General features: G+C 73.3%; 55 protein-coding genes and 1 pseudogene (2 of these 56 cut by a window edge). 35 read left to right on the top strand and 21 right to left on the bottom strand.

Translation table 11 applies throughout. The annotated features are described in order from the left end of the window. Together ACZ56V_RS18415 and ACZ56V_RS18410 are read left to right on the top strand one after the other, a co-directional pair. A protein-coding gene (locus tag ACZ56V_RS18415; RefSeq protein WP_468943406.1) for a helix-turn-helix domain-containing protein crosses the window boundary here: on the top strand, positions 1-64 show its end. Its footprint begins 509 nt before the window's first position; only the last 64 of its 573 coding nucleotides appear in the window; its start codon lies off the left edge, out of view; it ends in the stop codon at positions 62-64. A 42-nt stretch (positions 65-106) separates the two neighbouring features. After that, positions 107-664, top strand: a complete 558-nt coding sequence (locus tag ACZ56V_RS18410) for a YbaK/EbsC family protein (protein ID WP_398912089.1) — start codon at positions 107-109, stop codon at positions 662-664. Between the two features lie 10 nt (positions 665-674). On the opposite strand, the gene ACZ56V_RS18405 is transcribed toward ACZ56V_RS18410, so the two are convergent. Beyond that, a complete protein-coding gene (locus ACZ56V_RS18405; RefSeq protein ID WP_398912088.1) occupies positions 675-1748 on the bottom strand; it encodes a cation diffusion facilitator family transporter in 1074 nt (357 codons plus the stop codon). Positions 1749-1830: 82 nt separating this feature from the next. On the opposite strand from ACZ56V_RS18405, the gene ACZ56V_RS18400 reads away from it, so the two are divergent. Next, positions 1831-2190, top strand: a complete 360-nt coding sequence (locus ACZ56V_RS18400) for an ArsR/SmtB family transcription factor (RefSeq protein ID WP_356369092.1) — start codon at positions 1831-1833, stop codon at positions 2188-2190. 30 nt (positions 2191-2220) lie between these two features. Here the strand turns inward: ACZ56V_RS18400 and ACZ56V_RS18395 are convergent, their stop codons facing one another. Next, positions 2221-3444 carry a 4-hydroxybenzoate 3-monooxygenase gene (locus ACZ56V_RS18395; RefSeq protein ID WP_467384736.1) on the bottom strand — a complete coding sequence of 408 codons (1224 nt, stop codon included), beginning with the start codon at positions 3442-3444 and terminating at the stop codon, positions 2221-2223. A 112-nt stretch (positions 3445-3556) separates the two neighbouring features. On the opposite strand from ACZ56V_RS18395, the pseudogene ACZ56V_RS18390 reads away from it, so the two are divergent. Further along, positions 3557-4012: pseudogene (locus ACZ56V_RS18390) on the top strand (VWA-like domain-containing protein); the annotation flags it as partial. A 26-nt stretch (positions 4013-4038) separates the two neighbouring features. On the opposite strand, the gene ACZ56V_RS18385 reads toward ACZ56V_RS18390, so the two are convergent. Continuing rightward, entirely contained in the window at positions 4039-4446 is a 408-nt protein-coding gene (locus tag ACZ56V_RS18385) for a CoA-binding protein (RefSeq protein ID WP_398912087.1), read from the bottom strand. Between the two features lie 150 nt (positions 4447-4596). Between ACZ56V_RS18385 and ACZ56V_RS18380 the strand changes: the two genes are divergently transcribed. From ACZ56V_RS18380 to ACZ56V_RS18365, 4 genes are all read left to right on the top strand, one after another. Beyond that, positions 4597-5325 (top strand): hypothetical protein, encoded by a 729-nt coding sequence (locus ACZ56V_RS18380; protein WP_398912086.1) that lies wholly within the window; start codon positions 4597-4599, stop codon positions 5323-5325. A gap of 71 nt (positions 5326-5396) precedes the next feature. After that, complete coding sequence (locus ACZ56V_RS18375; RefSeq protein WP_398912085.1) at positions 5397-6023, top strand: YigZ family protein; 627 nt, start codon at positions 5397-5399, stop codon at positions 6021-6023. Positions 6024-6128: 105 nt separating this feature from the next. After that, on the top strand, positions 6129-7292 hold the full coding sequence (locus tag ACZ56V_RS18370; RefSeq protein WP_468943400.1) for an exonuclease SbcCD subunit D: 1164 nt from the start codon (positions 6129-6131) through the stop codon (positions 7290-7292). Continuing rightward, complete coding sequence (locus ACZ56V_RS18365) at positions 7289-10285, top strand: AAA family ATPase (protein WP_468943397.1); 2997 nt, start codon at positions 7289-7291, stop codon at positions 10283-10285. Before ACZ56V_RS18370 ends, ACZ56V_RS18365 begins: the two co-directional genes overlap by 4 nt. Positions 10286-10311: 26 nt before the next feature. On the opposite strand, the gene ACZ56V_RS18360 is transcribed toward ACZ56V_RS18365, so the two are convergent. Next, a complete protein-coding gene (locus tag ACZ56V_RS18360) occupies positions 10312-10758 on the bottom strand; it encodes an Lrp/AsnC family transcriptional regulator (RefSeq protein ID WP_398912082.1) in 447 nt (148 codons plus the stop codon). A gap of 121 nt (positions 10759-10879) precedes the next feature. Here ACZ56V_RS18360 and ACZ56V_RS18355 point away from each other — a divergent pair, with 121 nt between their 5' ends. Genes ACZ56V_RS18355 through ACZ56V_RS18345 form a run of 3 tightly spaced genes read left to right on the top strand, consistent with a single transcriptional unit; the run spans position 10880 to position 12810 of the window. After that, positions 10880-11371 (top strand): rhodanese-like domain-containing protein, encoded by a 492-nt coding sequence (locus tag ACZ56V_RS18355; RefSeq protein ID WP_398912081.1) that lies wholly within the window; start codon positions 10880-10882, stop codon positions 11369-11371. A gap of 21 nt (positions 11372-11392) precedes the next feature. After that, the gene (locus ACZ56V_RS18350; RefSeq protein ID WP_104634417.1) at positions 11393-11911 is read left to right on the top strand and encodes an immunity 21 family protein; all 519 of its coding nucleotides are present in this window, start codon (positions 11393-11395) and stop codon (positions 11909-11911) included. Between the two features lie 53 nt (positions 11912-11964). Continuing rightward, positions 11965-12810 (top strand): SDR family oxidoreductase, encoded by an 846-nt coding sequence (locus ACZ56V_RS18345; RefSeq protein ID WP_468943393.1) that lies wholly within the window; start codon positions 11965-11967, stop codon positions 12808-12810. Positions 12811-12834: 24 nt separating this feature from the next. On the opposite strand, the gene ACZ56V_RS18340 is transcribed toward ACZ56V_RS18345, so the two are convergent. Together ACZ56V_RS18340 and ACZ56V_RS18335 are read right to left on the bottom strand one after the other, a co-directional pair. Then, a complete protein-coding gene (locus ACZ56V_RS18340) occupies positions 12835-14523 on the bottom strand; it encodes a DUF885 domain-containing protein (RefSeq protein ID WP_467381515.1) in 1689 nt (562 codons plus the stop codon). 78 nt (positions 14524-14601) lie between these two features. Further along, positions 14602-15093: an Lrp/AsnC family transcriptional regulator gene (locus ACZ56V_RS18335; protein WP_398912076.1), complete on the bottom strand. Its 492-nt coding sequence runs from the start codon at positions 15091-15093 to the stop codon at positions 14602-14604. A 59-nt stretch (positions 15094-15152) separates the two neighbouring features. Here ACZ56V_RS18335 and ACZ56V_RS18330 point away from each other — a divergent pair, with 59 nt between their 5' ends. Continuing rightward, the gene (locus ACZ56V_RS18330; RefSeq protein WP_468943390.1) at positions 15153-16376 is read left to right on the top strand and encodes a trans-sulfuration enzyme family protein; all 1224 of its coding nucleotides are present in this window, start codon (positions 15153-15155) and stop codon (positions 16374-16376) included. 24 nt (positions 16377-16400) lie between these two features. On the opposite strand, the gene ACZ56V_RS18325 is transcribed toward ACZ56V_RS18330, so the two are convergent. The 3 genes from ACZ56V_RS18325 to pdxR all read right to left on the bottom strand — a co-directional run bounded on the left by ACZ56V_RS18325 (position 16401) and on the right by pdxR (position 21147). Continuing rightward, complete coding sequence (locus ACZ56V_RS18325; protein ID WP_468943387.1) at positions 16401-17759, bottom strand: GNAT family N-acetyltransferase; 1359 nt, start codon at positions 17757-17759, stop codon at positions 16401-16403. Between the two features lie 183 nt (positions 17760-17942). Next, on the bottom strand, positions 17943-19529 hold the full coding sequence (locus ACZ56V_RS18320; RefSeq protein ID WP_467381511.1) for an alkaline phosphatase D family protein: 1587 nt from the start codon (positions 19527-19529) through the stop codon (positions 17943-17945). A gap of 154 nt (positions 19530-19683) precedes the next feature. Continuing rightward, positions 19684-21147 (bottom strand): MocR-like pyridoxine biosynthesis transcription factor PdxR, encoded by a 1464-nt coding sequence (gene pdxR / locus ACZ56V_RS18315; protein ID WP_468943380.1) that lies wholly within the window; start codon positions 21145-21147, stop codon positions 19684-19686. Positions 21148-21308: 161 nt separating this feature from the next. Here pdxR and ACZ56V_RS18310 point away from each other — a divergent pair, with 161 nt between their 5' ends. The 9 genes from ACZ56V_RS18310 to ACZ56V_RS18270 all read left to right on the top strand — a co-directional run bounded on the left by ACZ56V_RS18310 (position 21309) and on the right by ACZ56V_RS18270 (position 30268). After that, complete coding sequence (locus tag ACZ56V_RS18310; RefSeq protein WP_468943378.1) at positions 21309-21815, top strand: hypothetical protein; 507 nt, start codon at positions 21309-21311, stop codon at positions 21813-21815. Continuing rightward, positions 21799-22761 carry a bifunctional lysylphosphatidylglycerol flippase/synthetase MprF gene (locus ACZ56V_RS18305; RefSeq protein WP_468943376.1) on the top strand — a complete coding sequence of 321 codons (963 nt, stop codon included), beginning with the start codon at positions 21799-21801 and terminating at the stop codon, positions 22759-22761. The genes ACZ56V_RS18310 and ACZ56V_RS18305 overlap by 17 nt, the downstream gene beginning before the upstream one ends. Before the next feature lie 73 nt (positions 22762-22834). After that, a complete protein-coding gene (locus ACZ56V_RS18300) occupies positions 22835-23968 on the top strand; it encodes an acyl-CoA dehydrogenase (RefSeq protein WP_468943373.1) in 1134 nt (377 codons plus the stop codon). Between the two features lie 54 nt (positions 23969-24022). Further along, positions 24023-25141 carry an SDR family oxidoreductase gene (locus ACZ56V_RS18295; protein ID WP_468943371.1) on the top strand — a complete coding sequence of 373 codons (1119 nt, stop codon included), beginning with the start codon at positions 24023-24025 and terminating at the stop codon, positions 25139-25141. Beyond that, the gene (locus tag ACZ56V_RS18290) at positions 25138-26499 is read left to right on the top strand and encodes an aspartate aminotransferase family protein (protein ID WP_467381501.1); all 1362 of its coding nucleotides are present in this window, start codon (positions 25138-25140) and stop codon (positions 26497-26499) included. Before ACZ56V_RS18295 ends, ACZ56V_RS18290 begins: the two co-directional genes overlap by 4 nt. A gap of 81 nt (positions 26500-26580) precedes the next feature. After that, a complete protein-coding gene (locus ACZ56V_RS18285) occupies positions 26581-27048 on the top strand; it encodes an aromatase/cyclase (protein WP_467381499.1) in 468 nt (155 codons plus the stop codon). Further along, complete coding sequence (locus tag ACZ56V_RS18280; protein ID WP_468943367.1) at positions 27020-27619, top strand: flavin reductase family protein; 600 nt, start codon at positions 27020-27022, stop codon at positions 27617-27619. Before ACZ56V_RS18285 ends, ACZ56V_RS18280 begins: the two co-directional genes overlap by 29 nt. Then, a complete protein-coding gene (locus ACZ56V_RS18275) occupies positions 27616-28938 on the top strand; it encodes an NAD(P)/FAD-dependent oxidoreductase (protein ID WP_468943364.1) in 1323 nt (440 codons plus the stop codon). Before ACZ56V_RS18280 ends, ACZ56V_RS18275 begins: the two co-directional genes overlap by 4 nt. Before the next feature lie 91 nt (positions 28939-29029). Next, the gene (locus ACZ56V_RS18270; protein ID WP_467381494.1) at positions 29030-30268 is read left to right on the top strand and encodes a wax ester/triacylglycerol synthase domain-containing protein; all 1239 of its coding nucleotides are present in this window, start codon (positions 29030-29032) and stop codon (positions 30266-30268) included. A 57-nt stretch (positions 30269-30325) separates the two neighbouring features. Here ACZ56V_RS18270 and ACZ56V_RS18265 read toward each other — a convergent pair whose 3' ends face one another. From ACZ56V_RS18265 to ACZ56V_RS18240, 6 genes are all read right to left on the bottom strand, one after another. Beyond that, positions 30326-31204 carry an SAM-dependent methyltransferase gene (locus ACZ56V_RS18265; RefSeq protein ID WP_467381493.1) on the bottom strand — a complete coding sequence of 293 codons (879 nt, stop codon included), beginning with the start codon at positions 31202-31204 and terminating at the stop codon, positions 30326-30328. A gap of 43 nt (positions 31205-31247) precedes the next feature. Then, the gene (locus tag ACZ56V_RS18260) at positions 31248-32825 is read right to left on the bottom strand and encodes an ABC1 kinase family protein (RefSeq protein ID WP_356365367.1); all 1578 of its coding nucleotides are present in this window, start codon (positions 32823-32825) and stop codon (positions 31248-31250) included. A 92-nt stretch (positions 32826-32917) separates the two neighbouring features. Then, on the bottom strand, positions 32918-33592 hold the full coding sequence (locus ACZ56V_RS18255; protein WP_467381491.1) for a hypothetical protein: 675 nt from the start codon (positions 33590-33592) through the stop codon (positions 32918-32920). A 1-nt stretch (position 33593) separates the two neighbouring features. Continuing rightward, positions 33594-34145 carry an RNA polymerase sigma factor gene (locus tag ACZ56V_RS18250; RefSeq protein WP_467381489.1) on the bottom strand — a complete coding sequence of 184 codons (552 nt, stop codon included), beginning with the start codon at positions 34143-34145 and terminating at the stop codon, positions 33594-33596. A gap of 225 nt (positions 34146-34370) precedes the next feature. Further along, on the bottom strand, positions 34371-36128 hold the full coding sequence (locus ACZ56V_RS18245; RefSeq protein ID WP_468943358.1) for an NAD(P)/FAD-dependent oxidoreductase: 1758 nt from the start codon (positions 36126-36128) through the stop codon (positions 34371-34373). A 48-nt stretch (positions 36129-36176) separates the two neighbouring features. Beyond that, entirely contained in the window at positions 36177-36836 is a 660-nt protein-coding gene (locus ACZ56V_RS18240) for a hypothetical protein (RefSeq protein ID WP_467381486.1), read from the bottom strand. Positions 36837-37184: 348 nt separating this feature from the next. Here ACZ56V_RS18240 and ACZ56V_RS18235 point away from each other — a divergent pair, with 348 nt between their 5' ends. From ACZ56V_RS18235 to ACZ56V_RS18195, 9 genes are all read left to right on the top strand, one after another. Then, a complete protein-coding gene (locus ACZ56V_RS18235; protein ID WP_468943355.1) occupies positions 37185-38324 on the top strand; it encodes a thioester reductase domain-containing protein in 1140 nt (379 codons plus the stop codon). A 70-nt stretch (positions 38325-38394) separates the two neighbouring features. Then, positions 38395-38667, top strand: coding sequence for an acyl carrier protein (locus ACZ56V_RS18230; RefSeq protein WP_398912058.1), 273 nt, complete (start codon positions 38395-38397; stop codon positions 38665-38667). After that, the gene (locus tag ACZ56V_RS18225) at positions 38667-39629 is read left to right on the top strand and encodes a ketoacyl-ACP synthase III (protein ID WP_398912057.1); all 963 of its coding nucleotides are present in this window, start codon (positions 38667-38669) and stop codon (positions 39627-39629) included. Before ACZ56V_RS18230 ends, ACZ56V_RS18225 begins: the two co-directional genes overlap by 1 nt. 10 nt (positions 39630-39639) lie before the next feature. Continuing rightward, a complete protein-coding gene (locus ACZ56V_RS18220; RefSeq protein WP_398912056.1) occupies positions 39640-40611 on the top strand; it encodes a thiamine pyrophosphate-dependent dehydrogenase E1 component subunit alpha in 972 nt (323 codons plus the stop codon). Then, positions 40608-41621, top strand: coding sequence for an alpha-ketoacid dehydrogenase subunit beta (locus ACZ56V_RS18215; RefSeq protein ID WP_468943351.1), 1014 nt, complete (start codon positions 40608-40610; stop codon positions 41619-41621). Before ACZ56V_RS18220 ends, ACZ56V_RS18215 begins: the two co-directional genes overlap by 4 nt. Beyond that, positions 41618-42736, top strand: a complete 1119-nt coding sequence (locus tag ACZ56V_RS18210) for a 2-oxo acid dehydrogenase subunit E2 (protein WP_398912053.1) — start codon at positions 41618-41620, stop codon at positions 42734-42736. The genes ACZ56V_RS18215 and ACZ56V_RS18210 overlap by 4 nt, the downstream gene beginning before the upstream one ends. An 88-nt stretch (positions 42737-42824) precedes the next feature. Then, the gene (locus tag ACZ56V_RS18205; RefSeq protein ID WP_356365348.1) at positions 42825-43082 is read left to right on the top strand and encodes an acyl carrier protein; all 258 of its coding nucleotides are present in this window, start codon (positions 42825-42827) and stop codon (positions 43080-43082) included. Continuing rightward, positions 43079-44347 (top strand): beta-ketoacyl-[acyl-carrier-protein] synthase family protein, encoded by a 1269-nt coding sequence (locus ACZ56V_RS18200; RefSeq protein WP_398912052.1) that lies wholly within the window; start codon positions 43079-43081, stop codon positions 44345-44347. The genes ACZ56V_RS18205 and ACZ56V_RS18200 overlap by 4 nt, the downstream gene beginning before the upstream one ends. Positions 44348-44390: 43 nt before the next feature. After that, entirely contained in the window at positions 44391-45260 is an 870-nt protein-coding gene (locus ACZ56V_RS18195) for an esterase/lipase family protein (RefSeq protein WP_398912051.1), read from the top strand. Here the strand turns inward: ACZ56V_RS18195 and ACZ56V_RS18190 are convergent. Next, entirely contained in the window at positions 45212-46090 is an 879-nt protein-coding gene (locus tag ACZ56V_RS18190) for an alpha/beta fold hydrolase (protein WP_467381475.1), read from the bottom strand. The two genes, ACZ56V_RS18195 and ACZ56V_RS18190, sit on opposite strands and share 49 nt — an antisense overlap. A 152-nt stretch (positions 46091-46242) precedes the next feature. Here ACZ56V_RS18190 and ACZ56V_RS18185 point away from each other — a divergent pair, with 152 nt between their 5' ends. Then, positions 46243-47130 (top strand): RNA polymerase sigma-70 factor, encoded by an 888-nt coding sequence (locus tag ACZ56V_RS18185; protein WP_468943348.1) that lies wholly within the window; start codon positions 46243-46245, stop codon positions 47128-47130. A gap of 183 nt (positions 47131-47313) precedes the next feature. Next, positions 47314-48075, top strand: a complete 762-nt coding sequence (locus tag ACZ56V_RS18180) for a GntR family transcriptional regulator (protein ID WP_398912048.1) — start codon at positions 47314-47316, stop codon at positions 48073-48075. 9 nt (positions 48076-48084) lie between these two features. On the opposite strand, the gene ACZ56V_RS18175 is transcribed toward ACZ56V_RS18180, so the two are convergent. The 3 genes from ACZ56V_RS18175 to ACZ56V_RS18165 all read right to left on the bottom strand — a co-directional run bounded on the left by ACZ56V_RS18175 (position 48085) and on the right by ACZ56V_RS18165 (position 51174). Next, positions 48085-49239, bottom strand: coding sequence for an ROK family transcriptional regulator (locus tag ACZ56V_RS18175; RefSeq protein WP_356365336.1), 1155 nt, complete (start codon positions 49237-49239; stop codon positions 48085-48087). Positions 49240-49339: 100 nt separating this feature from the next. After that, positions 49340-50002 (bottom strand): response regulator transcription factor, encoded by a 663-nt coding sequence (locus ACZ56V_RS18170; RefSeq protein WP_356365334.1) that lies wholly within the window; start codon positions 50000-50002, stop codon positions 49340-49342. A gap of 14 nt (positions 50003-50016) precedes the next feature. Then, on the bottom strand, positions 50017-51174 hold the full coding sequence (locus ACZ56V_RS18165) for a sensor histidine kinase (protein ID WP_468943343.1): 1158 nt from the start codon (positions 51172-51174) through the stop codon (positions 50017-50019). Between the two features lie 108 nt (positions 51175-51282). Between ACZ56V_RS18165 and ACZ56V_RS18160 the strand changes: the two genes are divergently transcribed. The 3 genes from ACZ56V_RS18160 to ACZ56V_RS18150 are packed head-to-tail and all read left to right on the top strand — an operon-like array spanning position 51283 to position 53412. After that, entirely contained in the window at positions 51283-52203 is a 921-nt protein-coding gene (locus tag ACZ56V_RS18160) for an ATP-binding cassette domain-containing protein (protein ID WP_468943341.1), read from the top strand. Positions 52204-52205: 2 nt separating this feature from the next. Then, complete coding sequence (locus tag ACZ56V_RS18155) at positions 52206-52931, top strand: ABC transporter permease (protein WP_467381469.1); 726 nt, start codon at positions 52206-52208, stop codon at positions 52929-52931. A gap of 40 nt (positions 52932-52971) precedes the next feature. Further along, positions 52972-53412 carry a hypothetical protein gene (locus ACZ56V_RS18150; RefSeq protein WP_398912042.1) on the top strand — a complete coding sequence of 147 codons (441 nt, stop codon included), beginning with the start codon at positions 52972-52974 and terminating at the stop codon, positions 53410-53412. Positions 53413-53421: 9 nt separating this feature from the next. Here ACZ56V_RS18150 and mug read toward each other — a convergent pair whose 3' ends face one another. Then, a complete protein-coding gene (mug, locus tag ACZ56V_RS18145; RefSeq protein WP_468943337.1) occupies positions 53422-53925 on the bottom strand; it encodes a G/U mismatch-specific DNA glycosylase in 504 nt (167 codons plus the stop codon). A 44-nt stretch (positions 53926-53969) separates the two neighbouring features. Further along, positions 53970-55235, bottom strand: partial view of an adenylosuccinate lyase gene (purB, locus tag ACZ56V_RS18140; protein ID WP_467381467.1) — the 3' portion only. 177 nt of this gene lie beyond the right edge of the window; 1266 of the gene's 1443 nt are visible here — the last part of the coding sequence; its start codon lies off the right edge, out of view; its stop codon occupies positions 53970-53972.

The raw sequence follows: 55235 nt of genomic DNA, 5'->3' as shown, positions 1-55235 counted from the left end.
CGGCAACGAGGGTGACGCGCCGATGGAGATGATCATGGCGGTGTCGGTGCCGCCCGTCCGCTGAGACGGCCGTTCTCCGGACCCCGGCAGTTGTTAGCGTGCCGCCATGCACGCACCCATCGGGAACTTCGACAGCGCCACGCCCGCCCCGGAATGCCTCGACGAACTGACCCGCCCGGTCGCCGACGCCGTACGCCGCTGGAGCGGCACCGTACCGGCCGACCAGATCCTCTACGTCGACACCGAACCGGAGTGGGCCGACACCGCCACCTTCGTCGAGCACTACGGCCGTGAACTGCTCGAACAGTCCGCCAACTGCGTGGTGGTCACCGGCAAGCGGGGCGGCGGCACGACCCTGGCCGCCTGCGTGGTGCTCTCCACCACCCGGGTCGACGTCAACGGCGTCGTACGCCGTCACCTCGGGGCGCGCAAGGCGTCCTTCGCGCCGATGGACACGGCCACCGGGGAGACCGGCATGGAGTACGGCGGCATCACCCCGGTCGGCCTGCCCGGCGGCTGGCCCCTGCTGGTGGACTCGGCCGTCGTCGACCTGCCCTACGTCCTCGTCGGCAGCGGACGCCGGCGCGGCAAACTGCTCGTGCCGGGCAAGGCCTTCGCGGAACTGCCCGGCGCCGAGGTCCTGGACGGGCTCGGCGCCGCCTGAACCGTTGGGCTCAGGCGTGGTGGGCGATCGCCAGATGCGGATCGGCCTCGCCCGGGGACGGCGCCGGGTCCGCGTGGACCAGGGCGGCGGTGAGCCGCGGCACCGCGTGCAGCAGGGCGTGCTCGGCCGCCACGGCGATGCGGTGGGCCTCGCGGACCGTCGCCTCGCCGTCCACCACCAGGGCGACCTCGGCGCGCAGCCGGTGCCCGATCCAGCGCAGCCGCAGCTCACCCACCCCGCGCACACCGGGAACCCCGTCCAGCACCCGCTCCGCCCGGTCCACCAGCGCCGGGTCCACCGCGTCCATCAGCCGCCGGAACACCTCGCGCGCCGCGTCCCGCAGGACCAGGACGATCGCGGCCGTGATCGCCAACCCCACGACCGGGTCGGCGAGTTGCCAGCCGAGCGCCGCGCCCCCCGCACCCAGCAGCACCGCCAGCGAGGTGTAGCCGTCGGTGCGGGCGTGCAGGCCGTCGGCGACCAGCGCGGCGGAGCCGATCTCCCGGCCCACGCGGATGCGGTGGCGGGCCACCCACTCGTTGCCGGCGAAGCCGACCAGGGCGGCCGCGGCGACCGCCGGCACGTGCGCGACCGGGCGCGGGTCGAGCAGCCGGTCCACCGCCGTCCACGCCGCGAACACCGCGGAGGCGGTGATCGTCAGGACGATCACGACACCGGCCAGGTCCTCCGCCCGTCCGTATCCGTACGTGAAGCGCCGGGTGGCCGCGCGCCGGCCCAGCACGAAGGCGATGCCCAGGGGAACGGCGGTCAGCGCGTCCGCGGTGTTGTGCACCGTGTCGCCGAGCAGCGCCACCGATCCGGAGACCACCACCACGGCCGCCTGCGCCAGCGCCGTCGCGCCCAGCACCGCCAGCGACACCCACAGGGCGCGCAGGCCGCGGGCCGAGGACTCCAGGGCCGGGTCCAGCTTGTCGGCGCTCTCGTGGGAATGGGGGGTGAGCCGGTGCGCGAGGCGGTGCGCGCACCGGCGCCACCGGGCGGCCGAGGGGGAGGGGCCGGGGCGGGCGTGGTGATGGCCGTCCCGGTGGTGATCGTGGTGGTGGTGCCGGTGCGGGTCGCTCATGGGTGCCCCTTCCGGTGTCCCGGCGTTCTGGGTGCCGGTGCGGTGGGTGGACGTTCGCCGTCCCCGACGCCATTATGTGCGTATGAGCGCACGCATGCACCTGTCATCTGCGGACGATGCGCACCCGCGCACACCGGGCGAGGAGCAGTTCGCGCTCGCCGCCGAGATCCTCGCCCTGCTCGGCGACCGCACCCGCCTGACCCTGCTGCACGCCCTGACCGACGGAGAGGCCGACGTCACCACCCTCACCGAGGCCTGCGGGGCGGCCCGTCCGGCGGTCAGCCAGCATCTGGCCCGCCTGCGTCTGGCGGGGCTGGTCGGCACCCGCAAGGAGGGGCGCCGGGTCGTGTACTCATTGCGCGACGGGCATCTGCGCCGCCTGGTCGACGAGGCGCTGAACGTGGCCGACCACCGGCTCGACGACCGGCCGCCGCACGACTGAGCGACCTGCCGTCCCCGGCCGGTCATGCGCTCAGCCGGTGGTCCGTACGCCGAGGTACCGCTCGGCGAACTCCGTCGCCGCGGCCGGCGAGTCGAAGAGGCGACGCAGCCGGGCCAGCGCGGCACCCGCGCGATACCGATCGCCCGACGCCGTGCCGTGGTACATCTCGGCCAGCCACTGGGAGAACTCCTGGTAGTCCCACACCCGGGTGAGGCACGTGTCCGAGTAGCCGGACAGTCCGGAGTCGTCGCCCTTCGTCAGGGACGCGACCAGCCCGTCGCCGAGCAGGAAGGCGTCGTGCAGGGCGAGGTTCAGACCCTTGGCGGCGATGGGCGCGGTCAGGTGCGCCGCGTCCCCGGCCAGGAAGAGCCGCCCGAAGGCCATCGGCTCGACCACGTAACCGTGCATGTCGAGCACGCGCTTCTCGATCAGCCGGCCCTCCTCGAGCGGCGGTGCGCCGGCCGCGCCCAGCCGTTCCCGCAGCTCCGCCCAGACGCGCTCGTGCGGCCAGTTCGCCGGGTCGTCGCCCGGCCGGCACTGCAGGTAGTAGCGGGTCACCTCGGGGCTGCGGGCCATGTGCCCGGCGAAACCCCGCGGATGCATGCCGAACACCACGCAGTCCGAGGACGGCGGCGCCTCGGCCAGCAGTGCCAGCCAGCCGACGCCGTAGTCGTGGCGAGCGAGGCGGGCCCGCTCCGGAGGCAGTGACGCGCGCGTCACCCCGCGCGCGCCGTCGCAGCCCGCGACGAAGTCCGCCGTCACCACCCGGCGTTCGCCGGATTCCGGGCACACGTACGACACCGACGGCCGCCCGGACCCGATACCGTGCAGGCGTACGTCCCGGACGCCGAACCGGATCTCCCCGCCCCGTACGTCCGCGTACTCCCGGACCAGGTCCGTCACCAGGAACTGCTGCGGATAGACGAAGTGGTGACGCCCCGTCAGTTCCGTGTACGCGAAGCGGTAGCACTCCCCGGCGAACCGGAACTCGCACTCGGTGTGGGTCTGCGCCCGCTCCAGCAGGGTCCGCGCCAGCCCGCGCCGTTCCAGCCCGCGCACGGCCCACTCCTCGATGACCCCGGCGCGCGGCCGCCGTTCGACGAAATCGCGGGTCTCCGTCTCCAGCACCAGACAGTCGACACCCGCGGCGCGCAGGATGTTGCCGACGGTCAGCCCGGCGGGACCGGCGCCCACTATGACGACGGAGAATCCTTGAGCGCCGCCTGAGCCGGCGTGGGAGGAGGGTGCGGTCACCCGGCCATTATGTCGGCGGCGCGCGGGCCACCGGAACGGCCGCGACGGCCCGCGCAGCGGGAAAACTGCTGATGGCCACTCACCTCGTGAACGGGGACTCCGACTCCCGCCTCTCCCTCTGGCAGCGCGTGCGCCCCGGGTCGCCATGGTCGTCGACACCTCGGGACCGGTCAGCGACGCCGGGCTGGGCAGCGCGCTCCTGGAGGTCGCCGCGATCGTCCGCGCCGTCGGCGGCCGTCGCGACCTGGTCAGCGTGGTGCCGCGCGACGCGGCGGCCCGCCTCGCGCACACCGTGTGCCGGACCGAGGGGATCCCGCTGGTGGGCGGCGGCGGCACGGACCCGCGCACCGGCTTCGCGAAGGCGCTCGGGGCGCGTCCCGCGCCGGACGCCGTCGTGGTGCCGACCGACGGGCGGACACCCTGGCCGCGGACGCGGCCGGCCTGCCGGACGGTGGTGGGCCTGTTCCCCCGGGAGCGGGCGGGCAGGTCCTGGGACGAGGACGACCCCGAGTACGTCTCCGGCACACCGCCCGACCGGGCCCGCGTGGTGGTCATCGAGTCCGGTCCGGGCCGGGCGGGTGAACCCCGGCGCGGTCAGCCCAGTCGCGGGATCTCGATCGCGGGGCAGCGGTCCATCACCATCTCCAGGCCCGCGGCCCGGGTCCGCCCGTACGCCGCCTCGTCGACCACGCCAAGCTGGAACCAGACCGCCCGGGCGCCCTTGGCGACCGCTTCGTCGGCGACCGGCCCGGCCAGTTCGCTGTTGACGAAGACGTCGACGACGTCCACGTCGAACGGGATGTCCGCGAGCGAGGCGTAACCCCGCTCTCCGTGCACCGTCTCCGCCTCGGGATGCACGGGCACGACACGCTTGCCGAAGCGCTGCAGCACCTTGGCGACGCCGTACGCCGCGCGCTGCCGGTTGTTCGACAGGCCCACCACGGCCCAGGTGTCGCCCAGCTCGGTGAGGATCTTGCGGACGGTTGCCTCGTCGCCGTACACCGGCGGCCTCCTCGTGCTCCCTGGCGCCCCGCGGATCGGACCACCCGGTCCGCACAACGGACGGCGACGTGCCGGGATTCCCGAGCACCGGGGGGGATGCGGCGAGCGCGCCCCGGTGCGCGACCGCGCCGTCCCGCCTACGCTCGCCTCGTGCTGCGCATCATCGACGCCCGTACCGGAGAACCCGTCCCCGCCGCCCCCGCCCGCCGGGCCCCGACCCGGGTCGAGGCGCACGTGCCGGAGCGCGACGCCACCGCCCTGCGGGTCCTGCTGGTCGCGGACCTCCTGGCGCGGGCCCTGGAGCTCGACGGGACGCCCGTGTGGACGGTCCTGACCGGCGCGGCGGAGCGGGACCGGCTGCGTGAGGACGCCGCCGCCCTCGGCGTCCGGCCCTTCGAGGACGGCCCCGCCGCCGGACACGGACAGGGCGTCCGCGTCGTGGCTGAAGGGGCGCCCCGGGGCGCGGACGGGGACGGGGACGCCCCCGACGCGACGACGGTCGCCGTCGCCCCGGTGCACCCGGCCGCCCCCGACCTCGCCGACCCCGACGCCGTGCGCCTCGCCCTGCTGGAACGGCACCACCACGCGCGCGTGGAGCTGGACGCGGCCGCGCTGGACGACGCCCGGGACACCCTCGCCCGCCTGCGCCGCGCCGTCGCCGACTGGGCCCGGCACCCTTCGCGTCCCGTACCGGGCGAGGTGCGCGACCGGCTTCGGGCCGCCTGGGAGGACGACCTGGACGCCCCGGGAGCGCTGCGCGTCCTGCGCCAGGTGGAGACCGACCCGGACCTTCCGGACGGAGCCCGGTTCGAGATCTGCGCCTACGCCGACCGGTTCCTCGGCCTCCACCTCACCCGGGACGTCGGCTCCGCACCGTGACCACGGACACCGCCACCGGCCGCGACGACGGCGCCGAGGGACGCGGCGGGGCGAGCGCATAGGCTGGCCCGATGCAGGACGAGTACCGCACGGTCGCCCGCGCGGGTGTGCACGAGACCGAGATCAACCGCTCGCGCTTCCTGTGCGCCCTCGCCCCGGCCGCCACCGAACAGGACGCCCAGGCGTTCATCGCGGGCGTGCGCAAGGAGCACGCGGACGCCAGCCACAACTGCTGGGCGTACGTCATCGGCGCCGACGCCGCCGTCCAGAAGGCGAGCGACGACGGCGAGCCGGGCGGCACCGCGGGTGTCCCGATGCTCCAGATGCTGCTGCGCCGCGACATGCGGTACGTCGTCGCCGTCGTCACCCGCTACTACGGCGGCGTCAAGCTCGGCGCGGGCGGCCTCATCCGCGCCTACGGCGGGGCGGTCGGCGAAGCCCTGGACGACCTCGGTACCCTCACCCGGCGCCGGTTCCGCCTGGCCACGGTGACCGTCGACCACCAGCGGGCCGGGAAGCTCCAGAACGACCTGCGCACCGCCGGCCGCGCGGTGCGCGACGTGCGGTACGGCGAGGCCGTCACCATCGAGGTCGGTCTGCCGGAGGCCGACGTGGACACCTTCCGCTCCTGGCTCGCCGACGCCACCGCGGGCTCGGCCGGGTTCGAACTGGGCGGAGAGGCCTACGGCGACGCCTGACAAGGCGGACAACCAGGGCGTAACGGGGCTTGGTGGAATGCGATTGAGGGGCGAAACGGGAGTTACCTCCCGGGCTGTCGGACCCTCCCGTTAGTCTCGGGGATCATGCGACTGCTGCACACTTCCGACTGGCACCTCGGCCGGGCGTTCCACCGGGTGAACATGCTCGGCGCTCAGGCCGGGTTCATCGGCCACCTCGTCGAGACCGTGCGCGAGCACGCCGTCGACGCCGTGGTCGTGTCGGGAGACGTGTACGACCGCGCGGTGCCCCCGCTCGCCGCCGTCGAGCTGTTCGACGACGCGCTGCACCGCCTCGCCGACCTCGGCGTGCCCACGGTGATGATCTCCGGCAACCACGACTCGGCCCGCCGTCTCGGGGTCGGGGCCGGGCTCATCGACCGGGCCGGCATCCACCTGCGCACCGACCCGGCGGGCTGCGGCACCCCGGTGGTGCTGACCGACGCCCACGGGGACGTGGCCTTCTACGGACTGCCGTATCTCGAACCGGCGCTGGTGAAGACCGAGTTCGGCGTGGAGAAGGCGGGGCACGAGGCCGTGCTCGCCGCCGCCATGGACCGGGTGCGCGCCGACCTCGCCACGCGCGCTCCGGGCACCCGTTCCGTCGTCCTCGCGCACGCCTTCGTCACCGGCGGCGAGCAGAGCGACAGCGAGCGGGACATCACCGTCGGCGGGGTCGCCGCCGTGCCCTCCGGCGTCTTCGAGGGCGTCGACTACGTGGCGCTGGGGCACCTGCACGGCTGCCAGACCCTCACCGAGCGCGTCCGCTACTCCGGCTCGCCGCTGCCGTACTCCTTCTCGGAGCACCGGCACCGCAAGAGCATGTGGCTCGTCGATCTGGACGCCGACGGGTCGGTCACCGCCGAGCGCCTCGACTGCCCGGTGCCGCGCGCGCTGGCCCGGCTGCGCGGCAGGCTGGAGGACCTGCTCGCCGACCCGGAACTGACCGGGCACGAGGACGCGTGGATCGAGGCGACCCTCACCGACCCGGTCCGCCCGGACGAGCCCATGGCCCGGCTCACGGAGCGGTTCCCGCACACGCTGAGCCTCGTCTTCGACCCCGAGCGGGCCCCCGACGAGCCCGGCGTGTCCTATGCCCGGCGCCTCGCCGACCGCAGCGACCAGCAGATCGCGGAGGACTTCGTGACCCACGTGCGCGGCGCCGGGCCCGACGACCACGAGCAGGGCGTGCTGCGGGACGCCTTCGACGCCGTGCGCGCGGACGAGAGCGTGCGGGAGGTGGCCCGGTGAGGCTGCACCGGCTGGACATCACCGCCTTCGGGCCCTTCGGCGCCCAGCAGAGCGTCGACTTCGACGACCTGTCGGCCGCCGGACTGTTCCTGCTGCACGGCCCCACCGGCGCCGGAAAGACCTCCGTCCTCGACGCCGTCTGCTACGCCCTGTACGGCTCGGTGCCGGGCGCCCGGCAGGGCAGCGGCCAGGGCATCACACTGCGCAGCGACCACGCGGCCGTCGGCACCCGCACCGAGGTGCGCCTCGAACTGACCGTCGCGGGGCGCCGGTTGGAGATCACCCGGCAGCCGCCCTGGGAACGGCCGAAGCTTCGCGGCAAGGGCACCACCGTCGACAAGGCGCAGACCTGGCTGCGCGAGTACGACGCGACGACCCGCGCCTGGAAGGACCTCAGCCGCTCCCACCAGGAGATCGGCGAGGAGATCACCCAGCTGCTCGGCATGAGCCGCGAGCAGTTCTGCCAGGTCGTGCTGCTGCCCCAGGGCGACTTCGCCCGCTTCCTGCGCGCCGACGCCGAAGCACGCGGCAAGCTCCTCGGCCGCCTCTTCGACACCCGGCGGTTCGCCGAGGTCGAGAAGCGTCTCGCCGAACGGCGCCGCACCACCGAGGCCCGGGTCCGCGAGGGCGACGCCACCCTGCTGGCCGACGCGCACCGGATGCAGCAGGCCGCCGGTGACGCCATGGAGCTGCCGGAACTGGCACCGGGCGAACCGGGACTGGCCGAGGCGGTCCTCAGCGCCGCCGCCGTCGCCCGCGGCACCGCCCGCGAGCGGCTCACCATCGCCGACGGCCGGCTCGCGGCCGCCGAGTCCGCCCGGGCCGCAGCCGGACGCGACCTGGCCGACACCCGCGAACTCGACCGGCTGCAACGCCGGTTCGCCGAGGCACGGGAGCGGGCCGCACGACTGGCGGAGCGGGCCGACACCCACCGTGCCGCGCAGGAGCGCATGGAACGGGCCCGCAAGGCCGAGGCGGTGGCCCCCGCCCTGGAGCTGCGGGACGCCGCCGACAGCGAGCACCGGAGGGCGGCGGACGCGGAGGCACGCGCCCGTGCCCTGCTGCCGCGGGCCCTCGCCGACGCGGGTGCCACCGGCCTCGCCGCCGCCGCCCGCCGGGCCGCCGAGGAACTGGGCGGCCTCGAGTCGGCCAGGCGTGCCGAACGGCGCCTCGCCGACCTGGTCGAGGAGCGGGACGGCCTCGACCGGCAGGAACGCGCCGACGACGAGGTCCGCCAGGAGGCGGAGACCTGGCTCGCCGACTGGGAGTCCACCCGCGCCGCACTCCAGGGCCGCGTCGACTCCGCGCAGGAGGCCGCCACCCGCGCGGAACAGCTTGCCGTACAGCGCGAACCGGCGGGGCGCAAACTGGAGGCCGCCCGGCAACGGGACCGGCTCACCGAAGACACCGAAGAGGCGCGGCGGCGGGCGCTCGCCTCGGCGCAAGACGCCGTCGAGGCCCGCGCCCACTGGCTCGACCTCAAGGAACAGCGGCTGCACGGCATCGCCGCCGAACTCGCCGCGAACCTCACCGACGGCGCACCCTGCGCGGTGTGCGGCGCCACCGAGCACCCCGCCCCCGCCCGCAAGAGGGCCGGGCACGTCGACCGCGACGCGGAGGAGCGCGCCCTCGCCGCCTACCAGGCCGCCGACGAGCGGCGCGCGCGGGCCGAGCGGCACCTGGGCACCGTACGGGAGGCGCTCGCCGCCGCCACCGCGGAAGCCGGGGACGCGCCCACCGCCCGGCTGGCCGAGGAGGCCGAGGACCTGGAGGCGGCGTACGCGCGGGCGCGGGCGACCGCCTCCGGCCTGCACGCCGCGCAGGAGGAGCTGCGGCGGGCCGAAGGCGAACGCGAACAGCGCGTCGCCGCCCAGCAGCAGGCCGCCGTCCGGTCCGCCTCCCGGGTCGCGGGCCGCGAGCGGCTGGAGCGCGAACAGACAACGCTGGAAGAGGAGTTGGCGCGGGCCCGGGGCAGCGCCGAGAGCGTGAGCGCGCGGGCCGCGCAGCTGGAACGAGGGGCGGCGCTGCTCACGGAGGCGGCCGACACCGCCCGCGTCGCCGAGGACACCGCCCAGCGGCTCAAGGACGCCGACGCCCGCCTCGCCGACGCCGCGTTCCGGGCCGGTTTCGACACCCCGGCGGACGCGGCCGCCGCCCTGCTCGACGACACCGCCCATCGCGAGCTGCAAAGACGGCTCGACGCCTGGCAGTCGGAGGACGCGGCCGTCCGCGCGGTCCTCGCCGAGGCCGACACCACCGACGCGGCCCGGCGACCGCCCGCCGACCTCGCCGCGGCGGAACGGACGGCGGCCGACGCGGACCGGCGCCTGCGCGAGGCGTCCTCGGCCCGCGACGCCGCCGCCCGGTGCTGCGCCGAGCTGGACCGGCTGTCCGCGCACGCCACCGCGTCCGTGCGCCGGCTCGCCCCGCTGCGCGAGGAGCACACCCGGGTCGCCCGCCTCGCCTCCCTCGCCGCGGGTACCTCGGCGGACAACGAACGCCGGATGCGCCTGGAGTCCTACGTACTGGCCGCCCGCCTCGAACAGGTCGCCGCCGCGGCCACCGCCCGCCTGCTGCGCATGTCCTCCGGCCGCTACACCCTCGTCCACTCCGACGACCGCACCGGCCGCGGCCGCAGCGGCCTCGGCCTGCACGTCGTCGACGCCTGGACCGGCCGGGAGCGCGACACGGCGACGCTGTCCGGCGGCGAGACGTTCTTCGCGTCGCTCGCCCTCGCGCTCGGCCTGGCCGACGTCGTCACCGACGAGGCGGGCGGCGTCCGCCTGGACACCCTTTTCATCGACGAGGGCTTCGGCAGCCTCGACGACCAGACCCTCGACGAGGTCCTCGACGTCCTGGACGCACTGCGCGAGCGGGACCGCAGCGTCGGCATCGTCAGCCACGTCGCCGACCTGCGCCGCCGCATCCACGCCCAACTGGAGGTCGTGAAGGGGCGGTCGGGTTCGGTACTGCGGCAGCGGGGCGCCGGCTGAGCGCCGTTCCGGCCCCCGCGCCGACCTCAGCGGCCCAGTGGGCGGCGGGGGAGCGGTGAGGAGTACACGACGCTGGTGGTGACCGAGCCCAGGGCGCTGATCCGGCCGGACACCTCCTCCAGGTGGCGCATGGAGCGGGCCGCGACCTTGACGACGAAGCAGTCGTCGCCCGTGACGTGGTGCGCCTCCAGGATCTCCGGCGTGACCGCGACCAGGTCGTGGAACGGCTTGTAGTTGGCGACCGGGTAGCGCAGCCGCACGAACGCCAGGATCGGCAGGCCCAGCCGCTCGGGGTCGACGACCGCCGCGTACCCCTGGATGATCCCCGCCTCCTCCAGGCGCCGCACGCGCTCCGTCACCGCGCTCGCGGACATCGAGACGGCACGTGCCAGTTCGGCGAAGCTGGCCCGCCCGTCCCGCTGGAGGGCGTCGAGGAGGCGCCAGTCGGTGCCGTCCGGGGAATACTCGGTCATCGGAGATGAATAGCAGGGATTCCCCGGTGGGACAAGGCGACGGCCGGGGAATCGCCCTTCGGGCGGGGCGGTGTGGGCCATAGATTTCCGGCTGGAAGATCCACCGAGGAGAGGCCGGACCATGAGCGTCACCACCCCCGCCGCCGGGCACGTCAACGCCGTCCTGCGCACCGCCCCCGCACCGTCCGCCGAAGCCGCCGCGTACTTCCGGGCGAGCCTCGCCTTCCACACCGACGTCTCCGACGTCGCCGAGGCACTCGCGGCCGGCGGCGACCCGGGGTTCGTGCTCGTCGACTGCCGTTCCACCGAGTCCTGGGACCAGGGTCACGTCCCCGGCGCCGTCCACCTCCCCACCGCGCACGTCCCCGAGCGGGCCGGGCAACTCCTCGACCCCGCCGTGCCGGTGGTGACGTACTGCTGGGGCCCCGGCTGCAACGGGGCGACGCGCGCGGCCCTCGCCCTCGCCGAACTCGGCTACCGGGTCAAGGAGATGCTCGGCGGCTTCGAGTACTGGGCGCGCGAGGGCTTCGGGTTCGAGACCTGGCAGGGCGCCGAGCGCCGCGCCGCCGACCCCCTGACCGTTCCGGTGGACGCGGCCGACTGCGGCTGCTGAGCGGCGTGTAGGTTCTGCCGCATGGTGCGATACGCGGAGCCGGGCGCGGTGGAGTGGGTCGAGTCGGGCGGAGGGCCGCTGATCGCGGTACCGGAGACGGTCCTGCCGTTCTGGACCGGCGCCGACGGCGAGGAGACGGACTCCGACTACGACCGGGCCTGCGAGGTCGACGGCCACGTCGGACTGCTCCCGGTCGGCGACTCCACCGCCCTGGTGCTCGGCGACGAACCCGCCTCCACCGCCTACCTCCCCGACCACGGAGCCTTCGTCCGCTGGTGCGCCGCGGACTCCGAGGACGAGGTGCTGGCCGGGGTCCCCGCCGCCCTCGACACCGCCGAGTGGCAGCCCGAGGTGTCGTGGCACGTGCCGGGCCCCGTGTTCCTGTTCGACGCCGCCTGGCCCGGCGCCGCGTCGGACCGCGCCGACCGGGTGCGGGTCGCGCTGGACCCCGGCCGGTACGCGGTGCGCGCGGCCGAGGTGCGCCCCGGCCCGGAGACCTGGCTGAGCCTCGTACACCTGCGGCGGCTCGCCGACCGGTAGCCGGGACGAAAACGACGTGCGGGACGGTCGCGGTCCGCCCATCATGGGTGCCCATGCCACGACTTCCGCACCCCGCCCCCGAAGACCTGCGCCGCGACCCGCTGCCCCTGGGCGGCCGCACCGCCCTCGTCACCGGAGCCAGCCGGCGCGGCGGCATCGGCCACGCCGTGGCCAGGCGGCTCGCCGCGTACGGAGCGAGCGTCTACCTGCACCACCACGTCCCGCACGACGCCGCCATGCCCTGGGGTGCCGACCGCGTGGACGACGTGGTCGACTCCGTACGCGCGGCGCTCGGCGCCCCGGAGGCCGCCGTGCACGCGGGCCCCGGCGACCTCACCCGCCCCGGCGCGCCCGGCGAACTCGTCGCCACCGCCGCCGAAGCGCTCGGCGGACGGCTGGACGTCCTCGTCGCCAACCACGCGCTCAACGGGTTCGACGGCACCCTCGACACCGTCGACGCCGCCATGCTCGACGCCCACTGGCAGGTCGACACCCGATCGGTGCTGCTGCTGATCCAGGCCTACGCCCGCCACCGCGCCGCCCTGCCGCCGCGCACACCCGGTGGGCGGGTCGTGATGATGACCTCCGGCCAGGACATCGCGGGCGGCATGCCCGGCGAGATCGCCTACGCGCTCCAGAAGGGCGCGCTCGCCTCCGTCACGCGCTCCCTGGCGACGACCCTCGCCGACCACGCCGTCACCGTGAACGCGGTCAACCCCGGCCCCGTGGACACCGGCTACCTGACCGGCGAGGACTACGACGCCATCGCCGCGCTCTTCCCCGCCGGGCGGTGGGGGATGCCCGACGACCCGGCCCGCCTCATCGCGTGGCTCGCCACGGACGAGGCGGACTGGATCACCGGTCAGGTCGTCGACTCGGAGGGTGGCTTCAGGCGGTGACGTGAGGGCGGCGCGGTGCCGGCGTCACAGCCGCGACAGCTCGTCCACCAGGTCGTCCAGACCCAGCGAGCCCTGGGAAAGCGCCGCCATGTGCCACGCCTTCAGGTCGAAGGAGTCGCCGTGCCGCTCGCGGGCCTTCTCCCGGCCCAGCAGCCAGGCCCGCTCACCGAGCTTGTAGCCGATCGCCTGGCCCGGGATCGTCAGATACCGGGTCAGCTCGCTCTCCACGAAGTCCGCCGGACGGCTGCTGTGCGCCCCGAAGAACTCCTGCGCCAGCTTCGGCGTCCAGCGCTCACCCGGGTGGAAGGGCGAGTCCGCCGGGATCTCCAGCTCCAGGTGCATGCCGATGTCCACGATGACGCGGGCGGCCCGCATCATCTGCGCGTCCAGGTAGCCGAGGCGCTGCTCCGCGTCCGTGAGGTAACCCAGCTCGTCCATCAGCCGCTCCGCGTACAGCGCCCAGCCCTCGGCGTTGGCGCTGACCATGCCCACCGAAGCCTGGTAGCGGGAGAGGTCCTGAGCCACGTGCGTCCACTGGGCGAGCTGGAGGTGGTGGCCCGGGACGCCCTCGTGGTACCAGGTCGAAACCAGGTCGTACACGGGGAAGCGGGTCTGCCCCATCGTCGGCAGCCAGGTGCGGCCGGGACGCGAGAAGTCCTCCGACGGCGAGGTGTAGTAGGGCGCCGCCGCGCTGCCGGGCGGCGCGATGCGCGACTCCACCCTCCGCACCCGCTCGGCGAGTTCGAAGTGCGTGCCGTCCAACTGCTCGATCGCCTGGTCCATCAGGCCCTGCAGCCAGTCGCGGACCTCGTCGACGCCCTCGATGTGCCTGCCGTGCTCGTCCAGGTGCGCCAGCGCCACCCACGGCGTCTTCGCGCCCGGCAGGATCTTCTCGGCCTCCGCCTTCATCTCGGCCAGCAGGCGGTGGTACTCGGACCAGCCGTACGCGTACGCCTCGTCCAGGTCCAGGTCCGTGCCGTTGTAGTAGCGCGACCAGCGGGCGTAGCGCTCCCGGCCCACCGTGTCCGGGGCGCCCTCGATGGCCGGGGCGTACACGTCGCGCATCCAGTCCCGCAGTTCCGCCACGGCGGCGGTCGCACCCCGGGCGGCCTCGTCCAGCTCCGCGCGCAGCGCCTCGGGGCCGTCGGCGGCGAAGTCCTCGAACCAGCCACGCCCCTCGCCCGTGTCCGCCCACTCGCCGAGCTGCTCGACGAAGGTGGCGGTCGGCCGCGGCGCCGCGTACAGCCCGCGCTCCAGTCCCAGGGACAGGGACGCGCGGTAGCCCGCCAACGCCGCAGGCACCGCCCGCAGCCGCTCGGCGATCCGGGCCCAGTCCTCGTCGGTCCCGGTCGGGGTGAGGGTGAAGACCTCGCGCACCGAGTGGGCGGCGGTGCCCATGTTGCCGACCGAACGCAGGCCCTCGTCGGCCTCGTGCACCGCGAGTTCGGCGGTGAGGCGCTCACGCAGCAGCCGCGCGCAGCGCCGCTCCACGTCGCTGTCCCCGCCCGGCCGGCGCTCCGCCTCGTCCAGCCGGGCCAGGGTGGCGCGGGCCAGCTCGGCGAGGGCCTCCTGCCCGGCGGGTGAGAAGTCGGGCAGACGGCTGGAACTCTCCGCGACACCGAGGTAGGTACCGGTGACGGGGTCGAGGGCGATGAGCTCGTCGACGTAGGCGTCGGCGACCTCGCGGGGCAGCGGGCTCTTGGTCTCTGACATGCGGACATCCTCGTACGGATACCGGTGCCGCGTCAGCCCGGTGGACCGGGCCCGATCGTGCGGGCGGCCGGATTTCGCTCAGGGCGTGTCCGCGGGCACGGCCGGCGGCAGCAGGGGGCCGCACTCCCACTGCTGGAAGATCAGCCGGGTCTCGACGCGGGCCACCTCCCGCCGGGAGGTGAACTCGTCCAGGACCAGCCGCTGCAGATCCGCCATGTCCGCGACCGCGACATGCACGAGGTAGTCGTCCGGGCCGGTGAGGTGGAAGACGGTGCGCGACTCCGGCAGCGCCCGGATCCGCTCCACGAACGGTCCGACCAGCTCCCGCCGGTGCGGGCGCACCTGCACCGACAGCAACGCCTGGAGGCCACGCCCCAGCTTGGCCGGGTCCAGTTCGAGCCGGTGGCCGAGGATCACACCGGCCCGCCGCAGCCGGGCCACCCGGTCCAGGCAGGTCGACGGCGCGACGCCGACCTGGGCGGCGAGATCGCGGTAGGTGGTCCGGGCGTCGTTCTGCAGCAGCCGCAGCAGATGGAGATCCACCGGATCCAGTACGACGGAATCGGCCATGGCCCGAACGTAGCACGGAGTACGACCTCATCGGCCCGGCCGTTGTTCACCCTTCGGCCATGGACTCAGCGCGCACGCACACGTCATCACCCGACGACGTACGCACCACCGCACCCACGGGCAGGGCACTGGCCACCGAAGCCGTGCACGCCGGCCGCGACGACCTCGCCGCCCGGGGACTGCACGCCCCGCCCATCGACCTGTCCACGACCTATCCGTCGTACGACAGCCGCGGCGAGGCCGCCCGCATCGACGCGTTCGCCGCCACCGGCGCCGAGCCGGACGGGCCGCCGGTGTACGGCAGCCTCGGCAACCCGACCGTCGCCCGCTTCGAGACGGCGCTGGCCCGGCTGGAGGGGACCGAGGCCGCCGTCGCCTTCGCCAGCGGCATGGCGGCGCTGAGCGCGGTCCTGCTGGTCCGCGGCTCGATGGGGTTGCGGCACGTCGTCGCCGTACGGCCGCTGTACGGCTGCAGCGACCACCTGCTGACCGCCGGGCTGCTCGGGTCCGAGGTCACCTGGACCGACCCGGCGGGCGTCGCCGACGCGCTGCGCCCGGACACCGGCCTGGTGCTCGTCGAGTCGCCGGCCAACCCGACGCTGGCCGAGGTCGACCTGCGGGCCGTGGCGCACGCCTGCGGGTCGGTGCCGCTGCTCGTGGACAACACCTTCGCCACACCCGTGCTCCAGCGCCCCGCCGAGCACGGCGCCCGGCTGGTGCTGCACAGCGCCACCAAGTACCTCGGCGGACACGGCGACGTGCTGGCCGGCGTGGTCGCCTGCGACGAGGAGTTCGCCGGGCGGCTGCGGCAGGTCCGCTTCGCCACCGGCGGGGTGCTGCACCCGCTGGCCGGCTACCTGCTGTTGCGGGGACTGTCCACCCTGCCGGTCCGGGTACGGGCCGCCTCCGCGGGCGCCGCCGAACTGGCCGGGCGGCTGGCCGCCGACCCGCGGGTGGCCCGCGTCCACTATCCGCGCATCGGCGGCGCGATGGTCTCCTTCGAGGTCCACGGCGACCCGCACGAGGTCGTCGGGGGCGTCCGGCTGATCACTCCGGCCGTGAGCCTCGGCAGCGTGGACACGCTCATCCAGCACCCGGCGTCCATCAGCCACCGCATCGTGGACCCGGACGACCGGCGGGGCGCCGGGGTGTCCGACCGGCTGCTGCGGCTGTCGGTCGGCCTGGAGGACGTCGACGACCTGTGGGCCGACCTGGACCGGGCCCTGGGGGAGCCCGTCGCCGGCGCCGTTTCGCTGCGGCAGGCGCCGGCGCGGACCGCGTGAGCGCGCCACCACGCCCGCCGGCCGTCACTCCCGGCCGATGCGCTCCCCGTGCGGCAGCGGTGCCGCGGTGCCGGCCGACGGGTCCAGTCGGGCCGTGACGACCAGGGTCCCCTCCTCGATCTGGTAGTCGAGGGGGAGGCCCAGGCCGCGCATCGCGGCGACCATGCCGGTGTTGGACGCCTGCGTGACCGCGTACACGCTCTCGCAACCCGTCTCCGCCGCCATCGCCACCAGGCGGGCGAGGAGTTCGCCGCCGATGCCCCGGCGCTGCCACCCGTCCTCGACGAGCAGCGCGACCTCCGTCTCGTCCCCGTCCCACAGCAGATGACCGAGCCCGACGATCCGCCCGGAGGCGGTCTGCACGGCGAGGGTGCGGCCGAAGCGCGGGCTGAGCAGATGGCCCAGATACCGGTCGGCGTCCCCGACCGGACCGTGGTACCGCATCCCGAGCGTCCGCGCCGAGCAGCGCTCGTGCATCGCCTTCGCGGCCGGAACGTCACGCGTGTCCGCCCGGCGGACCGTGATGTCGCTCCCCTCGGGCAGCGTCAGCACGTCCCGGCCGCGCGGCACCCGCGGACCGAGTCGGGCGTCCAGCTCGACCAGGGCCCGCGCCCGGGCGAACTCGGCCGGGGTGAACGGCAGATGGGGGCGCTCCACGCTGATCACGCCGCCCTCCGGGGCGCGCAGCCGCAGCACCGTGTCCTCGAACGTGCCCTCCGGCGGCACGGCCTGGGCCGCGTGCGCCCCCGTCCGGGCGTCGGCGGTCGCGGGCAGGGACCTGATGGTGCACCGGCCCAGCAACTGCCGCAGCGCCAGCGGCAGTTCCGCCGCGTCCAGGGCCGTACGGGCGGCCAGGCCCAGCACCCGGGTCGGCGCGTCCACCAGGTCGTGGGCGTCCGCCCGCTCGGTCCAGGTCCGGGCACCGCCCGCCGCCGTCACCACCCCGGCCAGCTCCGTCCCGCTCAGCTCATCCGGGGCACGGAGCAGGAACTCGTCCACCGTGCCCTCGGTCAGCGGGTGCGTCTGCAGGCTCAGGATGTCGATCCGCCGCTCGGCGAGGGCCGCGCAGAGCACGGCCAGCGATCCCGGCGCGTCCCGCACCGTCGTCCGCATCCGCCACAGCGCGCTCTCACCGCCCGGTTCGGACCCGGCCGGCCCGGTCCCGGCCGCTCCCGTACCGGTCGGTCCGGTCCCGGCCGGCCGCTCGGGGGTCGGTGGCCGGGCGCCGGTATCGTCCGCCGGCGGCGCCTGCCCGTGGCGTCGTGACCACCGGGTGTGGAAACCCGCCGTGGCGATCAGAGCCGCCAGCGAGGCCAGGACCAGGGCGGGCACCGCGGTGCCGTGCTCCACGAGGTGCGCCACGGCATCCGTCCCATCAGACATGTCTCGACTCATGCACCCACTGTGAAGGAACGGTGTTGCGTGATCACGAACGCTCTGTGACCGATGGGTAAAGAAGGCTTCTGGGGTGCTTTCCGCCCTTTCGGGCCGGTTGCGGGGGCCGCGCACCGGGGGATGACGCCGGTGCGCGGCGCACCCGACAGGCTACGGGACCGGACGCGCGGGCTACTGGCCCACCCGGCCCGGCCGCAGCACCTTCGTGAACAGCACCGTGCCGTCCTGCTCGCGCAGCCGCACCGTCATGTCGGCGCTGTCGCCGTCGATCTCGACCTCGCCGAAGAACTGGTAGCCGCCCGCGGGCGAGACGTTCGAGGCGGTCGGCGCCTTCACGAAGACCCGTTCGGGACCGAAGGTGTTGTCCAGCGCGCTGGCCGGGAACGCGCCCGCGTTGAGCGGCCCGGACACGAACTCCCAGAACGGTTCGAAGTCACCGAACGCGGCCCGGGAGGGCTGGTAGTGCTGGGCCGAGGTGTGGTGCACGTCGGCCGTCAGCCACACCGTGCCGGTGATCCGGCGGTGCTTGACGAAGCGCAGCAGCTCGGCGATCTGCAGCTCGCGCCCCAGTGGTGCGCCGGGGTCGCCCTGCGCGATCGCCTCGATGTTGGGCGCGCCCTCGGTGGCGTCCGGCACGACCAGACCGATCGGCATGTCCGCCGCGATGACCTTCCACACCGCACGCGACCGCGCCAGTTCCCGCTTGAGCCACTCCAACTGCTCGCGGCCCAGGATGCCCTGCGGGTCCACGGTCTGCTCGCCGGGGGAGTTGGCGTCGCGGTACGTCCGCATGTCCAGCACGAACACGTCGAGCAACGGGCCCTGGTGCAGCACCCGGTGCACCCGTCCCTCGCGCGCGCCGGGGCGCAGGGTGGAGATCGGGAAGTACTCTCCGAACGCGCGCCGGGCGCGGGCGGCCAGTACGTCGACGCTCTTCTCCGTGTACCGGTCGTCCGTGTCCGCGATCACCTGGCCCGGGTACCAGTTGTTGCGCACCTCGTGGTCGTCCCACTGGATGATCGACGGCACCCGCGCGTTGAAGCGCCGCAGGTTCTCGTCGAGCAGGTTGTAGCGGAAGTTGCCGCGGAACTCGGCGAGGGTCTCGGCGACCTTGGACTTCTCCTCGGTCGTGATGTTCCGCCAGGTACTGCCGTCGGGCAGGGTCGCCGTCTCCGCGATGGGGCCGTCGGCGTAGATGTTGTCGCCGCTGCACAGGAAGAAGTCCGGGTCCAGGGCGCCCATGGCGTCGTAGATGCGGTAGCCGCCGAGGTCGGGGTTGATGCCCCAGCCCTGGCCCGCGAGGTCGCCGGACCACACGAAACGCACGCCCTCGCGGCGGCGGGCGGGCACGGTGCGGAAGGTGCCGGTGACCGGCTCGCCGGTGCGGCGCGGGTCGTCCGGGTCGGCGAGGAGCACGCGGTAGTGGATCTGCTCGCCCGGCGGCAGGCCGCGCAGCCGGGTGGTGCCGGTGAAGTCGGTGTCGCGTCCGAGCAGCGGACCGTGCCACCGGTGCGGGTGGCGGAACGACTCGGTCGCCGACGTCTCGACGATCATCCGGGCCGGCCGGTCGGAGCGCACCCACACCAGACCGGAGTGGGAGGTCACGTCTCCCGTCTGCACGCCCCAGCCCGCCCCCGGCCGCCCGGAACGGGCGAACGCGGGCGCCGCCCCCAGGGCGGTGGGCAGGGTCAGGGCAGCCGACGCGGCGAGCGAACCGCGCAGCACGCTGCGGCGGCCGGGCAACGGACGATGTGACATGGATGCGCCTCCAGGGACGGGATCCGGCCGGTGCGGGACAGTTTCGGGCCGGTGTGCAGAGCCAGACCTACTGGCACGGCGCGGCGCCCACGGAAATTGCGGGTGAACAACCCGGACGACCCGAGCGGTCCGGCGCCCGTGCGCGAGCGCCGGGTCACACCGCCGCGGCCATCCTCGCCACCCCCGCCCGGATCCGTCCCGGCGTCAGATGCGCGTACCCCAGCACCAGCCGCACCGCCTTCCCCGTCACCGGCCGCTCGCCCACCGGGCCACCGGCCGCACCGCCGTGCGCGTACGCCGCCAGTGGGCGCACCGCGACGCCCGCCTCCGCCACGCGCGCGAGGAAGCCCTCCTCGGGCCCGTACCGCTCGGGAAGCGTGGCGATGGCGTGCAGGCCGGCGGCTATGCCGGTGACCCGCGAGCCGGGGAAGTGCTCGGCCAGCGCGGCCACCAGGGTGTCGCGGCGCTCGCGGTAGGCGCGCTGACAGACGCGCAGTTGGCGGTCGTAGTCGCCGCGCTCCACGAAGCGGGCGAAGAGCGCCTGGTCGAGGGCCGGATGCCCGAGGTCCGTGGTGCGTTTGCGCTCGACCACGTCGTCCGTCAGCCACTCCGGCACCAGCAGCCAGCCCAGCCGCAGCCCCGGGGCGAGGGACTTGCTGACCGAACCCGTGTAGGCGACGCGTTCCGGATCGAGCCCCTGGAGAGCGCCCACGGGGGCACGGTCGTAGCGGAAGTCGCCGTCGTAGTCGTCCTCCAGGACGAGGCCGTCCACGGACCGTGCCCAGCCGAGCAGTTCGGCACGGCGCCGCGCCGAGTAGGCGATCCCGGTGGGGAACTGGTGGGCCGGTGTCGTCACGACGAGCCGGACGCCCGACGCGTACAGCGGGCCCGTGGAGAGGCCCTCGTCGTCCAGGGGGAGGGGCACGGTGTCGAGGCCCGCCGCGGCGTACAGGGCGTGGTGCTGGGGGCTGCCGGGGTCCTCGACGCCGGCGGTGCGCGTCCCGCGCGCGTGGAGCACGCTCGCCAGCAGCGAGGTGGCCTGTGCCACGCCGGAGACCACCATGATCCGTTCCGGGTCGGCCACCACGCCCCGGCGCCGCGCGAGCAGCTCGGCCAGCGCGGTCCGCAGCCGGGGCAGCCCGCGCGGGTCGGGGTAGCCGAGGCTCCCGTGCGGCAGCTCCGTCAGCACGCTCCGCTGCGCGGCGGCCCACGCCGAGCGCGGGAAGAGCGACAGATCCGGTGTCCCCGGCACGAAGTCGACGCGATCGGCGGGGGAGCGCGGGGCGAGATCACGCGCGCGCGGACGGGCGGCCCGTACGGCATCCCCCACCCACGTCCCCGCGCCCCTCCCGCTGCGCAGATAGCCCTCGGCCGTCAGCTGCCCGTATGCCTCCGTCACCAGCCCTCGCGACACCTTGAGATCGGCCGCCAGGTCCCGGCTGGACGGGAGGCGGGTGCCCGGCGTGAGCCGGCCCGAGCGGACCGCGTCGCGCAGGGCCTCTTGCAGGGCGCGGCCACGCGCGCGTGCCGGTGCCGAGGCGGCGGGCAGCAGCAACTCCCAGGCCGCGCTGCCGGCGGCGGAGCCCGCAGGGCCGCCCGGACCGGTCGACGGCGTCATGAAAGAAGTCCCCCCGAACGTCACGTCGCACCACGTCTTCTCAATCATCCCCACTTTACGAGGGGTTGGACCCGCTGGTGCGTAAACCAGAGTGACAGACCACAGCGAGGGGGCAGAGCGAGGTCGCGCCCCGGAATCGTACGCGCAATCCAGGAGCGCCCGTGGACTCCAAGAACCGTTTCGAGACGAAGACCACCTTCGCTCTCTCCCGACTCGAATGGCTTGGCTTTCTCACCGTATCTGTCGTGCTCGCGTTCCAGCACCTCACGGAAATCCGCTGGGCCGTCTTCGTGCTCCTGTTCGCGGTGATCGACGTCGTCGGATACCTGCCCGGCGCGATCGCCTTCCGGCGCAGCCCGGACGGACACGTTCCGCGCGGCTACTACGTGGCCTACAACACGATGCACAGCCTGGTCACAGCCGGTGCCCTGGCCGGGGCGTGGGCGCTGTTGGTCCGGCCGGAATGGGCACTGCTGGCCCTCCCGATCCACCTCATGGGCGACCGGGCCCTCTTCGGGAACTCCCTCAAACCCTTCGGTGTCGCCTTCGAACCGGAAACCACGCCGGAGTTCCGGAGGTTCGAGCAGCGGTACCACTCGGCGGCGGTTTCCGGCGCGAACGCCGCCGCGCGGACTGCCGAGGAGGACACCGATGCCGTCCGTGCTTGACACCCTCGCCGCGCACAGCGACAACCCCAGTTCCTTTCTCGCCCTCAACAGCGGGAACGCGTACTTCCACGACGGCGGGTTCGACGGCGCCTGCGCCTATCGCACCTCGGGCCGCTACGTACTGCAATTCGGCGGCCCGTTCACCGCGCCGGAACACCGTGCACGCCTGCTGGACGCGTTCGCCGCCCACGCCGGCCGCCGTCTGGTCGCCGTGCAACTGCAGCGGGCGGACGCCGAGCTGTACGCGGCGCACGGCTTCACGGTCAACCAGCTCGGGGCGTCGTACGCGGTCGACCTGAGCCGTTTCACGCTGCGCGGCTCACGGTTCGTCCGGCTGCGGAACAAGATCTCGCGTGCCCGGCGGGCGGGCCTGGATGTCGCCGAGGTCATGGCCGGCGACGACTGCGCCGAACTGGACCGGATCGACCAGTGCTGGCTGCGGGACAAGGGCCGGCACGTCAAGGAGCTGCGCTTCCTCGTCGGCCAGCGCAACGGGCACCTGCAGAGGCACCGCCGTCTGTTCGTCGGCCGGATCGACGGCGAGACGGTCGGCTACATCAACTACTCGCCGGTCTACGGCAGCCGCTCCGGCTGGCTGCACGATCTCAGCCGACGCCGCCCCGACGCTCCGCCCGGCGTGATGGAGGCGCTCAACGCCACCGTCATGGAACGGCTCACCGCCGACGGGGCCGGCTGGCTGCACTTCGGCTTCACCCCGTTCACCGGGCTCGACCCGGAGCACGAACTACCCTGTGCCAGCCGTGTGTTCACCCGGTTCACCCGTCTCCTGGCCGAGCGCGGCGACGTGATCTACCCGGCGGCCTCCCAGCTCGAGTACAAGCAGAAGTGGGCCCCGCACGTGGTCCTGCCGGAGTACATCGCCTTCCGCGGCAGACCTCGCCCCGGCGCGGTCTGGCAGTTGCTGCGCGCCACCAACGCCCTCTGAGCCACCTCGTCCACGGCCGCGCGAGTGCCGCGCCGATTTCCGTATTCATCCCACCCTGGAGGACCGCACGCCCATGAGATTCCTAGAGCGTGAACGCGCCACCCTCGCGAAGCTGCTGCCCGAACTGGACCCGGCCCTGCGCGAGGCCCCGCTGATGGAACTGGAGCGGCCGGGCAGCCCGGGCATCCGGCACTTCCGGGACAGCGGCGGTCCAGGACTGCTCGTCCCCGAGTCCCACCAGGGCCGGGGCGCCACCGCGCTCGACGCCCTGCGCGTGCAGCGGGCCATCGGCAGCCGCTCGCCGTCCCTGGCCGTGGCCACCACCATGCATCACTTCTCCATGGCCACCCTTGTCGGGATCGGCGGCCTCGGGGACGGCTTGGAGTGGATGCTGATCGAGGGCGTGGCCTCGTCCAACCGCGTGATCGCCTCCGGCTTCGCCGAGGGCCGCAGCGGCGCGGGCATCCTCGACCCGTCGATGACCGCCACGGTGACCGCGGACGGCGTCCGGATCAACGGCGTCAAACGGCCGTGCAGCCTGGCCCACTCCATGGACGTGCTCACCGCCAGCGTGATGATCCCGCGCGAGGACGGGCAGGGCGACGAACTCGCCGTAGCCCTCGTGCCCGCGGAGAGCGAGGGGATGAGCGTCAGCGGTTTCTGGTCCAGCGCCTTCCTCGCCGGGGCCGAGAGCGAACAGGTCACGCTCACCGACGTCCTCGTACCGCCGGAACTCCTGCTGCGCACCGCGACGTCCTCCGGTGAACAGCTCGACGAACTTCAGACGGCCGGTCTGATCTGGTTCCAGACGCTGATGACGGGCAGCTACCTCGGCGCCGCGAGCGCGCTGGTGGAGCGGGTGCTGCTGAACGACCGCATCCCCGAGCACGAGCGCGTACGCCTCTTCGTCGAGACCGAGGCCGCCATGGCCACCGCCGAGGGCGTCGCCCGGCGTATCGACGCCGGTGACCTCGACGAGTCGGCGCTCGCCCAGGCGTTGTACGTGCGCTACGGCGTCCAGGACGCCATCGCCCGGGTCGTCCCGCGCGCGGTCGAACTCCTCGGCGGCCTCAACTTCATGACGTCCGACGAGGTGGGCCATCTGGCCGCCTGCGCCAACGGTCTCTCCCTGCACCCGCCGTCGCGCTCCAGGATGACCGCGCCGTTGTCCGCGTACCTGGCGGACCGGCCACTCGCCATCGCCTGACCGCGCCCCCACCGTCCATCGGTGGGCCGAGACCCGTTGGAGAACACACCCCCCATGCCGTCAGACAACCCGCGTCTCGCCCTCCTGCCCGTCGGCCGTACGGGACGGCGCGACCGCCCCTCCCTGCTGCTCACCGGCGGTTCCGGAGTGCTCGGACGTGCCCTGATCGACGAGCTGTCACCCGACTTCGACCTGCTGTGCCTGCGCCGCAACACACCGTTGCGTGATCCCCGGGTGCGCGAGCTCCAGGGCGACCTGGTCGCTCCCCGGCTCGGCCTGAGCCCACTGGCCTGGCACGAACTGGCCCTTGAGGTGGACGTGGTGCTGCACTCCGCCGCCGAGACCAACTGGCGTACTCCGCCACAGGACATCACGCGCACCAACCTGCGCGGTGCAGACAACGTGCTCGACCTGGCGGCCCGGGCCGACGCCCCGCTGTACCTGGTGAGTACCGCGTTCGTGGCCAACACCCCCAGCGAGGAGGACCGCCGGCGCTTTCCGGGTGCCGCCGCCTACCTCGACTCCAAGGCCAGGGCCGAACAGATGACACGCGAGGCGGGCGTGCCCGGCGCCATCGTCCGGCCCTCGGTCGTCATGGGCGACTCCGTCAGCGGGCGGATCGCCGGTCAACAGGGGCTGACCAAGACGATCGGCTCGATGGTCCTGGGGCAGGCCCCGGTGCTGCCCGGAGCCCCCGAGACCCGGATCGACATGGTGCCCCAGGACTACGTCTCGCGGGCCATCGGCGACCTGGTCCGGGGCGGTGTGGCCGACGGAGAGTACTGGCTGACGGCCGGCAAGGAGGCCATCGACCTGCGGGAGTTCGCCGACGTCTGCGCGGACGTCGCCGTACGCCACGGCCTTCCGCGGCCGCAGCGGCCCCGGCTCATCCCCGTCGAGGCCGTGCACCGGCTGCTCCTGCCCATGCTGGAGGGCACCTCGCTGCCCGCGTCCCTCCGGCGGCGGCTGGAGTCCTACGCGGAACTGCTGCTGGTGTTCCAGCGGGAGCTGCCGTTCGACACCTCCCTCGGCGAACCCGGCTGCGGCACCCGCCTGACCCGGACCGACATCCGGGCCGCGCTCGTACGCAACGCGGAGAGCTGGGCGGGGGACAGGGCCGGCCTCAGCCGGAAACGGACCGCCGCGACCGCCCCCATGGAGGTGGCGTCATGACCATGTCACCCCCCTCCACCGGGACCACCCGGACGTCCGCCGGGTCCGCCGCCCCGTCCGCCGCCCCGTCCTCCGAGCCTTCCGCGCCGTCCTCCGAGTCCGTCACCCCGCCCGCCGGAACCGACCGGCCCGACATCGTGGACCTCTACCTGAAGCACATCGGCTCCGGCCGTGCCGTGATGGGCCGTGTCATGGGCGGCATGGCCGAGGTCCGCTCCGAGGGGGTCTGGATCCACACCGACGACGGCCGCCGCTTCCTGGACTTCGGCGGCTACGGCGTCTTCATCATGGGCCACCGCCACCCGGCCGTCGTCGAAGCGGTGCACCGGCAGATCGACACCCACCCGCTGGCCAGTCGCGTCCTCCTCGAACCCGTCGCCGCCCGGGCCGCCCAGGCCCTGGCCGCCCACACCCCACCCGGCCTCGACTACGTCCACTTCGTCAACTCCGGCGCCGAGGCCACCGAAGCGGCCCTGAAACTGGCTCGCGCCCACGGACTCACCTCGGTGATCACCACCCGCAGCGGCTTCCACGGCAAGACCCTCGGCGCGCTGAGCGTCACCGCCAACGCCACCTACCAGACGCCCTTCCAGCCCCTGCTCCCGGACGTCACACAGGTGGCCTACGACGACCCGGCCGACCTCGAACAGGCGCTGGCCGCCCACCGCGACCGGGCCTGCGTCATCCTCGAACCCGTCCAGGGCGAGGGCGGCGTACGCATCCCCCGCCACGGCTACCTCAGCCAGGTGCGGGCGCTGTGCCGGGAGCACGGCGCCCTGCTGGTCGTCGACGAGATCCAGACCGGCATGGGACGGCTGGGCACCTGGTGGGGCGTCGACGCCGAGGACGTGCGTCCGGACGTGCTGCTCGTCGGCAAGGGACTCAGCGGCGGTGTCGTACCGGTCGCCGCGATGGTCGCCACCGCGGAGGCCTACGCCCCCTTCAGCCGCGACCCCTACCTGCACACCTCCACCTTCGGTGCCTCGCCGATCGCCTGCGCCGCCGCCCTCGCCACCGTACGGGCGATGGAGGAGGAGGACACCGTGGCCCGGGCCGCCGCGCTCGGCCCGCGCATCCTCACCGCCGTACGGGACGTGTGCGCGCCGTACCAGGGCGGACTGGTCCGCGAAGTGCGCGGCCGGGGTCTGCTGATCGGTATCGAGTTCGCCGAAGAACAGGCGGTCGGCGAACTCCTGCTGGAACTGATCTCCCGCGGTGTGCTCGTCAACAACTCCCTCAACTCCACCCGGGTGCTGCGGCTGACCCCGCCGGCCGTGGTCGAGGACTCCGCGCTCGACCTGTTCCTCACCACCCTCGGCGCGGCCCTGCGTGGCACAGCCGACCGTATGACCGGCTGACACCGGCTCCTGGCGCCGGCGCCAGCCTCCAGCTCCGGACACCAGCGTCCGGAAACCCTCCGGGAAGGAACCGAACGACCCATGCGCCACGTGGTCCTGCACGCCCTCGCCGACGAACTGGCACCCGCCGACGTCTTCGCCCGCATCAGCGACTTCCGCCGGTATCCCGAGCACAGCGACACCTTCCGCGAGGTGCACGTCGAGCCTGCGCTGCCCGACGGCTCCACGGTCTCGGACTGGACCGTCGAGTTCCGGGGCGGTCTGATGCGGTGGCGGGAACGCGACACCTACTCGCCCGAGACGTACTCCATCGCCTTCGAACAGCTCAGCGGCGACTTCCAGGCCTTCGAGGGGAGCTGGCGCTGCGAAGCGAGGGACAGCGGCACGCTCGTCGTCTTCACCGCGGCCTTCGACCTCGGCATCCCTTCCATGGCCGAGATCCTCGACCCGGTGGCCGAGTCGACCCTGCGGACCAACATCGCCCGCGTGCTGCGGGGCCTTGCGGGCGCGGAGGTGATCGATGAGCGCGCGGCTGCGGCTGGTGACTGACCGGGCGGCCGCCGCGGGAGCCCCGCCGCCGGCCGCCGACCCGCCGCGCGAGGAAGCGCTGCACGAGGAACCGGGGCCCGGCGCTGCCCGCTGTCTCGGCCTGTACGCCAAGCTGGCCGCCGGCGTGACCGTCGTGACCGCCCGCGGCGAGGACGGCCCGCTCGGTATGACGGTGTCCGCCGTCACCTCGCTCTCCGCCCGCCCGCCGCTGCTCCTTGCCTGTCTGCGCGACGGCTCCCGCACCCTCGCCGCCGTCCGCGCCCGCCGGGTCTTCGCCGTGCACCTGCTGCGCGAGGAACAGCGGGAGCTCGCGGGCCGGTTCGCGTCCCCGGTGACGACCGCGGCCGAGCGGTTCGCCGGGACGGACACCCGGCAGGTGCTGGGCGTCCCCGTGCTGGCCGGCGCGCTCGCCTGGTCGGTGTGCCTGACCGAGGACGTACGCCGCTACGGCGACCACCACCTCGTCGTCGGCCGGATCGCCGCCGTGCACGTGGGCGGCGGGCGCCCGCTGCTGTGGCACGACCGCCGGTTCGGTGCGCTGACCGAGCCGGTGCCGGACGCCGCCGGATGACCAGGCCATCGGCCGGAACGCCGTACTGGGACCCCGCGGAACTGCCGAGGCAGCCCCAGCTGCACGGCGTGGTCACCGCCGACGTGGCCGTCGTCGGGGCCGGCTTGGCCGGGCTGTCCTGCGCCTACCACCTGGCGGAGCGAGCCCCCGGGCTCGACATCGCGGTGGTGGACGCCGAGCACCCGGCCGCCGGCGCCAGCGGCCGGGGCACCGGTCTGCTGGGCCCCCGGGCCGGCCCCGCGGTCGACCGCGCGGTGCGCCGCTTCGGCCCGCAGACGGCGCGCAGGATGCACCGGGCCAGTGAGCGGGCGGTGCGGGACGTCCTCGCCCTGTGCGCCCGGCTCGACGTGCCCTGCGGGCTGCGGCCCGGCGAGCAGCTGGTGGCCACGCGGTCGTCCGCGGGCCTGGTGGCACTAGCCCGCCAGGCGCGCGCCTGCCGCGAACTCGGTCTGGACGTCCCCGTCCTCACCCCGGCCGGCATCCGCGACCGGGTCGGCGTGCCCTACCGGGCGGCACTCCTGCACCGCCCCGCCGCGACCCTCGACCCGGCCGCTCTGACCTGCGCCCTCGCCCGTGCCTGCGCCGACAAAGGCGTGCGATTCTACGGCCGCAGCCCGCTGCTGGCCCTCCGCCCCGGCGATCTGGTCGGCCCCGAGCTGGTCCTCCCGCACGGCAGGCTCTACGCCGGTCAGGCGGTGCTGGCCGTCAACTCGGCCGCGCAGGCACTGGACCTGCCGGTCGGCACGGTCCTGCCGCTCGAGGTGTACGCCGTCGCCACCGAACCGCTGAGCGCCCCGGCCTACGAGGCCCTGGGCGGGCGCGCCGGACACTCCGTCGTCGACGCCGTCCCGTTGGCGCCGTACTTCCGGCTGCTCCCGGACCAGGGCCTGGTGGCGGGCGGCGGTACCGCCACGGTCCCGGGGGGTATCGGCGCTCCCCGTCTCCAGGCCGTCAGGGAGCGTGCCTGGGCCCGGCTGGAGAGGTGGCTGCGGTCCCTGCATCCGGACCTCGCCCGGGTACGGGTCACCCACCGCTGGTCCGGCCGCATCGGCATGACGGGCGACGACCTGCCGGTGGTGGGGCCGGTGCCGGGCTTCGACGACGTCTGGTACATCGGCGGCTGCTGCGGGCACGGACTCGCCCTGTCCGTGGCGCACGGCGCGCACGTGGCCGCGGCCCTGCTGGGTGAGCCGGAATCCGGCGAACCGCTCCCGTGGCACCGTTCCCGGGCCCCCCGCCTGCCCGCACGCGGACCCGCGGGGCCCCTGCTGCGGGCGTACGTGGACGCGATGGGGCGAATCGCGCGTCATTCATGCTGACGGCGGGCGCTGCCCGCATCCGTACTCCAGCTGCGCGGACCCCAGCCTCGCAGCCCCACAGACCCTCAGAACCCGACCAGGAGGTTCCACCATGCGACCCGACTTCGGTACGGACGGCCGCCTGCCGTCGGCCCTGTCCATGGGAACCGCAGATGTCGCGTTCCACCTGGCGACGGGCGGCAGCCCCCTGCCCCTCGCGTTCACGTTCGGGTTCGAAGGCCGTGCCCCCACCCTGGACTCCGTTCGCGCGCGGGTCGCCGAACGCGTCCACCGCGTCCCGACGCTGCGCTACCGCATCGCACGGGACCGCCTGAAATTCCGGCGAGTGGACCGGATCGCGGTGGACCGGCATGTGCACGAGGCGTGGCTGCCCGAGGACACCGACGGGTCGGCGACCAGCCGCCTGGTGCTGTCCCGGCCGATGAGCACGGACGACCGGCCGCCCTGGGACGTGTGGCTGGTCCACGGCCCGGACCGCCACACCCTGGTCTACCGAACCGACCACGCCTTCCAGGACGGCATGGGCGCCGCCTACACCGCCCGCGCTCTCCTCGCCGACCACCCCGAGGGCGGACCGGCCCCACAGCATCCCGCCCGGCCCACCGCACACGGCCTCGCGGACGCCCTGGGCGAGGTGGTGGCCGCCTTCCGCGCGCCCACCCCGAAACCCGCGTTCGACGGAGAATCCACGGGCCGCGTCGACGTCTGCCACGCCGACACCCCGCTGGCCCGGCTGCGCGCCATCGCCCGCGCCCACGGCGGCACGATCACGGACGTCTATCTCGCGGCCCTGTCCCACGCCGTCCGCACCTGGTACCTGAAGGGCACCGGCTCGGCCCATCCGCCGCTGCCCGTGTCGATCCCGATGTCGGTCCGGGCCCCGGGGGAGGAGTACGCCCCGGGCAACCGCATGGTCACCGCTCGGCTCCTGCTGCCCTGCGACGAGGAGTCACCCCGGCGGGCCCTGGCCCGGGTCGTCGCCCGCACCGGCCGGCTGCGGGAGAGCCGGCGGCGCGACGCCATGCGCCTGCTGCTGTCCACCGCCCCGCGGACGCTCGGTGCCACCGTGGGCACCCGCCTGGTCCGCGGGGCGTTCGTGGCCGGCCCGGTGAGCAGCGTGAACTTCGGTACGGCCCTGGTCCACCAGGGGGTCGCGGCCCGTCGCGCGGCCACCTTCGCCGGCGTCGCGTCAGGCATCCGGTGTGTGACGACGCTGACGAGCCAGCACGACACCGCGTGCCTGACCGTCGTTCACGACGAGGCCCTGGCGGCCGCGGCCGAACTCCCCGACCTGTGGCTCGCGGCGCTGCTGGAGCTGGAGCGGCCGTAGCCACGCACCACGCGCCGGCCCCGGACGATGCGTCCGGGGCCGGCGCGTGGTGCCGTGTCAGGGAGTGCCGCGCAGCGTTCCGGTGGTGAGGAAGACGCTCTCCGCGGCGGCCGTGCCGATCAGCGGCAGATACGGGGAGAGGCGCTCGACCACGTACGGCAGCGTGAACAGGTCGGCGACCCCCGCGTCCCAGCCGTGCTCCGCCCACCAGCGCTCCGGCTCGGCAAGCTGCCAGTTCCAGGCCAGTCCGATCGTCGACAGGGCGTCCATGAAGGGCGCGACGAGCGGGGAGGACGTGGTCGCGGAGTTCACGCACTCGGCGCCGAACATGCTGCCGGGCGCGGAGAGTTCGGTCATCGCGGCGACGACGGCCTCGACCTCCGGGGGCCGGAGGAAGTACAGGGGTGCCTCGCAGAGCCATGCGGTGGGCCTGCCGGGATCGAATCCCGCCGCCCTGAGTTCCTCCCTCCAGGATGCCGCGCCGTCGGCTCCGACGACCGTGCGGCGTCCGCACGAGACCCGGCTCAAGTCCAGTACGCGTTCCTTGAAGGCCAGTACGGCCGGGTCCTCCACCTCGAAGACGTGCACCCCGGTCGGCCAGTCGAGCCGGAAGGCACGGGTGTCCAGGCCGGAGCCGAGCAGCACCACCTGGCGGCAGCCCGAACGGGTCGCGGCGAGGGAGTAGTCGTCGAAGAAGCGGGTGCGTACCACCTGCCAGTCGGGCAGCAGGCGCTGCATCGGTCCGTCACCGGGCGGGCCCCCGTCGAACCCGGCCGCGTGGAGGAAGTCGGCGGCCCACGGGTCGCGGACGAGCGGCGCGGGCCGGAGGTACTCCGCCGCGTGCGCGGCGGCCGTCCAGAGCGCCGCGCACGGAATGCCGTGCGGGGTTGCGGCGGGCGGCGCGAACGGTGACTGCGGACGTGTGGTTTCCGGCATGGGATCTCCTTGAGGTGGGGCGGGGTGGCTGTGCGGGCCCGGATCATCCGGAGCGGCGCCGGCCCAGCAGGAAGGCCGCGGCACCCAGCGCGAGCAGGCTTCCGGAGGGGCGGGTGGGCCGCTGGCCGCCCATCGCGGCGGGGGTGCGCGGCTCGTGGATGTTCAGTGCGAACTGACGGTTGGCCACGTCGGAGAGGACGCCCCGGACCTGTTCGGGACTGGTGACGGCGGCCAGCAGTAGCTCCATGGTGTTCCGGGCGAACTGGTTGCGGCCGAGGAACTCGCGGCCCAGTGCGAAAAGGATTTTCGGCACCTCCGCCTGGAACACCTCGGGCAGCGTGATCTCGGGAGCCAGGCACCGCACCGAACCGTCGAGGTTCGCGAAGGACTTGCCCAGCAGGGAGACGGCCGGCGGCGAACCGATCCCGCGCTTGGTCGCCTTGGCCAGGACGGTGGTGAGGGCGACGCCGAAGTTCATGTCCTCCAGTGAGAGATGGGAGACCCTGGGCACGAACGCGGCCATGTCGGCGGCGAACGCGGGCATGTTGGCCCACGGCGTCATCCGGCCCATCTCCGCCCAGTGCTGCGCCGTCCCGGCCCCGTCGTTCTGCGCCAGGGTCATGAACAGCGGCAGCAGCTGAAGACTGGTCCTGCGGTCCAGGCGGCCGACCATGCCCCAGTCGATCAGCGTCGCGGGTCCGCCGGGAGCGGCGAAGACGTTGCCGGCGTGCGGGTCGGCGTGGAAGAAGCGATGGACGAAGTACCCGTGGTACATGAACCGCAGCAGGTCCTTGCCGATCTCCACGCGCTCGTCGTCCGTGAAGTGCGCGCGGTCGACGTGCCGCACCGACTTCCCGTCGGCCAGCGACTGGACGAGGACCCGAGGGCTGGCGTGCAGTACCCGGGGAACCTCCAGCGAACGGAACGGCCGGACCTGCTCGCGGGCCTCGTCCATGTTGCGGGCCTCGCCGGTGAAGTCCAGCTCCGGCTCCATGGCGTCGAAGACCGAGCCGAGCATCGCCTCGATGTCGATGACCTCGTTGAACCGGGGAGCGACGCGGGCCACGATCTTCGACGCGCGGCGCATCAGGGCCATGTCCGCGAGTACGCCCTCGCGGATGCCGGGCCGCTGGATCTTCACCACGGCCGCGCGCCCGCCGGGCAGCGTCACGCGGTAGACCTGGGCGAGGGACGCCGCCCCCAGCGGGGCGACGGTCTCGATGTCGTCGAAGCGCAGTTTCCAGTTCGGCCCGAGGTCCCGGGCCAGTACCGGCTCGAACTCCGAGAACGGCTGGACGTCGACCTCGTCGTGCAGGTTCTGCAGTTCGTCCCGGATGGACTCGGGGACCATGTCGGGCCGGGTGGAGAGGACCTGGCCGAGTTTCACGTAGAAGGGGCCGAGGCTCTCCAGGGCGTGCCGTACCGCCTTGGCGCGGCGCTGCTCCGCCCCGGCGGTGGCCTCCGCCGCGGACCCGGCGGAGACATCGGTGTCCTCCGCCGGGGACCGCGTGTCCCGCTTCGTACGCCTCCGCAGCCGGGTCGCCCGTCCCACCTCGTCGGCCACGAGGCTGCCCAGTACCCTGACCACGAGACGCAGCCGATCGCCGACGACAGACGTCATCGTGTGTGATCCTCCTCAGATCGGGACCCGGGTACGGAACGGCGGCCGGCGTGCATCACGGAGACGGCCGGACGGGACGGTGGCACGGCAGGTCAGCCCGAGGTCGAGGACTGTCCGCCCTGGGACGGCTTTCCGCCCTGCCCCTGCTGACCGGTCAGGCCCTGCAGGGCCGCCAGCCCCTGCTGACCCGCCTGGGCCGGCAGGTTGGTCAGGTTCTGCAGGCCCTGGACCGCCTCAAGGAGCTTGGGGAGCACCTGGGTGAGCTGGGCGAGCTGGGACGGGAGGGCCATCAGGTCGCCCGCCCCGCTCGCCGCGTGTCCGAGGCCTCCGGCCAGCTGACCGAGCCCACCGAGCGCACCGGCCGCGCCGCCGACCGCGGCGAGCGGATTGGCCGCCCCGCCCAGCGCGGCCAGGGGGTTGCCGGCCCCGCCCAGCGCGGCCGCGAGCGGGTTGCCGCCGCCCGCGGCACCGGTGAGCGCGGCCAGGGGGTTCTGCGCTGCGCCTGTGATGTTCCCCAGCGGGCCCGCGGCCCCCGAGGCGAGGCCGGCGAGCGGGTTGCCGGCTGCGCCGATCCCGCCGAGGGCGGCCAGCGGGTTGGCGACACCCGCGAGCGCGGTCGCCGGGTTGACGGCCCCGGCCAGTGCGGCGAGGGCGTTCGGGGGCAGTCCGGCCAGCGTGTTGACGGCGTTGCCGGAGCCGCGCGACGAACCTGAGTCGTCGTCTCGGTTCAGGAGGTCGTCGAAGGCCTCCTTCCAGCTGTCGGTCATATCACCGACCAAATCCTTGACGATGTCTTGGATGTTCTTGCTCTTGCCCATGAGTGTGATCCCTTTCCGTTTCTCTGCGATGGGAGAGGCATGGTTTCCGGGTGTTGTCGGGCCAGCCTTCCAAGGCTTTCGCGCAGACGTTCTTCAATCGTGCGCGACCCCTGGTGAAGGCGGCTTCGGCCGCCTTCACGGAAATGTTGTGTATGCGGGCGAATTCCGCAGTGGAAATACCCTTGGCGCGGGCGAGTATGACCTCTTGCTCACGCCCCCGCAGGTGTTGTACCTGGCCGAGCAGCCATCTGCCGAAGTCCTCGTCGCAGACGTCCTCCTCGGTTTTACCGGGGGTGTCCGTGAGCGCCGCGCGCTGGAGGAGTCTGCTGCGACGCTCCAGGTCACGGTAGAAGTCGATGCAGAGGCGAAGCGCCACTGACGTCAGAAAGGCACCGAGTCGATTCCTGTCCAACGCGGCGTGGGCGGCTGCGCGGGCCATGGTTTCCTGAACGCAGTCCTCGGCGTCCTGAAAACTCGGTAGTCTTCGCCGAACCAGCCGCATGAGGCGGTCCTGATGCTGGAAGATTTCTTCCCAGGAGCATTCAGCGGGCGATTGGCAGGTGGAATGTCGCACCATCGTGGATTGCAGCCCGTTGTCTCTCGGATTGAGCAGGGAGAACCGCGGCCGACTTTCTATTTGTCGGCCATGTGGTTTTCCTACCCGAGGCCCTGGAGCGGCAAACCGGAATATTTTCCTCCGCCGGTCGGCAGGAATGTTTTTTCGCGCTCATTTCCGAGGAGCGGGCCGCCGCGTCCAGTCGCGGTTCCAGTTGAGCCACATGTCCCGTACGGTCTGGTGCACTTGGGAGCCGCCGGCGCGCAGCTCGGTGGTGAACGCCTGGACCGCTTCCCTGCCCACCAGCCGCGCCCCGCCGGTGAAGTAGGAGCCCCGGACGTGCCGCGGTGAGCGGTACTTGCCCCACAGCAGGATCTTCATCAGCGGCCAGAGGGTGAACACCCCGGACGGACAGCGGTCGTCGGGGTCCAGGGTCCCCCACACCGCCGGGACGAGGCCGCTCTCGCCCAGCACCTCGTAGATGCGCGCGATGGTCTGCTCCTTCGTCGACTCGCCCGCGCGGTAGGCGAGTACGGCGTCCCGTGACTGGTCGAACATCCGCTCCACCCAGGGATTGTCCATACCCTGGAGCCCTCGGTACGGCGGCTGCTCCAGCGTGTCGAAACAGGCCGGGTCGTGCGTCTTCTCGAACGTCACGGCGGCCTGGTTCTGGGCGTTCGTGCCGTACAGCGTGGTGATGGTCCACACGCGGTTCCAGGCGTTCCACAGGTCGAAGTCGTCGAACGCGATGTAGCTGCAGGACACCAGGTCGTCGTAGAACCGGAACATGCGCTTGGTCCAGTGGTCCAGGTACGCGAACCGGGCGGTGTCGAAGTCGTCCTGGCGCACCGCGTCGATGAGCCGGTGACTCAGCGCGTTCAGCGCCATCACGGTGACGGCGAGACCGCTGGAGAAGAGCGGGTCGATGAAGTCACTGGCGTGCGGCAGCAGGCACCACCGGTCGCCGACGACCTTCTGCGAGGCGAACTGGGTGCGGTCGGTGGACACGTACGGCCGGACCGCCCGCGCCCGCTCGAACTGCCGGGCCACACTGGGGAACCGGCGCACGTACTGCCAGAACTCCTCCTCCGCCGAGATGTCCTCCGGCCGGGGGTGCTGGTCGAGATCGAGGTTGATGCCGACGCTGCACAACTGGTTCGTGCTGGTCGACTGGTTGTCGAACGGGATGACCCAGAACCAGCCGCCCGGGAACATGTGGTGGAGCGTTCCCTGGCTGAACGGGCTGGGCATGCCGTGCTGTTCCCGCGAAGGCGCCACGGCGTCGAAGGGGCGCACGTCCACCATGTGCGTGAAGATCGTGCGCGACCTCGTGCGGTAGGGCGGTTCCTGCCGCAGCCCGAGGCGCTCGGGCAGGACGGCCCGCATGCCGCCGGCGTCGACCACGTACGAAGCCCGGAAGGTGCCACGGTCCCGGGTGACGAGAGTCGCGCCGTCCTCCTCGAACTTCACGTCGTCGACCATGGTGTGGGTGTACGCGGTCACGCCGTAGGACACGGCGACGTGGAACATGTACGCGTCCACGTCCTGCCGGAAGTAGTGCGAGTCGGGACCGAGCGGGGGTCCCCAGGTGGGGTACTGGGTGCACTCGTCGGGCCGGGTGGGCTCGCCTTCCCGGTGGTAGATGAAGCTGAAGTTCCGCTTGACCCCGCTGTTCGACGACACGTGGCGGCGCAGTGCCGCGTTGGTCGCCAGGTGCTCGAGCTCGGGGACGTCGTAGCGGCGGGCCAGGACCCGGAGGCCGAACGTGGTCTCGGGGACGGTGGACTCTCCGATGGCGAACCGGGGGTGGCCGCTGCCTTCGAGCAGCAGCACGCGCACGCCGTGACGTGCGAGTACGGTCCCCAGCATCGTCCCGCCGATGCCGCCTCCGACGATGGCGACATCGAAAACACGCTGGTCTTCTTGCATGTCTGCGGTTCCTTTCGCGACGGGAAGGGCGAGTCGCCGGGCTCCCGGTCACCGGTGGGTGACCGGGGAGCCCGGCAGCACCCGGCGCAGCCCGCAGGCCACCACCCGGGCGGAGAAGGACACGGCGAACCAGGGGGTGGGCGCCAGCCCGGCCAACAGGCGCCGGTCACCGGGCACGTGCCGCTCGCCGCGCCCGGTGACGTCCAGCCACACGCCGAAGTGCAGCAGTCGCGCCTCGGGCCCGGCGTCGTGAGCGGGGAACGGCCGCATGTGCTCGCGCACCGCACGCGTGAGGGTCGTGCGCCGCACCGTGCCCACCTGGTTCCGGGCCAGGAAGAGGTCGAGCAACTGGGCGGAGCGGCACGGGAATCCACCGCGACCGAGCGGAGTGCGCCCTACCAGCCCGGCGTCGTGGAACGCCGCGGCGGCCAGCAGGCCGACCCGGTCGTAGTCGGTTCCGTGGGTCCGCGCACAGGCGTCGGCCAGCAGGAACGTCCGCAGGGAGTGCACGGCGACGTGGGGTGGCAGGAGCAGGCACATCTCCGTCAGCGCGGCCCCCGCGAGAGGGTGCCCGAGCAGCTCCGCGAGGGCCGGGCGGCCGAGCAGAGGCTGCCATGCCTCGGGCAACGCCCTCGACAGGTCGGAGTGTGAACTCGCCCCGCCCCCACCGGGATCGGGGACCTCCGGCATCTCGGGCCCTGCGGCCATGGCTCAACCCCCCTTGCCTCGCGACGTATTGGCTGTGTCCGTCTCACCTGTCTTTACGCTCGGGCCGCCCCTCGCCCCCCGGCCCCCGTTTCACAACGCTCCTTCCGCGTAAGCGCGTTGGCGTACAACCGACGGCGCGCGGTACCGGTATCGCGCTCCGGGCGTACGTTCCGGCCGCCCATTCGGAACCGTGGCCTGTTCGAATGAATGAGCCCTACTCACCCGTTGTGGGGGTGCGGGCGCGGGTGACGGCCAGGAGGATGCGCCCTGCGCTCCCACTGGTAGAGGATTTCTGTAGTAAACCTCGTGAGGTTCGGGGAGTGTTCAGGGCAGGACCGAATCTCGCCTGTGCTGAAATGCGGTGTTGGTATGGTCAATTTCCCGATCACCGACGATTTGCTACTTCCGGCGGAAATCGATGCGTCATCTCTGACGGATGTTCCCGAAGGGCCGCCCGAGGAGATCCTGCTGACGGGAGCCACGGGATTCCTCGGCGGTTTCCTGCTCGCCGACCTGCTGGATGCCACCGACGCTCGAATCCATTGCCTGGTGAGAGCGGAGTCGGCCGCTCAGGCCCGGGAGCGGCTCGCCGGTCAGTTACGCGCCCGGGATGTGCCGGAGCGCCACATGTCCCGGATCGACGTCGTGGTCGGCAGCCTGGCGAAGCCGCGGTTCGGCTTGACCGACGAGGAGTTCTCGGGCCTCTCGCGCGGCATCGACGCCATTTACCACTGCGGTGCTTGGGTCAATCTTCTGGCGAGTTACCCGATCCTGCGCGGCTGCAATGTGTCGGGGACCCTGGAAATCCTGAGACTGGCGACCCGTACCCGCCGAATTCCCGTACATTACATCTCGACGATGGGGGTGATCCCGGCGGCCCGAGAGGCCGGGACCGGTGTCTCCGGTTACTGCGCCACCAAATGGGTCGCCGAGCAGTTGGTCGCGCAGGCCGCGGACCGTGGATCGCCCACGATGGTGCACCGGCCCGGTGTGATCCTGGCGGACTCGCGCACCGGCCTGGTGGGGACGTCGGACTGGTTCGTCCACCTGACGACGGCGAGCATCCGCGCCGGCTGCGCCCCCGACCACCCCGGTCTCCTGCCGGTGGGCACGGTCGACTTCACCAGCCGTGCCATCGTCGACCTGTCCCTGAGCCGGCGTGCCCGAGGACAGGTGTTCCACGTGATCGATCCCCAGCCGCTGCCCTTCCGGTCGTACTTCCAGGGCTTCGCGGACGCGGGTGTCGACCTTCCGCTCGTTCCGTTCGACACCTGGCTGGAGCGGCTTCGCGACCTGGGCGACGAGGTCCCCCGCAGCACCCTGCGGCTGGCCGGCGAGACCCTCCGGCAGATGATCCCGGCACCGGGGCAGGACACCGCCGGCCGCACCGCGGCGTCCGCGCACCGCGCCCCGCCCGTGCTCGACTCCGAATACTTCCGCAGGATGCTCGCCTTCCTGAGCCGCGACGCCATGCTGCCCGCCCAGTGACCCACGCGCGGTCCTCTCCTCCCCTCCCTCCCGTCACCCCTCCCCGCACCTCATCAGCTGGAGTTTCCGCATGTCCCCTTTCACCCTGCAAGACCTGGTGGCGATGGTGGCCGAGATCGCCGGCGCCGAAGCGGCCCGGGCGATCTCGGAGCAGTCGGCCGACGCACCCTTCACCTCGCTGGGGTTCGACTCGATGGCCGTCATCGAACTGGCCGAGCGGATCCAGGAGCGCTACGGCGTTCCCGTCCCGGACGAGGCGGTGCACGACCTGCGCACCGTCCGGCGGACCCTCGACTACGTGAACGGCCAGGCAGCCGTCGCCGCGGCGGACGGAGCCCACTGATGGCCCGGGGCGCGGGACGGCTGACAGGCATCGGCGCCTACCGCCCCGGTGGCCTGCTCACCAGCGCCGAACTCGACACCAGGTTCGGCCATGACGAAGGCTGGATCGAGCAGATCACCGGAATCCGCACCAGGTTGAAGGCCGACCCCGACGACACCTTCGTCGAGATGGCCGCGCAGGCGGCGGACAAGGCCCTGGCCCACGCGGGAGTGCTCGCCGAGGACCTGGACTGTGTCCTGTTCTCCTCCGCCAGCAGCGTCGGCCAGGCATCGTGCCGGGCGGCCAGTCTCACCCACCGCATCGGAGCCGGCCGGGCCGGCGGGTTCGACCTCAACGGCGGGTGCGCCGGGTTCAGTTACGGGCTGACCCTGGCCTCCGGACTCATCGCCGCACAGCAGGCGCGTCAGATCCTGGTCGTCGCCGCCGAGCGGCTGAGCGACATCACCGACCCCGACGACTGCGGGACCGTCATGATCTTCGGCGATGCCGCCGGGGCCGCGGTGGTCAGCGCCGCGGAGCACGGCGGGATCGGACCGGCGGTGTGGGGAACCCACGGCCCTGGTGAACCCTGGATGACCAGCGCCCCGCCCAAACCCGATGCCGCCCGCCCGTACATGCACATGGACGGCACCCGGGTGGTCCGCTGGTTCGGTTCGCACATGCCGCAAGTGGCCCGGGACGCACTCGACGCGGCCGGGCTCACCTGGGACGACATCGGCGCCTTCGTGCCGCACCAGTGCAATGGGCGGCTGATCGACGCGATGGTGCGCCGACTGCGCCCGCCCGCGCACGTGGCGATCGCCCGCAGCATCGTCACCGACGGCAACACCAGTTCGGCGTCCATCCCGCTGGCTCTGGAGTCGCTGCTCGCCTCGGCCACCGTACGGCCCGGCGACAAGGCGCTGCTCCTGGGCTTCGGCGCCGGGCTGACCTGGTGCGCCCAGGTGGTCGAACTTCCGTAAGGAGCACCTCATGAACGTCACGTCCGCGTCCCCCGCGGTCGACCTCGGGCCCGCCGGCGAACCCGAAGCCGGTGTCGTGGCCCGTCCCCTGTCCCGCCTGTCCGACGCCGATCTCGGCACCCTGCTGATGATCCGCCACTTCGAACTGGCCGTGCTGGAGCTGTTCTCCCAGGGCCGGCTGCACGGCACCACGCACACCTGCCTCGGCCAGGAGTACATCCCCGTCGCGCTCTACCCGCTGCTGGACGACGGCGACTACGTCTTCAGCAACCACCGCGGACACGGCCACTACCTGGCCCGCTTCCACGACCCGCACGGGCTGCTCGCGGAGATCATGGGGCGGGCCGGTGCCGTCTGCCACGGTGTCGGCGGCAGCCAGCACATCTACCGCGACCGCTACCTGTCGACCGGCGTACAGGGCCAGAGCCTGCCTGTCGCCGTGGGAGTCGGCCTGCACCTGAAGCGGGCCGAGCCGGGCCGGATCGCGGTGGTCCACATCGGCGACGGCACCTGGGGCGAGGGTGCCGTGTACGAGGCGCTCAACATGGCGCAGCTGTGGCAGGTCCCGGTGCTTGTCGTGGTGGAGCACAACGGGATCGCCCAGTCGACACCGACCGAGCGGCAGATGTCCGGCACCGTCGCGACCCGGGCGGCGGCCTTCGGCGTCGGCCACCTGCGGATCGACTCCGTGGACGTGACCGACGTACGCGCCGCCCTCGCCCCCGTGGTCGAACAGGTCCGCGACCGGCACCGGCCGTACGTGGTCGAGTGCGTCACCCACCGCGTGGGCCCGCACAGCAAGGGGGACGACACCCGCGCGGCCGAGGTCCGTGAGCGAGCCGCCCGGCACGACTGGTACCGCCGCTACCGACAGGACCATCCCGCACAGTCCGCCGCCGCCGACCAGGCACAGGCGGAGGCCGTCGCCGCCGTCGTACGAGAGGTCGGCGCGCGTCCGGCCTCCCGATGGGAGGCCCGATGACCAGGCGCCAGCGCGTGGCCGAGAACCTCAACAGCGCACTGCACCACCTCCTCGGCGCCCACTCCGGCACCTATCTGATCGGCGAGGACGTCGCCGACCCCTACGGGGGGGCGTTCAAAGTGACCCGGGGGCTCTCCGGCCGCTTCCCGGACCAGGTGCTCTCCTCACCGCTGAGCGAAGGCGGTATCGCCGGCGTGGGCGCGGGCCTGGCCCTGGCCGGCAACCGGGCCGTGGTCGAGATGATGTTCTCGGACTTCGCCGCGCTCGCCTTCGACCCGCTGCTGAACTTCGCCGCCAAGTCCGTGTCGATGTACGGCCGCAGGGTCCCGATGAGCATGGTCGTCCGCTGCCCCACCGGCGGCAACCGGGGGTACGGCCCGACGCACAGCCAGAGCCTGCAGAAGCACTTCCTCGGCATTCCCTCGCTGCACCTGCGGGAAGTCTCCCCGTTCCACGACAACCAGCACGTACTGACCGCGATGCTCGACCGCGCGGAGCCCGGTGTGCTCTTCGAGGACAAGGTGCTCTACACCCGCGCCATGTACCAGGCGGGGGTCGTGGACGACCTCTTCCGCTACGAGGTGCTGGCCGATCCCAGCGAGACCGCCCGGGTGTTCGCGCCGGACTGCGGGCCCCCTGACTGGATCGTCCTGGCCCCGGGCGGGCTCACCGAACGGGCCGTCACCGCTCTGCGCACCCTGCTCCTCGAAGAGGAGATCACGTGCGAACTGCTGGTGCCCTCCCAGCTCTACCCCTTCGACACCAAGGCGCTGCTCCCGGTGCTGTCCCGTGCCGACCGCATCTGTGTCATGGAGGACTCCACGGCCGACGGGACCTGGGGCGAGCTGCTCGCCCAGCAACTCCACGAGCAGCTGTGGAGCCGCCTGGCCCGCCCGGTGCTGCCGCTGAGCGCCGAGCCGAGCATCGTACCGACCGCGGCGCACCTGGAGCACGGCGTGCTGCTCCAGCCGTCCACCATCCACCGCGCGATCACGGAGGCGATGAAGTGATCGGCATCGAGCTGCCCACGCTCAACACGAACGACTCCAGCTACACCCTGGTCGAGTGGCTCGTCCCCGACGGCAGCAGCATCGAGGGCGAGGAACCGCTGGCGGTCGTGGAGACCTCCAAGGCCAGTGAGGAGATCGAGAGCACCGGCTCCGGAATCCTGCACGTCCTCGTCGGCGCCGACCAGGAGTGCCGGCCGGGGCAGACCATCGCCTATCTCTTCGAGTCGGCCCAGGAGCGCGACTCCTACCGGGCGTCGGCCGCCACCCCGGCGGCCACATCCGCACCCCCCGGCGCGGAGCTGAGCATCACCAACGCGGCCCGTGAGCTCGCCGACCGCCACGGCGTGTCCGAGGCCGAGCTGCGCGGTCTCGGACGCACGGTCGTCCGTACGGCCGATGTCGAGGCCCTGGTGCGGCGGGCCGCGTCGGCGCCCGCCTCCCCCGAGCGCCAACTGTCCAAGCGGCAGCGGACGGTGGGGGCGGTGGTGACCGAGTCGATGCGGACCGTTCCGGCCGCGGCCGCCTACGCCAAGGTCGACGTCGGACAGGCGGAGGAACTGGCCCGGCAGCTGTCCGAGCGCACCGGCAGTTTCGTCTCCCTGCCCGTCCTGCTGATCAAGGCGGTGGCGCGCCGGCACGCGGCACATCCTCTGATGTTCGCCGCGCTCACCGACGACGGCGCGGTGCGCGAGAGCGAACGGGCCCATGTGGGCGTCACCATGGACGCGGGCCGAGGTCTGTACACCCCGGTGGTGCACGACGCCGCCGAGCTGAGCAGCGACCGGATCGCCGACCTGCTGACCGGCTTCCGGAGCAAGGCGTTCCGGGGCACGTTCCAGGCCGCCGAACTCGCCGGGGCCAACATCATGGTCGCCCCGCACACCACCGAAGGCATGGTCCTGGCCACCCCCATCGTCTTCCCCGGCCAGACCTGCGTGATCTCCATCGGCGCCGTCGACGACCAGGTGCTCCTGGACGCACAGGGCACTGTTCGCACCCACCGGTTCGTCCACCTCGGCCTGGTCTACGACCACCGGGTGGTCAACGGCAGGGACGCGATGGCCCTGCTCAAGGACGTCAAGGAGGAGCTGGAGGCACCGGCCGCGCTCGGCTGACCGCCGACCCGCCACCACGGAACCCCGCCACACGGAACCCCACGACCCCCGGGGTGCCGCCCGTCGGACTGGAAAGGACACCCCTGACATGACCACCGACACCACACCCCACAGCCGCGCCTACGACCTGCTCACCTCGGTTCTCAGCGACAAGTTCGAAGTGCCCCCCGAGGCCATCGTCCCCACCGCGACCTTCGAGCAGCTGGACCTCGACTCGCTGGCCGTGGTGGAGCTCTTCGTCGTACTCACCGAGGAACTCGGCATCGAAGTACAGGACGGCGAGGCCGACCCGGACCTCACCCTGGCCGGCGTGGCCGACCTCATCGCCGAGGCCGTCAAGCCGTGACCGGCGCCCGTCCCGACGTCGCCGTCACCGGGATCGGCCTGGTCACTCCGGCCGGCACCGGCCGCGAGGCCACCTGGGACGGCGTGTGCGCGGGCCGCCCCACCGCCCGGCACGTCCCCGAACTCAAGGGCCTCCCGGTCGACTTCGCCTGCCTCGTACCGGACTTCTCCCCCCGCGGTCACGTGCCCGGCTCACGCCCCTGGCAGTACGACCGCTTCACCCAGTTCGCCCTCTACGCCGCCCTGGAGGCGGTCTCCGACGCCGGCCTGGACCCGGCCGACTGGGACGCGGACCGCGTCGCGGTGGTCTTCGGCAGCTCGGCCGGCGGCACCGGCACCATGCTGGAACAGCACCGCAAACTGCTCGAACTGGGCACGGCACGCGTCTCACCGCTGCTGCTGCCGATGTTCCTGCCCAACATGGCCACCGGACAGCTCACCATTCACCTGCGGGCGCGGGGCCCGGCGCTGTGCACGGTCACCGCCTGCGCCTCCGGCGCCACCGCCATCGGCACCGCCCTGCAGCTCCTGCGCTCCGGGGCCTGCGACATCGCCGTCGCGGGCGCCTCCGACGCGGTCGTACAGCCCTTCTGGGTCACCGGCTTCGACCGGATGGGCGCGCTGTCCCGGCGCGGCGACGACCCGCCGGCCGCCTCCCGGCCCTTCGACACCGCCCGGGACGGCTTCGTCATGGCGGAGGGCGGTGCGGCCCTGGTCCTGGAGCCGGCGCGTGCGGCCAGGGCCCGCGGACGCCCCGGCTACGCCCTGCTGGCGGGCTACGGAGCATCGTCCGACGCCCACCACCCCGTGGCACCCGACCCCGAGGGCAAGGGCGCCGCCCTCGCCGTGCGGCGGGCCCTCGACGACGCCGGCGCCCGCCCCGCGGACGTGCAGCACATCAACGCGCACGGCACCAGCACGCCGCTCAACGACGCCGCCGAGGCCCGTCTGATCCGTCGCCTCTTCCCTCACCAGCCCTCCGTGACCTCGGTCAAGGGCACCCTGGGCCACCTGCTCGGCGCGGCCGGGGCGGTCGAAGCGGCGATCACCGCCCTGTCCGTGGCCCACGGCCGGGTGCCGCCCGTGGCCAACCTCGAGAAACAGGAAGGAGACGCCGAGATCAACGCCGTCACCGGCACCAGCCGGGAGCAGCCCGTCGACCTCGCCCTGAGCCATTCCTTCGGCTTCGGCGGTCACAACGCCGTACTCGCCTTCAGAAGCTGCCCCACCGAACCGGCCCGGGAGCCGGCCGCTCCTTCACCGTGAGCATCTCCAAACGGCGCCACTCCCCAACGAAAGGGAGAAGACCATGAGTTTCCTCAACCCCCGTATCCCCGGTGCCAACTCGGACAACGTCGTCACGGATCTCACCGAGGCGCCGCACCGCGTGGGGGCGGTCGTGCAGGCCGGCGGGGCGCAGGTCATCGCCACCGTCGACGTACAGGCGGGAGCGGACGACTGGAACGCTCCGCCGAGCGAGGAACATCCGCGTCCGGTGGTCCTCGTGCACGGCACCTTCGGCAACCGCGGCTACACGTGGAACACGGCGACACCCCTGCTGCGGCAGCACGGCCACCGGGTCTTCCGGCTCGACTACGGCCAGCACGGCAACCCGGTGATCTTCGGTCTCGGCGACATCAAGCACTCGGCCCGCCAGCTCGCCGACTTCGTCGACGAGGTCCTGCGCCGCACCGGCGCCCAGCAGGTCGACCTCGTCGGCTTCTCCCAGGGCGGCATGATGCCGCGCTACTACCTGAACGCGCTGGGCGGCGGGCCCAAGGTGCGCAACTTCGTCGGCATCTCACCCAGCAACCACGGCGTGACCGCCCAGGGGCTGATGAACCTCGCCCGCCAGATCCCCGGCGCGGTGGAACTGCTGGAGCAGGGCGCCGTCGGGGAGGTCGTGCCGGCCTGGCCGCAACTCCAGCACGACCACCCCTTCCAGCGCGAGCTGGCCGATCTCGGCGAGACGACGGAGGGCGTCCGCCACACCGTCATCGCCACCCAGTACGACGACGTGGTCACTCCGTACACGTCGTGCGCCCTCGCGAAGACCGAGGGTCGCTACGTCAACAACATCGTCTTGCAGGACATCGACCCGGACGACCACACGCCGCACGTGAGCATGCCCTACAACGCGACCGTGCTGAAGGAGGTCCTCAAGGCGCTGGCCGACTGAGCCCTGCTGCCGTCCAGGAGAACGCGGGCGACCAGCGCCGGGTCGTCGTTCATGGGGACGTGGCCGCAGCCGGGCAGCCGTACCAGCCGGGCGCGCGGGATGGTGCGCTTGGCGCGTACGCCCTGCCGGGGCACGAGCAGCCGGTCCCGGCTGCCCCACGCCACGGTGACGGGGATGCCGGGCACGTCGTCGGTGAACAACACGCTCCGGCCGGCCCGCAGGGTCTCGGCGAACCCCTCGGCGTGCGCGAGCGCCAGCGTCTCGGCGACCACGGCATCGGGGGAGCGCCGGCCGGGACGGGCGTAGATCGTGCTGGTCAGTGTGGTGCGTCCGACGGCCGTGCGGGACAGCCGCTCGACGAGCGGGAGCGGCAGGCTCCGCGCCGTACGGCGCATGCCCGTCAGGACACCGAAGGCGTAGTGCCGCTCGGCCCGCGTCCAGAAGCCGGCCGGGGACAGGGCCGTCACCGACCGCGCCAGGTTCTCCCGGCCCAGCTCCAGGGCCAGCAGACCGCCCAGCGAGTTGCCCGCCACGTGGGGGCGATCGAGGCCCAGCGCCGCGCAGAAGGCGCCGAGCACCGCGCTCGTCGTGGGCAGGTCGTGCGGCAGCCCGGGCGGCAGTGCGGGCGACTCCCCGAACCCCGGCAGGTCCACGGCTATCACGTCGCGTTCGGTGGCGAGGATGTCCACCACCGGGTCCCAGGCCTGCCGGTGGTGACCGATGCCGTGCAGCAGCACCAGCGGCTCGCCGGTGCCCACGCGCGCATAGGCGAGGGTGAGGTCCCGCGGACCGTGGGCGGTGGGGGCCGTGAACGAGAGCGTTGCGGACATGGGGCTCCTTGTCGGGAACAGGTGTTCCGGGAACGGGTGCACGATGACGTCGCGTAGACAGCTTGTCAGCAATAGCTACCGACGGGTAGCCCCGGGTCCGCCACGACCGATTCCGTCTGGACACCGCCGGACGCGTCCGCTGGGATGGAGGGGTGACCACCGACACCGCGACCGACGTCTTCGAAGCACACCGGCCCGTCCTCCTGGGCGTCGCCTACCGCATGCTGGGCCGCCTGGCCGACGCGGAGGACGTGGTCCAGGAGGCGTGGCTGCGCTGGTCCGGCGCCGACCGCTCCGCCGTGCGTGAGCCGAGGGGCTACCTGGTGCGCGTCACCACCCGTCTCGCCATCGACCGGCTGCGCCAGGTCAAGTCGCGCGGCGAGACGTACGTCGGCCCGTGGCTGCCCGAGCCCTACGTCACCGACTTCGGGAACGTCGTGCCGGACACCGCGGAGCGGGCCGTCCTCGCCGACTCGGTGTCCCTCGCGGTCCTCGTCGTCCTGGAGTCGCTGTCGCCGCTGGAGCGGGCGGTGTTCGTCCTCAGGGAGGCGTTCGGCTACCCGTACGCGGAGATCGCCGCCATGCTGGAGCGCGGCGAGGCCGCGGTGCGCCAGCTCGCGGGGCGCGCCCGCAAGCACGTCGACGAGCGGCGGCCCCGCTACGACGTCGACCCGGCGCAGCGCCGCGATCTCACCGAGCGCTTCCTCGCCGCCGCGGCCGACGGCGACCTGGCCGGCCTGCTGGCGACGCTCGCGCCCGACGTCCGGCTGGTGGGCGACAGCGGCGGCCGGTCCAAGGCGCCGCTGCGCGTGCTGGAGACCTCCGACAAGGTGGGCCGCTTCCTGCTCGCCGTCGCGCAGCAGGGCGTCCCCGACGCCACCTTCCACTTCCTGGAGCTCAACGGCGGCCCCGCCCTGCTGGTCCGCTCCGGCGGGAAGCCCGACTCCGTCGTCCAGGTGGACGTCGCGGACGGCCGCATCCAGGCCGTGTACATCATGCGGAACCCGGACAAGCTGGTCTCCCTGGCCGACGCTCCCTAGGCCGTCCACGAGGCGGCTCGCGGCCCCGGTGTCCGTCCCGTGACGGGTGCCGGGGCCGTTCTGCGCGCGGGATTGGTCTTGACCAAGGGGGTGGGGCGTTTTATGGTCGCAGAGAACTGCAACAACCTTTAATAAACAAGGGCGTCAAAACGCCGCCGGACCACGGCGATTGCGGAGGACAGGGTGGGGACCACGCAGTTGGAACCGGTGCCGGAGCCGAAGTACTGGCACCTCAGGACCGTACTCAGCGAGGCCCTGGACTCGGAGTTCGAGGTGGGTGAGGTGCTGCCCAACGAACGGGACCTCGCCGCCCGCTTCGGCGTCGCCCGCGCGACCCTCCGCCAGGCCCTGGAGCAGCTCGAACTGGAGGGCAGGCTCCAGCGCCGCCGCGGCGTCGGTACGACCGTGGCCCCGCCCCGGGTCGGCGTGGCCGTCGGTACCCGGGAGCACACCTGGCCCGGAACGGCCGACGACGCCTGGCACCCGGCCGACTGCCACCTCGCGGCACCTCCCGCGGCCGTCGCCGAAGCGCTGGGGACGGACCGCGACGAACCCGTCCACACCGTCCGCCGCTCCCGCGTGAGCCACGGACAGCCCGTCGCCGCGGAACTGCTGTACATCCCGCCGTCCTCGGTGCCCGACCTCACCGCCATCGACGCGCCCTCCGGCCCCGCACGCGCGCGTGCCGTGCTGCGCGAACTGCAGCGCGGGAAGCTGGAGCGGCAGGAGAGCGCCGTCGAGCTGGGCTCGGCCGGCGCGGACGACGCGAAGGAACTGGACCGCCTCCCGGGCGCGCCCGTCCTCGTGGTCACCACCCGCTACCTCACCGAGGGCCGCACCGCCGCCCTCTCCGTCGCCACCTACCGCGCCGACACCTGCCGGCTGACCTTCGGCGACTTCGGCGACGTGGAGATCCACCACGGCCCCCAGACCCAGGCCTCCTGACCGACCCGGTCAGCGGCGGGCCGTGGCGCCCTCGACCGCGAACAGCTGCTCCTCCACGTGGTCGAGGGCGAGCCGCAGCGCACCCGTCGCCACGGCGGCCTCGCCGAGCAGCGACAGGGCCACGCGCGGCGGACGCAGGCAGTAGCGGGCCAGCTCCCGGCGCAACGGCTCCAGTACGCCGTCGAGCCCGGCCGCCCAGCCGCCGATGACGACCATCTCGGGATCGAGCGCCAGCGCCAGTGCCGCCACGTCGTGCACCAGCCGCTGGATGAAGCGCTCGACCGCCGCGCGGGCCCGCTCGTCTCCCTCGCGCGCCTCGGCGAAGACCTTGGCGACCGCCTGCTCGTCCAGCGGGTGCAGTGGCTGGTCCGTGGTGGACAGCAGCGTCTCCGGCGTCACGTCCCGGCCCAGCAGATGCAGCGCGCCGATCTCCCCGGCCGCCCCGCCGTACCCCCGGTGCAGCCGGCCGCCGATCAGCGCCCCCGCCCCGGGACTGAGCCCGGCCAGCACGAACACGATGTCGTCGCACTCGGTGGCGGTCCCCTTCCAGTGCTCGGCCACCGCCGCAGCGTTCGCGTCGTTCTCCACCAGCACCGGGCACTTGAAGGACCGGCTGAGCCGCTCACCCAGGCCGAGACCCGTCCACCCGGGCAGCGCCGTGCCCAGGCGGACCGTGCCGTCCGCCTCGACGATGCCGGGCGTGGCCGCGCCGACCGCCCGCAGCGAGCCGCGCGCCACACCGGCCCGGCGCAGCAGCTCGGCGACGGCCGTGCGCAGCCGCTCCAGCCGCTCGTCGGCCGGCGCGTTCTCGTCCACGTCCTTGGCCTGGGCGCCGATCACCCGGCCGTCCAGGTCGGACAGGAGCGCGGCGACGCGGTGCGGACCGATCTCCAGGCCCAGCAGGTGTCCCGCCTCCGCCCGGAACCGGAACCGCCGCGCGGGCCGCCCCTGCCGCCGGGCCGTACCCTCGTCGGCGGCCGCCTCGACGACCAGACCGGCCTCGATCAGCCCCTCGACCACGCCCTCGACGGTCGGCCGGGACAGCCCCGTCACCCGGGTGATCTCGGTCAGCGTCGCGGAGTCCGTCGCACGCAACGCGTGCAGCACCACGGCGGAATTGATCCTCCGCAACAGCGACGGGTCCCCGCCGGTCAGGCCTGCCAAGGTCCGTCCTCCCAGCTCGTGCGCGTGTGGGCCGGATGGTACTCGGCCCGCCGGACCCCGGCGAGCGCCGGTCTCCGATTCCCGGCCCCGCGGGGCGTCCTCACCCGGGTGCCACGAACCCCGACTCGTACGCCGTGATCACCGCCTGAGTGCGGTCCCGCGCCCCCAGCTTCGCCAGTACGGCGCTCACGTGCGACTTCACCGTCTCCGTGCCGACCACCAGCCGGGCGGCGATCTCCGCGTTCGACAACCCCCGCGCCATCAGCCGCAGCACCTCCCCCTCCCGCTCGGTCAGCCGCGCCCGCTCCAACTCGGCGCGGGCCGCCCGGTTCCCGCCGCCGGCGCCGTACTCGGCGGCCAGCTGCCGCACCGAGGCGGGGAACAGCAGGGACTCGCCCTCAGCGATCAGCCGTACCGCGTGCACGATCTCGGCCGGGCGGGCGCGCTTGAGCAGGAACCCGTCGGCGCCCGCGCGCAGCGCCTCGTACACGTACTCGTCGTTCTCGAAGGTCGTCACCACGAGGATCTTCGGCGGTTCCGCCACCGTCCGCAGCAGCGCGCGCGTCGCCTCGATGCCGTCCAGCAACGGCATCCGGACGTCCATGGCGACCACGTCCGGCCGCGTCTGCCGCACCAGCGGGACGACCGCCGCCCCGTCGGCCGCCTCACCGACCACCTCGATGTCCGGCTGCGCCTCCAGCACCGCCCGCAGCCCGGCGCGCACCAGCGGTTCGTCGTCGACGAGCAGCACTCTGACCGGCATCCGCCCAGCGTAGATCAGCCCAACGGCAGCTCCACGCGCACCTGCCAGTCCCCGGCGCCGTCCGGTCCCGTGTGCGCCCGGCCGCCCAGCAGCGCGGCCCGTTCCCGGATGCCGCGCAGCCCGGTCCCGCGGCCCGGGGCGGCCCTGTCGTCCGGCAGCGGATTGTGCACCGCGAGGGTGAGGGCGCCCTCGGCGACCCGGACGCGGACCAGGGCCGGCACCTCGCCGGCGTGCCGCAGTACGTTGGTCAGCGCCTCCTGGAGGATGCGGTAGCCCTCCCGGGAGACCGGGCCCGGCAGGGTCTCCAGCGGTCCGGTGAACTCGGCGTCGACCGTGGCTCCGGAGGCCCGCGCGGACTCCAGGAGCCGGTCGGCGTCGGTGAGTGTCGGCCTGGAGCTCGCCGGCCGATCCGACTCCCGCAGCACGCCGAGCACCCGCTCCAGATCCTCCAGCGCGGCCCTGCCCGTCTCCTCGATCGCGGTCAGGGCCCGGTCGGTGAACTCCGGGCTGTTCGCCGCGCGGGCGGCCCCCGCCTGGACGACGGCGACGGTCAGCGCGTGGCCGATGGAATCGTGCAGCTCGCGGGCGATGCGGGTGCGCTCCAGGAGTCGCTCGGTGCGTTCTTCGAGGGCATGGAGCCGTTCGGTGGCGGAAGGCCCGAGCAGCGCACGGGCCCCGGCCGTGGCCAGGGCGCCGAGGCCCACCACGGCGCCGTACAGGGCGAGGAGGGGGAGCGGCGTGAGGAGGGCGTACGCCCAGTGCGGTGCCGCGTCCCGCAGCAGCGGTATGTCGTCCACCCGTTCGCCCACGGCGCGCCGGACCAGCTCGACGGCGAGAATCGGCAGCCAGACGCAGACACCCGTGGTCAGGGCGCCCAGCAGCATGCGCAGCTCCAGCCACACCACCGTGCGCACCCGGTCCCGCCAGTTCGCCGACGGGGCCACCGAGAAGGCGGCGTCCTCGTGGCCGGGCGTGAGGAGCAGGCGGGCCTGCACGCCCTCGCCGGTCCGCACCGCCGGGACGAACCCGATCGGGACCAGCACCACCGCCGGCACCCACAGCGTCGTGTCGTCGATGAGCGCCCACACGCTGACCACCAGCATGGGCACCCACAGGTGCAGCAGCCGTGTGTACGTCGTCCCCCGGCACAGCGGACGCAGAAGGCGGGTCATTCCGTCATCGTGTCAGCCGCCACCGACACCGGACCTCCCCCGCACGGGGGAGACGATCTCCACCGGCGGGGGAGGCGCCGCCCTCGCACCGACCGGCACGCTGCTGACATGACCAGCATCGACGTCCAGAACCTCACCAAGGAGTACGGCACCCGACGAGCCGTCGACGACCTCACCTTCACCGTGCGCCCCGGCCGCGTCACCGGCTTCCTCGGCCCCAACGGCGCCGGCAAGTCCACCACCATGCGGCTCGTCCTGGGCCTGGACCGGCCCACCTCCGGGACCGCGACCGTCGGCGGACGCGCCTACACCACCCTGCACGAGCCGCTGCGGCACGTCGGCGCCCTGCTCGACGCGGACGCCGCCCACGGCTCGCGCACCGCCCGGAACCACCTGCGCGTCCTGGCGGCGAGCAACCGCCTCCCCGCGCGGCGGGTCGACGAGGTGATGGAGGAGACGGGCATCGCGTCCGTGGCCCGCCGCCGGGTGAGGACGTACTCCCTGGGCATGCGCCAGCGGCTGGGCATCGCCGCCGCGCTGCTGGGCGACCCCGAAGTGGTGATGCTGGACGAGCCGTCCAACGGGCTGGACCCCGAGGGCATCGTCTGGATCCGCGGGCTGCTGCGCCGGATGGCGGTCGAGGGGCGCACGGTCCTGGTCTCCAGTCACCTGATGAACGAGACCGCGTCCTTCGCCGACCACCTGGTCGTCCTCGGCCGGGGCCGCCTGCTCGCCGACACGCCGATGCGGGAGTTCGTCGACGCGCGCGTGCGGCCCCGGGTGCGCGTCCGGACGCCGGACGCGACCGCGCTGAAGGCCGCTCTCGCCCGGCACGGCCACGACGCCGTGGAACACGACGACGGCCACTGGACCGTGGACCACGCGCGCGTGGAGGACATCGGCCGGATCGTGTCCGGCGCGGGCGTGCCCCTCCTCGAACTGGCCGCGGACGAGGGCACGCTGGAACAGGCCTACCTCGACCTGACCGCCACCGAGACCGAGTTCGCCGCACAGCCCCAGGAGGCCTGACCATGAATCTCGCGCCCGTCCTCCGCGCGGAGGCGCTCAAGGTGCTCACCCTGCGCTCGCTGTGCGGCACGCTGGCGGCACTGTTCGCCGCCACCACGGCGTTCTCCGCGCTGGCGGGGGTGTCCGACACCTCCGACCCGGACTTCGACCCGCTGTTCACGGCCCTGTCCGGAGTCATGCCGGGCCAGATCGCGGCCGTCGCCTTCGGAGCCGTCGTCCTCTCCAGCGAGTACCAGGGCAACGGGATCCGGCTCACCCTGGCCGCGGTTCCGCAGCGGGGGCGGTGGTTCACCGCGAAGCTGGCGGTCGTCGCCGTACCGGCCCTCGGGGTGGGGCTGGCCACCGCACTCGCCGCCCTGCTCGCCGCGCGCGCGGGCCTCGGCACGGCGGCGGACGCGCTCACCGTCGGCGAACAGGTCCGGGGCGTCGTGGGCTGCGGGATCTACCTCATGCTCATGGCCCTGTTCGCGGCCGGACTCACCGCCCTGTTCCGCAGCGGCGTGGCCACCCTGTCCACCTTGATCCCGTTCATCCTGATCGTCTCCTTCGTGATCGGGGACGCGGCGGGCACCGCCGCCGACTTCCTGCCGGACAAGGCCGGGCAGACCATCCTTTACCAGACGCACGAGGGAACCCTGGGGCCCTGGACGGGGCTCGCGGTGACCGCGCTGTGGGCGGCGGCCGCGCTCCTCGCTGGATTCTGGCGGCTGCGCCGCCGGGACGCCTGACGCCCCGCCAATTGTCAGTGGCGGCGGGTTTACTGGACACATGAACATCGCGCGGCACCTCGCCCTCGTCGACGAGCTGTGCTTCCGGCCCTTCCCGGCGGAGCACGGCCCGTCGGACGAGGGCACCGCGGCTCCCGGGTACTTCACGGCGGTGCTGGAGAGCAGCCACGGCCTGGGCGGCCGGGACCCGGGGGAGCGGGCGGCGACGGTCGAGCAGTACGAGAAGGTCAGGGACGCTCTCTACGAGCGACTCGCCCCGCGCTGGGGCCGGACGGACCCCTACAACCTGCAGACGGTCCTGCTGCGGACCGAGCGTGAGGAGATACCCGAGCCGTGGGCCGGCCTGAGCGCCCGCGCGCGGGTGGCCGACCTCTGGGAGGCCGAGGGCACCGGCCGCTGGGTCGCGGTGGCCGTCGCCGACCGCGACGAGACGGACGAGGTGCGGCTGCTGGCGGTGGTCACGCAGGAAGCGCCACCGTGACCGCCCCGCCTACACCCGCGGCTCCGCCGCGACCCGCAGCCGGGCGAACTCCTCCGCCATCGTCTGCGCCGTCCAGTGCGCGTTCAGCCCGCTCGGGTTCGGCAGCACCCACACCCGGGTGTCGCCGAACGTCCGCTCCTGCGGCCCCACTTGAGCGTGCCGCTCGTCGAACGCGGTCCGGTACGCGGTGACACCGACCACGGCCAGCCAGCGGGGACGCAGCCGCGCCACCTTCGCGGCGAGCAGCCGGCCGCCCTCCCGGTACTCCTCGGCCGTCAGTTCGTCCGCCCGTGCGCTGGCCCGCGCCACGACGTTCGTGATGCCGAGCCCGTAGGAGGGCAGCTGGTCCTGTTCCGACGGCTTCAGCAGCCGCGGTGTGAACCCGGACAGATGCAGCACGGGCCAGAAGCGGTTGCCGGGACGGGCGAAGTGGTGGCCCGTCACCGCCGTCATCAGGCCGGGGTTGATGCCGCAGAACAGCACCCGCAGACCGTCCGCGACGACGTCCGGCACGAGACGGTCGCGGGCGGCCTCCAGCTCGGCCCGGGTGAAGCGGGTCAGAGGATCGCTCCGGGGGCGTAGCCCGCGGCCTCGGGGTGCCGCTTGACGATCTCCTCGATCCGGCCGACGACGACACCGACCTGGTCGGCCGCGGCGCCGGTGAAGGAGAGCTTGTCGGCCATCAGGGCGTCCAGCGAGGCACGGTCCAGCGGAATGCGGTCGTCGGCGGCCAGCTTGTCCAGCAGCTCGTTGCGCTCGGCGCCCTGCTCGCGCATGGCCAGCGCGGAGGCCACCGCGTTCTCCTTGATGGCCTCGTGCGCGACCTCGCGCCCGACACCGGCCCGCACCGCGCCCATCAGCACCTTGGTGGTGGCCAGGAACGGCAGGTAGCGGTCCAGCTCCCGGGCGACGACGGCCGGGAAGGCACCGAACTCGTCGAGCACGGTCAGGAAGGTCTCCAGCAGCCCGTCGAGGGCGAAGAACGCGTCGGGGAGGGCCACACGGCGCACCACCGAGCAGGACACGTCGCCCTCGTTCCACTGGTCGCCCGCCAGCTCACCGGTCATCGAGGCGTAGCCGCGCAGGATCACCATCAGGCCGTTGACGCGCTCGCAGGAGCGGGTGTTCATCTTGTGCGGCATCGCGGACGAGCCGACCTGGCCCGGCTTGAAGCCCTCGGTGACCAGCTCGTGCCCGGCCATCAGCCGGATGGTCTTGGCCAGCGAGGACGGCGCCGCGGCCAGCTGCACCAGCGCGGTGACGACCTCGTAGTCCAGGGAGCGCGGGTAGACCTGGCCGACCGAGGTGAAGGCCTGCGAGAAGCCGAGGTGCCCGGCGATCCGCTGCTCCAGCTCGGCGAGCTTGCCCGCGTCGCCGCCGAGCAGGTCCAGCATGTCCTGGGCGGTGCCGACCGGTCCCTTGATGCCGCGCAGCGGATAGCGGCCGAGCAGCTCCTCCACCCGGCCGTGGGCGACCAGCAGCTCGTCGGCGGCGGTGGCGAACCGCTTGCCCAGCGTCGTGGCCTGCGCCGCCACATTGTGCGAGCGACCGGCCATGACCAGCTCGGCGTACTCGCCGGCCAGCTTGCCGAGGCGGGCCAGCACGGCCACCGAGCGGTCCCGGACCAGCTCCAGCGAGAGCCGGATCTGCAGCTGCTCCACGTTCTCCGTGAGGTCCCGGGAGGTCATGCCCTTGTGCACGTGCTCGTGCCCGGCGAGGTCGTTGAACTCCTCGATCCGCGCCTTCACGTCGTGCCGGGTGACCTTCTCGCGCTCGGCGACGGAGGCCAGGTCGACCTGGTCGAGGACGCGCTCGTAGTCGGC

This window comes from Streptomyces sp. NPDC034099 (assembly GCF_055575415.1).
Note: the sequence above shows the minus strand (reverse complement) of the source record. Positions and strands in the feature narration are given on the sequence as shown.

Bases quoted from the DNA above. Each gene is read 5' to 3' on its own strand.
- ACZ56V_RS18410 (WP_398912089.1), top strand. From the start codon at position 107: ATGCACGCACCCATCGGGAACTTCGACAGCGCCACGCCCGCCCCGGAA.
- ACZ56V_RS18405 (WP_398912088.1), bottom strand. From the start codon at position 1,748: ATGAGCGACCCGCACCGGCACCACCACCACGATCACCACCGGGACGGC.
- ACZ56V_RS18400 (WP_356369092.1), top strand. From the start codon at position 1,831: ATGAGCGCACGCATGCACCTGTCATCTGCGGACGATGCGCACCCGCGC.
- ACZ56V_RS18375 (WP_398912085.1), top strand. From the start codon at position 5,397: ATGCAGGACGAGTACCGCACGGTCGCCCGCGCGGGTGTGCACGAGACC.
- ACZ56V_RS18370 (WP_468943400.1), top strand. From the start codon at position 6,129: ATGCGACTGCTGCACACTTCCGACTGGCACCTCGGCCGGGCGTTCCAC.
- ACZ56V_RS18360 (WP_398912082.1), bottom strand. From the start codon at position 10,758: ATGACCGAGTATTCCCCGGACGGCACCGACTGGCGCCTCCTCGACGCC.
- ACZ56V_RS18355 (WP_398912081.1), top strand. From the start codon at position 10,880: ATGAGCGTCACCACCCCCGCCGCCGGGCACGTCAACGCCGTCCTGCGC.
- ACZ56V_RS18350 (WP_104634417.1), top strand. From the start codon at position 11,393: ATGGTGCGATACGCGGAGCCGGGCGCGGTGGAGTGGGTCGAGTCGGGC.
- ACZ56V_RS18345 (WP_468943393.1), top strand. From the start codon at position 11,965: ATGCCACGACTTCCGCACCCCGCCCCCGAAGACCTGCGCCGCGACCCG.
- ACZ56V_RS18340 (WP_467381515.1), bottom strand. From the start codon at position 14,523: ATGTCAGAGACCAAGAGCCCGCTGCCCCGCGAGGTCGCCGACGCCTAC.
- ACZ56V_RS18335 (WP_398912076.1), bottom strand. From the start codon at position 15,093: ATGGCCGATTCCGTCGTACTGGATCCGGTGGATCTCCATCTGCTGCGG.
- ACZ56V_RS18330 (WP_468943390.1), top strand. From the start codon at position 15,153: ATGGACTCAGCGCGCACGCACACGTCATCACCCGACGACGTACGCACC.
- ACZ56V_RS18325 (WP_468943387.1), bottom strand. From the start codon at position 17,759: ATGTCTGATGGGACGGATGCCGTGGCGCACCTCGTGGAGCACGGCACC.
- ACZ56V_RS18320 (WP_467381511.1), bottom strand. From the start codon at position 19,529: ATGTCACATCGTCCGTTGCCCGGCCGCCGCAGCGTGCTGCGCGGTTCG.
- pdxR (WP_468943380.1), bottom strand. From the start codon at position 21,147: ATGACGCCGTCGACCGGTCCGGGCGGCCCTGCGGGCTCCGCCGCCGGC.
- ACZ56V_RS18305 (WP_468943376.1), top strand. From the start codon at position 21,799: ATGCCGTCCGTGCTTGACACCCTCGCCGCGCACAGCGACAACCCCAGT.
- ACZ56V_RS18300 (WP_468943373.1), top strand. From the start codon at position 22,835: ATGAGATTCCTAGAGCGTGAACGCGCCACCCTCGCGAAGCTGCTGCCC.
- ACZ56V_RS18295 (WP_468943371.1), top strand. From the start codon at position 24,023: ATGCCGTCAGACAACCCGCGTCTCGCCCTCCTGCCCGTCGGCCGTACG.
- ACZ56V_RS18290 (WP_467381501.1), top strand. From the start codon at position 25,138: ATGACCATGTCACCCCCCTCCACCGGGACCACCCGGACGTCCGCCGGG.
- ACZ56V_RS18285 (WP_467381499.1), top strand. From the start codon at position 26,581: ATGCGCCACGTGGTCCTGCACGCCCTCGCCGACGAACTGGCACCCGCC.
- ACZ56V_RS18280 (WP_468943367.1), top strand. From the start codon at position 27,020: ATGAGCGCGCGGCTGCGGCTGGTGACTGACCGGGCGGCCGCCGCGGGA.
- ACZ56V_RS18275 (WP_468943364.1), top strand. From the start codon at position 27,616: ATGACCAGGCCATCGGCCGGAACGCCGTACTGGGACCCCGCGGAACTG.
- ACZ56V_RS18270 (WP_467381494.1), top strand. From the start codon at position 29,030: ATGCGACCCGACTTCGGTACGGACGGCCGCCTGCCGTCGGCCCTGTCC.
- ACZ56V_RS18265 (WP_467381493.1), bottom strand. From the start codon at position 31,204: ATGCCGGAAACCACACGTCCGCAGTCACCGTTCGCGCCGCCCGCCGCA.
- ACZ56V_RS18260 (WP_356365367.1), bottom strand. From the start codon at position 32,825: ATGACGTCTGTCGTCGGCGATCGGCTGCGTCTCGTGGTCAGGGTACTG.
- ACZ56V_RS18255 (WP_467381491.1), bottom strand. From the start codon at position 33,592: ATGACCGACAGCTGGAAGGAGGCCTTCGACGACCTCCTGAACCGAGAC.
- ACZ56V_RS18250 (WP_467381489.1), bottom strand. From the start codon at position 34,145: ATGCGGCTGGTTCGGCGAAGACTACCGAGTTTTCAGGACGCCGAGGAC.
- ACZ56V_RS18245 (WP_468943358.1), bottom strand. From the start codon at position 36,128: ATGCAAGAAGACCAGCGTGTTTTCGATGTCGCCATCGTCGGAGGCGGC.
- ACZ56V_RS18240 (WP_467381486.1), bottom strand. From the start codon at position 36,836: ATGGCCGCAGGGCCCGAGATGCCGGAGGTCCCCGATCCCGGTGGGGGC.
- ACZ56V_RS18230 (WP_398912058.1), top strand. From the start codon at position 38,395: ATGTCCCCTTTCACCCTGCAAGACCTGGTGGCGATGGTGGCCGAGATC.
- ACZ56V_RS18225 (WP_398912057.1), top strand. From the start codon at position 38,667: ATGGCCCGGGGCGCGGGACGGCTGACAGGCATCGGCGCCTACCGCCCC.
- ACZ56V_RS18220 (WP_398912056.1), top strand. From the start codon at position 39,640: ATGAACGTCACGTCCGCGTCCCCCGCGGTCGACCTCGGGCCCGCCGGC.
- ACZ56V_RS18215 (WP_468943351.1), top strand. From the start codon at position 40,608: ATGACCAGGCGCCAGCGCGTGGCCGAGAACCTCAACAGCGCACTGCAC.
- ACZ56V_RS18205 (WP_356365348.1), top strand. From the start codon at position 42,825: ATGACCACCGACACCACACCCCACAGCCGCGCCTACGACCTGCTCACC.
- ACZ56V_RS18195 (WP_398912051.1), top strand. From the start codon at position 44,391: ATGAGTTTCCTCAACCCCCGTATCCCCGGTGCCAACTCGGACAACGTC.
- ACZ56V_RS18190 (WP_467381475.1), bottom strand. From the start codon at position 46,090: ATGTCCGCAACGCTCTCGTTCACGGCCCCCACCGCCCACGGTCCGCGG.
- ACZ56V_RS18170 (WP_356365334.1), bottom strand. From the start codon at position 50,002: ATGCCGGTCAGAGTGCTGCTCGTCGACGACGAACCGCTGGTGCGCGCC.
- ACZ56V_RS18165 (WP_468943343.1), bottom strand. From the start codon at position 51,174: ATGACCCGCCTTCTGCGTCCGCTGTGCCGGGGGACGACGTACACACGG.
- ACZ56V_RS18160 (WP_468943341.1), top strand. From the start codon at position 51,283: ATGACCAGCATCGACGTCCAGAACCTCACCAAGGAGTACGGCACCCGA.
- ACZ56V_RS18155 (WP_467381469.1), top strand. From the start codon at position 52,206: ATGAATCTCGCGCCCGTCCTCCGCGCGGAGGCGCTCAAGGTGCTCACC.
- ACZ56V_RS18150 (WP_398912042.1), top strand. From the start codon at position 52,972: ATGAACATCGCGCGGCACCTCGCCCTCGTCGACGAGCTGTGCTTCCGG.